Raw genomic sequence first — 56,131 nt, 5'->3', positions numbered from 1 at the left:
TCCTGGTCGATCAGGTTCAGCATCATGTCGAGCGAGGCGGTGCCGCCCGCGCAGGTGTAGATGTTGCTGTCGATCTCGTAGAGGTCGGCATAGACGTCGACCTGCGGAAAATTCTCGGAGAAGCCCGGCAGGTTTTCCCAGTGGATGGCGCAGCGCTTGCCCGTCAAAAGGCCGGCAGACGCCAGCACATGGGCGCCCGTACAGAGGCTGCCGACGGCGACGCCGCGGTTGTAGACTTCGCGCAGCCAGGCATTGACGGACTTGTTGTTGAAATCCTCGACATAGATGCCGGAACAGACCAGCACCATCGACGGGCGGTTCTCGCCGCCCAGGAACTTGCGTTCGTCGGCGAGAGACGAGTTGACCTCTAGGGCGATGCCGCTCGAGGAAAGAACCTTCTCGCCGTCGGTCGAGGTGAGGCGCCACGTATAGGCCTCGTAACCGAGCATGCGATTGGCGATGCGGAGCGTTTCGATGGCAGCCGAAAACGGCAGCATGGAAAAGTTCGGAACCAGGAAGAAGACGATGGAACGCTTTTTGGTCAAGGGCTTGTTCATGAGGCTTCCCATGCTTGGCGATGCCGTATATTCGTCGCTTGGAAGATACCATCCGGCTTGTCTGTTTGCGACATTGACATGGAAAGCAGCGACCGCAAAGACATTTCGCATTGCGACATGGGGCGGGAACGCCGCCATCGAGCCGGCATTGCGGCTTTTGTAAGGAATGCGACAGATTTACCGGCGCGGCTGACGTAATCTGACAAGAAACGCCAGGGATGCGTAATTTTCGAAAAGAACGCGCCTGAGTTGTGTTTGTCGATTGCGACGCGCTGATCTTGAAATGCCCGGGCGTCGGTATCGGACAAGTCATTGCCCAAGGACGCATCGGTCCGTCCGGGCGCCCTTCTGGGTCGGCAAGCGCTACAAAAGAAGAAGGGCACCGCCTTCTCGACGATGCCCTTCAGCGGTTCGATCCCGGGGTCTTGGGTCCCCGAAAACACGTCACGCGGTCATTCATTGCTCGGACTTGTGCACCGCATCGTCGACCGAGGGAAAGCCGATGTCCTTCATCGTGTCGTAGGACAGGTTTTCGAGCGCGCGCTCGTTGGCATAACGCTTCCAGGCAGCCCAGGCGCGTGCACGAAGATTGAAGAGACCCGGGATGGGAGACAGGGAGGATGCCCGGTCCGAGGTCTGGGATAGATGGATAGTAGACATTTCATGGCTCCTTCTGAGTGCCTCAGAGGTCGCGACCACGATCGATATATGTCGCAACCCTAATCATCATTCAAACGAATATGTTTGATGTTTTTCATCAAACCTGGTGATCTGTCAGCGTCTCGCCGAGGACGAGGTCGTTGCGGACCCGCCTTGGTAGTTTCGCCAGTTCCCGGTGGGCTTCCACCCGATTTCGGGCGATGCGCTTTGCCAGTCGTTTTCGCGCAATGCTGTCGATCAGCGATTGCACGCGGGAGAGAAACGACAGCACGAGATCGCCGTCGGGATTGGCCTTCAAGACGGGCAGGGTGCGTACCATTCGCACGGCATGCTCGGGAGTGCGGTTCATCTTGGGTTTCACCTTGCTCACGCGCCGGATGTCCTGCGATGCAGCGAAGGCGATTGTGGTCGCGGACATGACTGGTTTCCTTCCTTTGGCGTCCTTGCAACTTGACTATCGGTCTTTGCTGATGTTCAATCAAACGAAATGATGTGAACCTTTCTTTCAGTTTTATTGATTGAGGATGCCGCCATGAACATGATGATGCGCCACGCGCTTCCGCTCCTAGAAATGGATGTGCTGAAGACTTTCGTCGCCATCGCCGAAACGGGCAACTTCACCACCGCGGCCGAAACGGTCTACCGCACGCCGTCCGCGGTCTCGATGCAGATCAAGAAGCTCGAGGAGCTGCTTGGCTGCACGCTGTTCCTGCGCGACGCGCGCTCGGTGTCGTTGACGCCGAAGGGCGAGATGCTCCTGGGCTTCGCCCGCCGCCTGCTGGCGCTCAACAATGAAACCGTCTCGCGCTTCCTGTTGCCGGATATGAATGGCGTCGTGCGCGTCGGTGCGCCAGAGGATGTCGGTGAGCGCATCCTGCCGGAGGTGCTCAAGCGCTTTGCCGAATCCTACCCGAACGTAACCGTCGACGTCTCGATCGGTATGAGCAACGCCATGCGCAAGCGCGTCGATGAACATCGCCTCGACATCGCCATCTTCAACAGCCTGACCGATGTCGCGCCCAAGAATGCCGAGATCCTGATGCAGGAGAAGCTGGTCTGGGCCGGCGTCAAATGCGGCAATGCGCATCTGCGCGATCCGCTGCCGGTGTCGATGTGGGAAGACGGCTGTGTGTGGCGCGCTGATGCCGTGGAAAAGCTGTCGCGTGCCGGTCGCAAGTTTCGCATCGCGTTCCTGAGCGCCTACACGACCGGCCAGCGTGCCGCCGTGCTCGCCGGCCTCGCGATCGCGCCGCTGCCGCGCTATCTCGTCCACGGCGAGATGGTGCAGCTTGGCGAGCGAGACGGTCTGCCGGACCTCGGCCACTACGATATCGGTCTGCAGGTGATCGACAGCGCCTCGGCCCCGGTGCTCGCCGTGGCCGATCACGTTCGCGACGCTTTCGCCGAACTGAGGATGCAGGCGGGCGAGGTGCGGCTTGCGTCAGCCGTTGCTTGAGCCAGAGGCGGGCTTCCGTCACGCGGTCATGCGTTGATCGACGCGCAAGGGGTGATGTCTCATGGCCCGCGATGACCAGCCGCGACCCATTCTCGATCCGATCGATCGCCTGTCGGAGATCATCTTCGGGCTGTTGATGGTGCTTTCCTTCACCGGCACGATGAGTGCGGCTGTGGGTGGCGGCGAGAGGGTCAATGCGGTGCTGATCGCCGCCTTCGGCTGCAATATCGCCTGGGGCATCGTCGATGGCGTCATGCATGTGCTGACGACCGCGGTCGAGCGGGTCCGGCGTCGCGGCCTCGTCGATGCTTTGCAGCGCGAACCTCTCGACCGCGCCCGCCAGATTTTTCTCGACAACCTCCCTGATGATATCAGGCTGGTGTCGGCTCAAAGCGAAATCGAGGCGCTGCTGCAGCGCGTACGCGCCTTGCCATCCAACGACCACCATTCCGTGGTCACGGGCGGTGATCTCAAGGCAGCGCTCGCCATTTTCGCGCTTGTCGCCATCTCGACGCTGCCGCCCAGCATCCCTTTCCTGCTCATCGAACGGATCGATGTCGCAATGCGCGTTTCGAACGCCATTGCGCTGGTCATGCTTTTTGCCATCGGCGCCCGGCTCGGCCAGTACATGGGGCGAAGCCCCTGGCCGATGGCGTTTGCGATGGCGGCAATCGGCGGGGTGCTGGTGGCGTTGACGATCGCGCTGGGTGGCTAGCGGGCCTCTGATCACGGCGGCCGGGGCATTTTTTTGGGCGACGGATCGGACGGTAGAAGCTCGCGTCGGCCCCTCATCCGGCTGCCGCGACCTTCTCCCCGCGAGCGGGCAGAAGGGGATGCCGCACGCGCTCGCTTACCCAGTCCAGCTGTAAGTCCAGCGAGGTGCCTGTGCCGCCGACACCAATCCCTGACTGCGAGAAAGTTGCACGACCGAGTTCCCTCTCTCCACAGGCGCGGAGAGGGTGAGGGGCAAAGGCGCGCGCATGGTTCTCGGATATCGTTACGCCGTGGAAACGAAGCGGTGCCTACTCCCGGCTGCGTCTGCGCCGTCTGCCGCCGCCTTCGCCGTCATCTGCTGCCACCTTGGGCTCAGGCAAAGTCACGACCTGAGAGAGTTTCGGGAAGGCGTCGACCTTGTTCGGCATCGCCATGGCGTTGATGAAATGCTCCTGAAATTTTGATTCAAGAGCCGTCTCTATCTTCTCGATTTTGTTGACGGTTTGCTCGATTTCGCGGCGGTGGCCGCGGTTGAGCAGCGCCATCAACGCGCCGGTGCCGGCGGCGTTGCCAACGGCCTTCACCTCGTCGAGATCGCAGTCCGGGATCAGCCCCAGCACCATGGCGTATTTGGGGTCGATGAAGGAGCCGAAGGCGCCCGCAAAGCGGATGGTGTCGACATGGTCGATCTCAAGCTTTTCCATGAGCAGCTTGATCCCTGCATAAAGCGCTGCCTTGGCGAGCTGGATGGCGCGGATATCGTTCTGCGTCACGGTAATGCGCTGCTCGCCCTCGTGCAGCAGGTAGGAGAAGGTGCGGCCGTTTGGGATGATGCGCGGGCTTTTTGCCGCCATGGCGCCATCGACGACGCCGTCCTGCGAGATGATGCCGGAAAGGTACATCTCGGCGACGATCTCGATGATCGCCGAGCCGCAGATGCCGGTGACGCCGACGGAGGCGGCTGCCTCGGCAAAACCCTCCTCATCAGACCACTTGTCGACACCGATGACGCGGAAGCGGGGTTCGAGCGTCTCGGGATCGATGCGCACGCGCTCGATGGCGCCCGGTGCAGCACGCTGGCCGGAGGAGATTTCAGCACCCTCGAAGGCGGGGCCCGTTGGCGAGGAGGCGGCAACGACGCGATCCTTGTTGCCGAGCACGATCTCGGCATTGGTGCCGACATCGACGAGCAGCATCATCTTGTCTTGACGGTAGGGCCCTTCAGACAAGGTAGCGCCGGCGGCATCGGCGCCGACATGGCCGGCGATGCAGGGCAGCATGTAGAGCCGCGCGCCGCGGTTGACGTCGATATCGATCTCGTGCGCCCAGTATTGCAGCGCGCCGGAGACGGCGAGCGCAAACGGCGCCTGACCGAGTTCGGTCGGGTCGATGCCGAGGAACAGGTGGTGCATGATCGGGTTGCCGACGAACACCATGTCGAGAATGTCGTGACGGTCGACCTCGCCCTCGGCGCAGACCTTGCCGATCAGGCTGTTGACCGCCTCGCGCACCGCCTTGGTCATGGCCTCGCGGCCATCGGGGTTCATCATCACGTAGGAAACGCGGCTCATCAGATCCTCGCCGAAGCGGATCTGCGGGTTCGAGGTGCCCGAGGAGCCGACGATGCGGCCCGACAGCAGCGACACGAGATGCATGGCGATCGTCGTCGAGCCGATGTCACAGGCAATGCCGTAAGCCTCGTTCTTCAGCCCCGGCCACAGGCCAACGATGAAGGGGCGTGAGGAGTCCATGTCGCGGTGGATGGCGGCGGTGACCGCCCAGTTGCCCTTGCGCAGGATGCCCTGGATCTGCGGGATCAGGTGTGGCGCGATCAGGAGATCTTTCCAACCCCAATCTTTTTCGAGCATCACCTTCAGCCGGTCGAGATCGCCGAGCGGCTTGTGCATGTCGGGCTCGTCGACCTCGACATAGCAGAGTTGGACGGCGGCGTTGCGCTCGATCACCCGGTCGGTCGCCGCCTTGCGCACGACTTGGGCGTTGATGACGGTGTCCTGCGGCACGTCGATGACGAGATCGCCGAGGATGTGGGCGGAACAGGAGAGACGGCGTCCGTCCGGCAGTTCGCGCACCGAGGCATAGCGCTGCTCCTTCGGGCCGACAGGCGAAATATGGTCGTTGGAGGAGACGATCTTGTGCTTGGCGAAATTGCCTTCCTGCACCTCGATCTGACAGCGGCCACAGGTGGCGCGGCCACCACAGACGCTTTCGACATAGACCCCGAGCGAGCGGGCGGCATCGAGCACCGGCGTGCCGACCGGGAAGCGGCCGCGCTTGCCCGACGGCATGAACAGAACGAGGGGATCCTTATGCGCGGCTTCGGTCATGTTGGTCTCGATTTCGGAAGTGCCTTCGATGCGCATTCTGCTCTGTCTTTCCTAAAGCCCGCTTCTGCCGGATCGACCGAAGCATGGATAAACGTCTTCAGACTGCACCGGAATGCAGCCTGATAGTTGTCAGATCCCGACATGGAAAGATCTGCGAGCATCATTTCGTCAGGGGTGTGGTCGCGGAAACGTGTCCGTTCACGACGACTTGCGCGACAGCCGCCGGGCATTGCCGCGCACGCGCGTGCCGTAGGGCTTGAGCGCGGCCGAGGCGATCGCCGTTCCACCGAGGCCAAACGATGCGTTTCCGCCTGTCATCAGCCGCACCGTGTTGTCGAAGGCGGCGCGCCAGAGCGCCATGTTCACCGCGATCGCACTTTCCGCTGTGGCCGCGATCTTCTCCGACACCATGCGGTTGATCTCGGTCGAATCCTGGCTCTTGCCGGTCAAGGCCGCCATCTGCATTTCGTGCAGCCGAAGCGCGATCACGAAAGGGGCTTCGAACCAGAGCGTGAAGGCGTCCAGGTGAAGTCGGCGCGTTGTCATCGTTGATCCCTACTCCTGTGCCGCGACAGCGGCGGTCGGATTGCTGACTATGATGCCGTCGTCGGTTTCCCAGCCGCGATTGCCGAGGCAAACGCGGCTGCCAGTCTGATCGACTTTCCCCTGAAGAGGACATTGGCGATCTGTTCCCGGGAGCCGAAGTTGATCCTCTTTGTGATTGCCGCGATGCGTATGACAGCGAAGGATCGGTAGCACCTAGGTCGCAGAGTAGAATCTTTCGGAGGCGTGTGCATCCTCAAACAACGCATATCCGGCGACGAGCGCCAAGGGAACAATCGGAGCGAAAAGGCGCAACTGGCTTTTCATCGCCCGATTGTCTCTTTGGCGCACGGTTCGACGCCGAGTGAAAGTTATTCGCTCGCCGCCGCGCCGCCGGTGCGTGCAGCGCGCCCGCCGCGGCGGCCGCCGGAGGTGGCTGGGGCTGGCGCCGCGGCAACGGCGTGGCCGCCTTCTGCAGGCTTGTGGTCGCGGTAGGTCCTGATCCAGTTGGTGCAATTGGCGTCGGTGCCGTTCAGCACGTTTGCGGCGCGAACGGCTTCCATTTCTTGCGGACGGCAAGGGTTCATGATGGCGGATGTCATGCCGGCGCCGATGACCATAGGGATGAAGCCGGCATTGATGCCGTGGCGATGCGGCAGGCCGAAGGAGATGTTGGAAAGGCCGCAGGTGGTGTTGACCTTCAGCTCTTCACGCAGACGGCGCAGAAGCGCAAATACCTGCCGGCCAGCGTCGCCCAGCGCACCGATCGGCATGACCAGCGGGTCGACGACGATGTCGTGCGGCTTGATGCCGTGATCCATGGCGCGCTCGACGATCTTCTTGGCAACGGCGAAGCGCACGTCCGGGTCCATCGAAATGCCGGTCTCGTCGTTGGAGATGGCCACCACCGGCACGTCGTATTTCTTGACGAGCGGCAGGATCGCCTCGAGCTTTTCCTCTTCGCCGGTGACGGAATTGACCAGTGGCCGGCCCTTGGCGACCTTCAACGCGGCCTCGATAGCCGCCGACACCGAGCTGTCGATCGACAGCGGCACGTCGACGAGGCCCTGGACGATCTCCAGCGTCTTGACCAAGAGCGGCGGTTCGGTCTCGTTCGGGTTGACGGCGGTGACGCCGGCATTGACGTCGAGCATCGTCGCGCCGGCGGCCACCTGCTCAAGCGCGTCCTTGATGACGGTGTCGAAATTGCCCTCGATCATTTCGGCGGCCAGCTTCTTGCGGCCGGTCGGGTTGATGCGCTCGCCGATGACGCAGAAGGGCTGGTCGAAGCCGATGATGATTTCGCGGGTGGCGGAAGCGACGATGGTACGGGTCATGTAAGATCCTTTGATCCTGTGGCGTCGGGTTTCGTTATCTCACCCGTTGAGCGATGAAAGCGGCCGGACGGACCGGCCCCGGTGTGTCTGCAATGTCGTCAGTGGGGGTGGTGGGCTGCAGCGCCCGCCATCTCCTGCTGGTTTTCTTCCTTGCCTTCGCGAATGTGCTCCATGCGCGAGGCGACAAGCGCGTCGGTCGGCAGCGTCTCGCGCTTCCAGGGCTGGCGCCCCTTCAGCACGCCCGATTCATGCACGATCTCCGCGACATATTCTTCCTGGCGATAGGCCATGACGTGGACGCCGGAGACGCCTTCGATCTCCTTGACCTCGTTGATGATGTCGATGCAGAGCTGCTTGCCTTCCTTCTTCTGGTCCTGCGCGCCTTCGAGCCGCGTGATGATGCTGTCGGGAATATGGATGCCCGGGACGTTGGAGCGGATCCAGCGGGCGGTCTTGGCCGATGCCATCGGCCCGACGCCGACGAGGATGAAGCATTTTTCGTTGAGGCCGAGGTCACGCACCTTCTTCATGTATTCGCGAAACATCGGCACGTCGAAGCAGTACTGGCTCTGGACGAACTGCGCGCCGGCCTCGATCTTCTTGGCAAGACGATAGGGGCGAAAGTCGTAGGGCGGCGCAAAGGGATTGATGGCGGCGCCGAGAAACACCTGCGGCGGCGTCGTCAGCTTGCGGCCTGACAGGAATTTTGAATTGTCGCGCATGATGCGCACGGTTTCTAGCAGCGACATGCAGTCGAGATCGAACACGGGCTTGGCGCCCGGCTGGTCGCCGGCCTGCACGCCATCGCCGGTCAGACACATGACGTTCTGCACGCCCATGGCCGATGCCCCGAGCACGTCGCCCTGGATGGCGATGCGGTTCTTGTCGCGGCAGGCAATCTGCATGATCGGGGCGTAGCCCATGCGCGTCAGCAGCGCGCAAATGCCGACCGACGACATGTGGCAGTTGGCGCCCGAAGCATCGACGGCGTTGATGCCATCGACCCAGCCGTCGAAGATCGCCGCACGCTCGTAGACATCCTGCGGGTTGGCGCTGTCGGGCGGGTTGAGCTCGGCGGTCACCGCAAACTCGCCGCGGCGCAGCACGCGCTCCAGCCGTCCGCGCGAAGAATGGCCGGGCAGGGGATCGAGAGGCGCGCCGGGATCGTGTGGATTGTAATCGGGGCTCATGCCTGGTTCTCTTTCGCCTGTGCTTCGCGGCGGGCGGCCGCTTCGGCCGTCACCCGCAGCCAGGAGGAGGTTTCGCGCAGCGACTGGTTCACCGGCTTTTGCACGTTCAAGATCGCATCGCCCTTCGTCATGTTCTGCGAGCCTTTCCACGCCTGCACCCAGACGCAGGGCATATCCGGCTCGACCTCGCAGTTGCCGTTGGCGCGCACGCCGCCGCAGGGGCCGTTTCGCAGCTGCTTCGGACAGTTCATCGGGCAGGACATACCGGTCGACGACAGCGCACACTGGCCGCACATGCGACAGTCGAACAGAAAGCCCTTGACGTGGCGTTCGACGAAGGTGACGGGTCGCTCCACCCTGCTGTAGCCGATCGCTTTCCACAATGGATGCAAGAGCAGGAACATGTCGGCGAAACGGTTGTAGAACCATTCGAGGAAGCGCGAATTTCGCACGGCCCAGAGGCGGACCGTGTATTTGTGGCGCGAGCGACGGCTCGGGGAAACGCCTGATGGCGTAAAGGCGCCGGTCGCAGCCTTGGCGGCGGCCGCTGCATTGCCCTTGACGATCTTCGCCTCCGCTGCGCCTGCTGCCTTCGGCTCAGCCATTGTCGCGGCCCCCGGATTTGACGAGCGCGACCAGGCGTTCGCGATCAAAGGCCGCCTCCAGTTCGGCTGCGGCGCGGTCGGCTTCCGCCTCCAGATCGTCGGAAACGGGCTCGGGGTCGGCCTTGCGCCATTCGGCGAGATAGTCGTCGGTTTCGGCAGCACCGGTGCGCATGGCGCACATGTCGATCGCTTCGGTGAAGCGCAGCGAAAGCTCGCGCTTGGCGGTCGTGCGGCCCTTCTTGATGATCACTTGGGCCGGGATGTCGCGCCAGTAGACGATTATGCGATCTGCCATCGGGTGTCGTTCTCCTCTTCCTGCGACAATGCTTGTGTCCTGCCGTCGTGGCTCACCTCGCCACGACGTTGGATATGTCCAAAAACGACGCCGGCGCAGAACGTCGAAGGCCCCAGGCACTCTACGCGTTGCATCGACGCGGGCAAGCCCATGGCTCGGGATATCCATCAGCCGATGAGTATCAGATATTTCAGGGTGTTAGCGTTTTTTGACCGCCAATCTCGGCGTGCTCTTCGCGACCAGTGCGCGTCTGGTTTTTCTACCAGATGCCGCGTCGGATTCCGGTCCAGAGCCAAGTCCAGATGGGCGGGTGGTACCACTGTTGCGACGGGCCTGCGACATCGAGCGGTCGCAATCGGCCCTTGAGGGCGTCGTCGAGGGCGGCAATGACGATGTCGGTGGAGGCGGCCGTCTGCAGAAGCGGATAGGTGTGCATCGTATCACGCCGATCAGGCGTCTGGCGCGCCTGGTAGAGGATGACACCGGTATCGACGCCTTCGTCGACCAGATGCACGGTCGCTCCGAAATTGGCGACGTCGTTGCTGACTCGTGCCCAATAACCGCCCATCAGGCCGCGATAGCGCGGATTGATGCCGGCATGGAAGTTGACCACAGGGCAGGGGATCTGCGCCAGGGTCACCGGCTTCAGCATGCGGCAGCTGATGAGAAAGACGACTTCTGGCGCGAGCTGCCGGAGATGGCTGACGGCCTCGCCGTCGTTGATGGAAAGAACCTGACGTAGCGGCACACGCTGGTCGGGTGTTGCCGATACGCCGTAGTGCCGCAGGATTTCCTGGGCCCGTTTCCGTGTAAATCGCTTGCCGAAACGCGAGGCAACCATGGTGGCGAGTTGCCCGAGGGCCATCGGCCAGCCGAGCTTTCGCGCCCGGCGGCGCAGGAAAAGCCCCTTGGATTCCGGCCGTTCCTCAAGAACGACGATATCGTCGAAACGCGCGGCGAGCGCATTGATCATGATCCACGGATTTTCACCGCCCGCGGTCACCACGACGACGCGGCCCGATTGCTTGCCGGTCGTCATGGTTTCGTTGTCTGCGTCCGCCATCCCGCCCCCTGATGCGTTGGTCGCAACAGATATGGCGGTTGCTCCGTTACTGGCGGCTTAAGGGCGGCTGATGGGAGACGATAGAGGATTTGGCCACCCGGGCCGACGACTTGCTTTGTTGTTGATGCTACCGGAAGTCCGCGGCCGTCAGGACGTAGATCGTCCGGCGCCCGTGGGTGTAGGCGGCTTTTGCGACGTCGTAGATCTTGTTGCGCGCAGCGTCGAATGCCTGCAGGCAGGCTGCCTCGGTCGTCCGGGTCGGCGTGCCACGGGCGAGCGCTTCCGCCTCGACATAGAAGGGCACTTCGAACATGCCATCATGGCCTAGAAAACGAACGGCGTTTCTTGTGTCGTCGAAACTTCGGCTTTGGTTGGGGAAGCTCAGTGTCATGGGATGGTCCTTTCCAGGCGATGGGCTAACGCGGCAATCGGTCGGCCGGGCGGATAAGTTCGGATAGGTGTATGGTTTCGTGACGTGTCATCACAGGATCCGGCCAAAGAGGATCGTGGTAATGACGACAGCGATGGCGACCGCAAGGGCGATCCAGGCAAACAGACCGCGATAATCGAAGAGATAGATCTGAGCCGGAATGTGGTACTTCATGATCGCCTCCTGTGGCTGATCTGTTCGGATGCCCTGCACGTTGGTCCTTACAGGATATGGGTTCTCCTGAACGTGCGCTCGGCGAGCGCTGGCCCATCCTTGCCGTTGCTGACAACCATTTCGAGATTGCCTTCATCCGTCACCCGCTCGTGGATTTCGCGGCTGCTCTGTATGCGATACTGGAGCGCATTGTCGCGGACCGGCAGGGTCGCGGTAATGCGGTAAGTTTCGCCGGTTATCGATTCCCGCGTCAACGCCCCCTTGGAGCGCACGAGCTGGCCAACGTGAAAACGGTGGATCGGCGGCGTGTCGGCCGGGCCGCGGATGATGCGTTTCGTGAAAGACAGTGCACTCATAATGGTCTCGATCCTCCTCAAGCGTCTGTAGGAACAACCGGCAGAAACAGCCGTTGCGCGCTTTCGCGCTGGCTGCCGACGGATGAATGATGCTCGTTGCAATGGGGCGGACGAACAGACGGATCGAAAGAGATCTGCCTCTTGACGAAGCGCTGGCCGCAAGCACTGAAACCGAGCTTGCCTGTCTGTCGAGAATTTAGGGGATTGGGGCGGTTCGACGTTCTGATACCGCGAAAGCCACATTCGGCCAAATCAACTTGGCTCTACCATAGCGCGTCGATTGAGTTTCAATTGAGGCGGTTGTGCATGCTGGCGGACGTGCGCTCTGTTATTCATCCGGTTTGATCGATTTCGCCTTTAACCGAACGGCTGACAAGACATTGCAAAAGGCGCTTCTGCGGTGCTGGCTCCCGAGCGTTCGCCAGATTAGGTGAACATGTTCATGCCATTCGTGGTAGTATGTTTCCGATGGATCTCCCTCCCAAAGCCAATCCGTCTACGTCCATGCTGGGGACGGCTCTCGCACCGAGAGCCTCTGGCCGGAAGGACACGAAAATGAACCAGGACGCGCCTCTCCAACCCGAAACCTCGCTCAGCCTTGCGCTCGCAGTCGTTGCATCCTCAAGCGCGCCGATCGTGCTTCTCGATGGCGATCTGCGTCTGATCGCGGCCAGTACGTCCTTCTATCGCGCATTTCGGATCGACGCGCACAAGGCGACGGCAAGAAAGTTCACCCGGATCGGCGATGGAGAATGGAACGTCGCGCAACTGTCGGCGTTGCTTAGCGCAACTGCGTCGGGATTGGCCGAGGTGCACGGTTACGAGATGGATTTAAGACGCCCCGGTCAGGATACACGGCGGCTGGTTCTTGACGCCCAAATGCTTGACTACGCGGATACGACACAAGTCCGCCTGCTTTTGACCGTGACCGACGTTACGGATGCGCTGGTCGCTGCGAAAGTGAAGGACGACCTGCTGCGAGAAAAGGCCATCCTTCTGCGGGAGGTCCAGCATCGCGTCGCCAACAGCTTGCAGATCATTGCGAGCATACTTCTGCAGAGCGCTCGCAAGGTTCAATCCGAAGAGACCCGCAATCATTTGAAGTCGGCGCACAGCCGGGTCATGTCGATAGCTGCGGTCCAGCAGCAGCTCGCGGCATCCAGTGGCGGTGAGGTCGAACTCCGCAGCTATTTCGAGCAGCTTTGCAGAAGCCTCGGAGCTTCGATGATCTACGACCCCGAACAGCTCTCGATCGACGTCAATGTGGACAAGACCCTTACCGAGGCAAACATTTCGATAAGCCTCGGGCTCATCGTCACCGAGCTGGTAATCAATGCGCTGAAACACGCGTTCCCGAAGCACCGCAAGGGGAAAATCACCGTCGACTACCACGCGACTGGAAAAGACTGGACGCTCCAGGTCGGTGATGACGGCATAGGTATGCCGACAGGGGAAATAGACGTGAAGCCCGGCCTGGGCACGGGGATCGTGGAAGCGCTCAGCAACCAGCTGGCTGCCCAGATCACAGTGGCAGATGCAATGCCCGGGACAAACGTTTCAATCACCCACCAGCACCACATTGCCGAAGTCGACAGGACAGCAGTGTAGCGTCCGGCAAAGCGGCATGGCCCGCACTGGCAACATCGCTGCCATGCATGAGATTCTGCGCCACGGCATTCGGGACGTCTTTTGCGAGGATTGGTGCCACGCCCGAGAACCGGCGCCGCCTCACCGCGCCGGCGTGCGGTCTTGCCTCTCGCTTTCGCTCGGGCACAATGAAGAGCCGATCGCAGCATCCGTTGCCTTGTCATTGGCCTACCTCGCGGTGCGTCTCGTCAGACGCGCAAAGGTTGCTGTTGCGCTCTGAATTGTGCATGCTTCTATCGGTGAATCGGATAGGATTTAATGCAACATGCAGTGAGCTCGAGCATAAGTTGCGGCAAATCTGGGGTGGCCGCGCTTGCAGTGCCGAGTTCACCGCGCCTGTTCGGTGTCTGACAAAGCGAGGGGTGATCCATTGACTGAATCAAAGCCTGATATCCTGGATCAGGTCCTCGCCGATTTGATCAGTGATCAAATAGAGAAACGCCAGGCAAGCGAGCTTCGAGCTGTGCTCTCAACAGGCAACGAGATCACCATGCATGGGACGTTCACTATCGGCCGTGACTTCATCATTTACAGGACGGGCAAAGATGACAACGCCCGGTGGGCGATGACGCCGTTCTCCCACATCGTGCAATTGATCATCTGATCCGGTCGTACCAACTCCGCTGCGCCGGAGCCCCTGGCAAGCTAGAAATGTGATACACTCGTTTGCGTTGCCATGCGGCGACCGGATACTTGAAACCTCTCCCAAACCGCACGGACCGCGAGGCCTATGGAAGGCACTCGCGCGTCTCCTTGCCAGAAATCTTCGACCTGACAATGGCGGCGAATGCTGCGACTTGCATTCACAGCGCTCCGAATATGGAGGAAGGCGCCATGTCAAATCGTCTCATTTTCTCGCTGCTCATAGTCACGATGAGCATCCTTTTGGTCTGGGCATTCAGACCCGCGACCGTCATCTTTACAGGGTCCGCTCCCGCAACGCAGTCTGATAGCCTGACCCAATGAGATCATCAGACGTCGCCGGCCTGCGGCGTGTCTGACTTTGCCGGTCGCTGCAGAGTTGCGGCCCGCTTCTAGACAATCAAATTGGTGCGTCATGGAACAGCCACCGAAGCCACGCGTTTCTGTGCGTAAGACTTCGGGCACTACCTGCATTCCGCTGGCATCCCCGATGGGAAAAAATCATGAAAACGCTTTTACTCGCATTGGGCGTAGCCGCCGCTACGTCATGGTCGGCCTATGCCGCTGAACCGGCCAAGATGGTCGACACGAAGGTGGGCAAGGTCATGACCACTGGAAACGGCATGACCCTCTATACGTTCGACAAGGACACCAAAGGCAAGTCGAACTGCGACGCCGATTGCCTGAAGATGTGGCCGGCGTTCCATGCCGCCGCAAAATCGAAGGCGGAAGGCGAATGGTCGCTGGTCAAGGACACGGCCGGCAAGGAAATGTGGGCCTACGACGGCAAGCCGCTTTACACCTATGCCGAAGACAAGAAGGCCGGAGACGTCAAGGGTGACGGCGTCAACGGTGTGTGGCGCCGCGCCAAGTAAGCCACGCAATCGATGGGAGGCGGCGTTCTCGCCGCCTTCTATTCAGTCTGGAACGAAGACACTTCTGGCGCGTTATATAACGTTGGAGTACAGCAAAAAATAGCATCGTCCATCATCGTGATTGACGATCACCAGGGTACTCCCAGGAGACCCAAATGGATATCACCACACTGCTCATCATAGTTCTGATCGTTCTCGTTCTCAGCGGTGGCTGGTACGGTCGCGGCCGCTGGTATTGAACGTTCGTCCATGGATGGACACTTGCATGCCCTTCCTGGACTGATCGGGTTATTCCGAGGAGGTCCTCGAAGGGGCAATTGCCCAACATAGCGCGATATGGGTTTGCGGGTTCACGCAGCTGCGATTACTCAACTCTCCCAGATTTGAAGAACGTTTCAGCGATATCGGTTGGCGATAGTCGTCGCTTGATCGAACCATCAAACGCAGGTCCGGATCGCCGCCTGACGCTTCCATCGCCATGTCTGCGGTGAAGCGCAGTGGCGGGAAATGCAGTGCGACTGTGCGTCTATGCTCAGAGTGTTCGCATAGCTGCCGGCGTTGATGGGTTCTCGCGTTCAATCCGGCCTGGCCAGGCCCGCTTGCCGCTCAGCGTTCGCGCAGAACAGCGCGTGGGTATGGCTATGGAGACGTGCCGAAGAATGTGCCCCGAAACGAAGGCGGATCGGGCAATGTCAGATTCTCGCAGATGGATAGGACCTGTTCTCGGCAGCAGCGCGCTTGCGCTGCTGGTCGTAGCTTGCGCGCTGGTTCTTTGGCCGTTCCTATCGGCGATAATGTGGGCTGCGGTGATCTGTTTCTCGACGTGGCCGCTCTATCGCCACTGCGAGCGCGCGGTCGGAGGCTACCGCGCTTTTGCCGCAGCGATCATGACGATCCTGGTTGTCATCGTTGTGGCCGCTCCACTTGTTCTGCTTGTGACTGCGCTCGCCGACGACATAAGAAGTCTGGCCGAAGGGCTCGCGCATGTGCTGGGCGAGGGGCCTCCCGCGCCACCCAACTGGGTGAGGAGCCTGCCGGCCATCGGCGAGAGCGTTGCGGTTTACTGGGAGAACCTGGCACATGATGCCCCCGCGTTTATCGCAGAACTCAAGAAACTCACAGGCCCTCTTACCGATATCGCGCTTGCGGGCGGAGCCGCTCTCGGTTCGGTCGTCCTTGGACTTGCGCTCAGCATCTTCATCACCTTTTTCTTGTTCCTGCACGGTCGGCGCATGACCGGTTTCATGCGCCAGATCAGTGAGCGCGTTGCCGGTCCTCGTGGCAAGAGATTGCTGGCGGTCATCGGTCTGACCGTAAAGGGCGTCGTCTATGGGATGATCGGAACCGCACTTGCGCAGGGGGTGCTGGCCGGGATCGGTTTCTGGATCGCCGGCGTGCCTCAACCGATATTGTTGGGTTGCCTGACCTTCGCCCTGTCTTTCGTGCCGGGAGGCCCGCCCTTCGTGTGGGCGCCTGTTGCGCTCTGGTTGCTCTTTCAGGGTTCCATGGGATGGGCGATCTTCATCGCCCTCTGGGGCCTTTTGCTCGTCAGCGCCATTGACAATTTCATTCGACCCTACCTGCTCAACCAAAACAGCAACCTGCCGGTTTTGCTGGGCTTGTTCGGGCTTGTTGGCGGTGTGCTGGCCTTCGGGTTGATCGGGCTCTTTCTCGGGCCGACCCTTTTGGCAGTCGCATACAACCTGTTTCTCGAGTGGGCGGCAGCTGAACTCGATGAGCGGGCGCAATCGGCTTCGCATTCCCCCTTACCCGAAGACAGCGGAACCGGCCCAAGGGGCTAGGTTGCCATCTCCTACCAATCTGCGCAGATGTCGTTGCGTCAGTTTGACGGAGAAATCTGTGTGCTGACGCCACGCGTGACAGCGCCGCATTTCACGGTCTTTTGTGCACGTGACCAAGGGCACGTCGATCTCGTGGGCGCGTAACAGCCTTTGCCCGGCTCGATAGGATCAAGCCGGGCAGATTTTCGCGTTGGTGCGTCTCGTTTTTCCCTGAAAAGTCTCTAGGCCGCTTTTTCTGCATTCTGGTTGACGACCTTGGTGGCGATCGCGGTCAGGGCAATGTCTGTCGCCTGCTCTTCATCGAGTGTCATTTGAAGAAGCTTGGCGGCATCTTTCATGCCGAGTTCCTGCGCCCAGGTGCGCAATGTGCCATAGCGTGACATTTCGTAATGTTCGACCGCCTGTGCGGCGGCAAGCAGTCCGGCGTCGAGCGCGGGCGAGCCTTCATACTCGTCCATGATCGAGGCACCTTCCTTGGTGATGCCCATGATGGCGTCACATGTCTTCTTTTCAGGCTTCTTGCCGATGATTTTGAAGACCTCTTCCAGCCTCTCGACATGAACCTTGGTCTCTGTGAGATGCTTGATGAACGCATCCTTGAGCGGTTTGCTCCTGGCGGCATCGCGCATCTTCGGCAGTGTGTCGATGATCTTGCTCTCGGCGAAGTAGACGTCCTTCAACGTATCGTGAAAAAGCACGTCCAGTGTCTTGATGTCCTTGGCCATGATGGCTCCTTTGGCTAGAGGGTTCTCTGTCATGCTCCAGGCAACGTGCCTGGTCCTGCCGGCTGCCCGTCAGGGGCGGCCAGGTTCTTGATGTCCAGATCTTTGATAGACGTGGCGAGCCGCGTCGGAGCGGAGGCTAGCGTGTGCCTCGATGATGAGGAGCACCCGTTTTTACCGGTTGGCCGGGATCGCGGCCCTCGCGGGTTCTTGCTGTTCGGACATCGACGATCGATTGGCTCTTGGTTGCGGATGGACTGCGCCGCGTCTCGTGCCACAGGGCACATTCGAGAAGAGACGATTCATCGGTGTTGCCGAACCGGAGTTCGTCCATGATGAACCTCGCCAGGCGATCGGCCTGCACGCCGCGCTCCTGGATCCGTGTCTTCAAACAGGTCGCTTCAAAAACCCGCCGCACCACTGAAAGTTCGCGGGGGCTGAGGTGGTGGCCCGTCAGGCTGGGCAGTGTGTGCATCGAATTCTCCCGTTTGGAACATTGGAAGGGCTGACGGCCGCTCGGTCGACGTTCAAGTCGCTGGTCAGACAGGAGACCTGGCGGTGGCGCCTGAGACAGCGCCGCCTTCGTCATCCCATCGATCGATCGCTTCGGCTTTCGTTTGCGCCGGCGTCTGATGCTCTCCGTTCGACGCGCTGCCACGCTCGATAAGCGCTGCAGCGAGCATTTCGCGGCTATTAATGCCGTTTTGGAGCGCGGCCATCAGGAAGCGCGTTGCGGCGTGCCTTCCGCTTGGGTCTGCCTTGGCCGTCGTCCCATAGAAGCCGGCGGCCGTGAGCACCTCGACCAACAGGTTGAGGTCGTCTGCATCAAGATAATATTTTGGATGGCTGGAAGACATGACGTCCTCCTTTTGTTGGGGCACAGGCACATAGACCCGTTCGCAACAGCGCCCGCTTCAATCGCTGTCGACCAACTACCCTGCGCGCAATATCGCACGGAGGCAACCGACATCAGTCAAGCGCGGATCATAAGCGCGTTATCGTCGAGTGTTTGGCCGTTGCCAGCTTTCGTGCGTCCATCGCGTTAGCGAGATCGAGCCTGCGAGGGCCGGCTTTCGCGAAGATTTCACGCGCGGCGAGCGGCGCCAAACTGTATGCCAGAATGAACTCTTCCAGATCGTAGACTGCATCCCAGCCGCGCAGCAGTGCCTCTTGTTCATATTTGATATGCCGTGTCATTGAACGCTCCCGAGTGTCGGATTTCGGCGCAAAGACGGCCAACTGTCAGGCGGCAGAGGAAGCGTCGGAAAGGTATGTGTCCTGTGTAAACGGGCTGGGAAGAACTTGGTTCCCAAAAACGTCCGAATGGCGAACCAGGGACACGAAGTTGTATTCTTCAAAAGATCGAACTATCCGGGATATATCTTTGTAAATCTCGCTCTGAACTCGATGTGCATTTCTTTAAAACAGCGCTAATTTTGGCATTGTGTATTTGGGGATCTTTCAAAGATATATGAAAATGAGTTCAGTCATGGTCTTTTACTGACTGTCGTTTCTTTCTCCATATGTAGTCTCGCGCTGTTTCCGGCCGTTGCCACGTCGCCCAACGTGTCTGTCGTGACGCGGAGCGATTTCCGCCGTCTGGCCGGTTTCATTTCGGGACTTGAGGGCGGGGCAGGCCAACTGATGGCCGCCAAGGCAATGCGGAATCCGACCCTTGCGTTTTCAAGCTGTGATTTCGCGGTGCACAATGCCTAGTAGCATTGATTAGCTTATGCTAACGTCCGTGCGCCATGAGGGCAAATAGGAGGCGAACATGGATCTGACACGCCGCGCCGTCGCGATGGGAGGAATGGGTTTACTCGCCAGCGCTTCATTTTCATCAGTGCATGCCTTTGAATCACCGCTTATCGATCCGATCGAAGCTGCCGACGAATTCTGGCTCGCGGTCGAAGCCTATATCTATGGATATCCCCTGGTGACGATGGAAGTAACACGCCGCGTCGTCACCAATGTCGAAAAGCCCGAGGGCAGCAAGGGCCCGATGGGCCACATCATCAAGCTTCGCGAATATCCGGACGCGTCCTTCAAGGACGTCACTGCGCCGAATGCCGACACGCTCTACACGACCGCGTTCATCAATGTCGAAGAGCAGCCGTGGGTCCTCTCGATCCCCGATATGAAGGATCGCTACTTCCTGTTTCCGATGCTCGATGGATGGACGACGGTGTTTCAGGTGCCGGGAAAACGCACGACAGGCGACGGCGCACAATCTTACGCCATCACCGGTCCCGGTTGGCAGGGCCAACTGCCCGACGGCGTGACCGAATACCGATCGGCGACGAACCTGATCTGGATCCTCGGCCGCATCTATTGCGACGGCACACCGGAAGACTACGCGGCCGTTCACGCATTGCAGGACCAGTGCAAGCTCGTGCCGCTCAGCGCCTACGGCAAGGAATGGACGCCGCCGCCGGGAAAGGTCGACCCCGCCATCGACATGAAGACGGCCGTGCGCGAGCAGGTCAACCGTATGGATGCGGTCGAGTATTTCACCCTGCTGAGCGAACTGATGAAGGCCAATCCGCCGACAGCCGCCGATGCCGAGACGGTCGCGAAGTTCGCGCAGATCGGCATCGTTCCGGGCCAGGCCTTCGACAAGGCCAAGCTGGATGCCGCATTCGTCAAGCGCATTCCCGAGTTCGCTTTCCACCGCATCATGCTGCACTTCAAGTTCAGCGATGGCGATATCAAGGACATCAACGGTTGGGGTTACACGACCGTGACCGGCGTTTACGGGACCAACTATCTCCAGCGCGCGCTGATAACCGCCATCGGCCTTGGCGCCAATCGTCCGCAAGACGCGGTCTATCCAACCTCGCTGAAGTCGAAGGATGGCCTCATTGCCCGGGCATATAACGGGGCGAACAAGTACGTCCTGACCTTTCCAAAAGGGCAGTTGCCGCCTGTGCGAGGGTTCTGGTCGATTACCATGTACAACGAGCAGTATTTCTTCGTGGAAAACCCGATCAACCGCTACTCGATCAGTGCTCGGCAAAACCCCAAGACAAATCCGGACGGATCGACGGATATCTACATCCAGCACGAGTCTCCCGGCGCGGACAAGGAAACCAACTGGCTGCCTGCGCCGAACGACAAGTTCATCCTGATGATGCGGCTCTACTGGCCCGACGACAGTCCGCCATCCATCCTGGATGGCTCCTGGGTCATCCCGGCGGTCAAGAAGGCCGGGTAGCCGGCGCTGATCGCCTTTTTATCTGCCGTTGCCGGGCGCGAAGGGGCACTTTCGCGTCCGTTCCTGGCGCAATGCCGTCCCGGCTGTTGCCGGGAAGAAGCTGCTGGCGGCAGCGCGATGATTGCGACGGGCGCGGTGATTGCCGCGCGCCATTAACGGCTTGCCTGCCCTGGATTGAGGCCTCCTGTCGAGCAAGTCAGCCTATCTCCGGCGATCGACGGGCTGGGGCCGCTCTTTAGGGCGTGTTCAGCTTTATGTGTCACCTCTCATGCGTCCGTTTCACAAGCCGGAGGGTCGATGATGGGCGTCGTGACGCTAGGGGACGTTGACCGCCAGATCGGCCGCGGGTTCAAGTTCTTGCGCTTTTCGCCCGATATCGAAGCGGCTTTCCTGCGCGACTACGCCGCAAGCCGCGTCAGGCTTGCCGCGATCTGGGCGCTGATCGGCACGCTCATCTACGACAGCGTGTTTTTCGGCGACGCGACGATGATGCCGGATGTGTTCTGGCAGCTCGTGCTTGTTCGGTTCGGCATCTTCACGCCTTTCGCTCTGTTCAGCGTGCTGGCGCTCAGGCGCTGGCCGAGTGCGCGCAATTACGATCTTCTTGCCATCTGTGTCGCCGTGCTCGGGGTTTCGCTACCGATGTCGGTCGCGGTTTTCAGCAGCAGTCCCTACCTGTTCGTCTATCAGAACGGCAATGTCGCGGCGTTCCTGTTCTTTGTCATCGCTCTACGCCCAAGGTTTGCCACCATCGTGCTTGGCCTGGCGCTGATGTGCGCCGTGCAATTCACGACCACCAAGTTGAACGGCTCCTTCGATGACGTCACCTATACCGGCATCATTACCTTCTACGTGACCTTGGCAATCTTCCTGGCGATGAGCGCCTATTTCATGGAGCACAAGGACCGGCTGAATTTTCTCCATCAGCTGCGCGGCAGCCTGCTGCACGCCGAACTGGAGCGCAAATCCGAGCGCGACGAACTGACCGGTCTGTTCAACCGCCATTCGCTGGCGCGCCGGCGTCAGGCGATCTGGAGCAAGCAGGACGCCGCGGTCACGGTAGCGGTCATCATGCTCGATATCGATCGCTTCAAATTGTTCAACGATGTTCACGGCCATATCGAAGGCGACGATTGCCTGCGCGCTGCCTGCCGCTGCATCCTGCGCGAGGTTGCGGGCGCTGGCGAAACCTTCCGTTTCGGCGGCGAAGAGATCCTGGTGCTGATGACCGATGTCGAGCGCGAGCAGGCAACCGACATGGCCGAGAGGATAAGGGCGGCGATCGAGGCGCTGGGGATCCGCAATCGTGGTCTCGGCGACGGACATGTCGTCACTGCGAGCCTTGGCGTCGCCTTGGGCAAACCTTCGGAAGCCTCTCTCGAAGACCTTCTTCGGGCGGCGGATGCCGCTCTCTATGAAGCCAAGCGGGATGGGCGCAATACCGTCTCGATCTTCGATGGTACGTGGCGCGGGCCGACCGGCTCCGGTGCTGCGGGAGACGATGCGGCCCAGGCTTCCATCCTGTTGGCGAGCTGAAGTCCGCTGTACTGCGTGCCGCGGCCAAGTCGCGACGGGGTCGGTTTCAGGATCACGCGCTCAAGAGCGATGTCGTCAGGTCGCCATAGCCGGTGAAGCGGTATTCGTATTCGAGGCCGAGATAGTCGGCAGCCTCCTTCGCCTTTGCCTGCAGCGTCTCGTCTTCCTGCTGCGAGAGGTAGACGAGCTTGCGGTAGTGGCCGAAATACATGTCCCTGAGTTCCGGGTGACGCTTGAGGCCGAGCGGCTCGACGACGAAGGCCTCGAACTGGCGGGCGAGGAAGTCGGTAAGGAAGAACGCCGTCAGATCATCGTCCCAGCGGCTGGCAAAGTCATCGTTGCCGGCAAAGAAGGAATAGCAATGCGGGCCGGGGATGCGTTCGACGCCTTCTTCCTCGCAGAGCCGGTCGAGGTGGCCTCCGGTGCCGCAATCGGCATAGGCGACGAAGATGCGCTTGAAGCCCTCCTGACGCGCCTTGGCGATCGCTTCCCGAACGCCCGGGGTGATCCTGTCGGGTGTGTTGTGCCAGATGGCGGGAAGACAGGCGAGGTCGACATGGTCGAGCTGGTTTGCCTGACAGATAGCGAGGATTTCGCGCGCGATTGCGCCGCAACCGATGACGTGAACTTTTTCCGGTTTTGTGCGTTGTATTGTGCGCGATACTTTTTCCATCTCGATCCCACTTACCCACCAATGTGAAGGAAGCTGGCCATGAAAGCACAAACCCTTGCGACCGTCAGTGTCATCCTGATTGCTCTGACGACGCTCAGCGCCTGCGGCAACACCATCCGAGGCATGGGGCAGGATACCGCAAACACCGTCAACGCGACACAGTCGGCCGGCAAGAAGGTGGCCAACGCCGCCAACTGATGCCCGCAACCGACCGCGCGACGATCTTGCAGGCGGCTTTGGTTCCCGGTGTTCCGCTCCCTCTCGACGTGGAACAGCCGCAGAAATTCTGGCGCGCCGGTCGCCGGGCGGCGGATGCTCTGTCGCAAAGGCCTACGGCTTTCATGACCGCAAATGAAAAAGCCGGCCGCAAGCGTCATCGCTGCGGCCGGCTTTCGTGTTGGCGAGCCAGGCTCAGCCGGCAGCGAGCAGGTTGTGCTTGCGCTTCATGAAGTCCTTGGCGGTTTCAACCGCGACGGCCGCGTCGCGGCAATAGGCGTCGGCGCCGACGGCCTTGCCGAATTCTTCGTTGAGCGGCGCGCCGCCAACGAGAACAACGTAGTCGTCACGCAGGCCCTTTTCCTTCAGCGTATCGATCACGACCTTCATGTAGGGCATGGTGGTGGTCAGGAGCGCCGACATGCCGAGGATGTCGGGCTGCTCGCGCTCGATCGCTTCCAGGTAGTTCTCGACCGGGTTGTTGATGCCGAGGTCGACGACGTCGAAGCCGGCGCCTTCCATCATCATGCCCACGAGGTTCTTGCCGATGTCGTGAATGTCGCCCTTGACGGTGCCAATCACCATCTTGCCGAGCTTCGGTGCGCCGGTTTCGGCGAGAAGCGGGCGCAGGATGAACATGCCGGCTTTCATCGCGTTGGCCGACAGCAGGACTTCCGGCACGAACAGGATGCCATCGCGGAAGTCGACGCCGACGATGCGCATGCCTTCGACCAGTGCCTGCGTCAGGACGTCGTAGGGCGTCCAACCACGCTTGAGCAGGATGTTGGTTGCGTCCTCGATCTCCTCCTTGAGGCCGTCATAGAGGTCGTCATGCATCTGCTGCACAAGTTCCTCGTCGGAAAGGTCCTCGAGAATGATTTCATCGTCTGCCATAGTAGGGTTCCTCGGTTCCTGGCACGGCCGGGCTAAAATCCGGACACGTTCAACAATCAATAGCGGTCGACGTGTAAAAATCTGTTTTCGAAAGCGACGTCGCATATGACAAAAAGCGACGGCAGAGCAGCTTCTTTCGAGGTCTGTATATTCTTAACAAAAACAATATATTCGCGCCATGCGGTTTTTGGCCGACGATGACGCAGATCGCAGTGTTCGAGTTGCGCCACTCGTTGGCGCATTGAGACCCGTACAGTCCTTGCGGCTTGGTAGCATTAGGGCCAATCGGTGCTTGAAGGCGCAAGATATCGAAATGCGCGGGAGAGGAATTAAGTAAATGAGCGACGTGACAGATCAGGACGCGGTTGAGGGTGGCGGTCGCCGCTCGCGAGGCGAGGGGCGGGGAGCGGCGGCACGGCGTGCGTCGCGCACCGGCGGCGGCGCAGGGCCGTCGCTGCCCTATATCCAGCGCAAGATCAGGGAATACGAGGTCTTGGACGAAGAGGGCCTGGAGCTCATCGAGCGCAATGCCGACACGATCCTGGAAGAAATCGGCATCGAGTTTCGTGACGACGCCGAGGCGCTTGAGCTCTGGAAGCAGGCGGGTGCCGACGTGCGCGGCCAGCGCGTTCACTTTCCGAAGGGTCTTTGCCGCGAGCTTCTGAAAACGGCGCCGTCGGAATTTACCTGGCACGCCCGCAACCCTGCTCGCAGCGCCCAGGTCGGCGGCAAGGCGACGATCTTCGCGCCGGTCTATGGCCCGCCCTTCGTGCGCGACCTCGAAGGCGTCAGGCGTTACGCAACCATTGAGGACTTCCGCAATTTCGTGAAGCTCGCCTACATGGCGCCGTCGATACATTCGTCCGGCGGCACGGTCTGCGAACCGGTCGACATTCCGGTGAACAAGCGTCACCTCGACATGGTCTACAGCCACATCAAATATTCCGACAAGCCGTTCATGGGGTCGGTGACGGCGCCCGAGCGCGCCGAAGACACGATTGCCATGGCGAAGATCGTCTTTGGTGACGAGTTCGTCGAAAACAATTGCGTCACCTTGAACCTGATCAATGCCAACTCGCCGATGGTCTTCGACGAGACCATGGTGGGCGCGCTCAAGGTCTATGCGCGGCACAACCAGGCCTGCGTGCTTTCGCCCTTCATCCTGTCGGGCGCCATGAGCCCGGTCACGGTTGCCGGTACCTTGACGCAGATCCTGGCCGAAGTGCTGGCCGGTGCCTCGTTCACCCAGCTGATCCGCAAGGGCGCGCCTGTCCTGTTCGGCACGTTCGCGGCATCGATTTCCATGCAGTCGGGCGCACCGACCTTCGGCACGCCGGAGCCGTCGCTGGTCTCCTACGGCGCGGCACAGCTCGCCCGCCGCCTGAAGCTGCCGTTCCGCACCGGTGGGTCGCTCTGCGGCTCCAAGGTTCCCGACGCCCAGGCAGCCCACGAATCGGCCAATACGCTCAACATGACGCTGCTTGCCGGCACCAACTTCGTGCTGCACGCGGCCGGTTGGCTGGAAGGCGGTCTGGTCTCGTCCTATGAGAAGTTCATGATCGACCAGGACCAGCTCGGCATGATGCAGAAGATGGCCGAAGGCGTGGATCTCTCGGAGAATGCCCAGGCGCTCGACGCCATCCGCGAAGTCGGCCCCGGCAGCCACTATCTCGGCTGCGCCCATACCCAAGCCAACTTCCAGACGGCCTTCTACCGGTCGCCGCTTGCCGACAACAACTCCTACGAACAGTGGGAAGTGGAAGGTGAGAAGCGCATCGAGCAGCGCGCCAACGCGCTTTGCCGTAGCTGGCTGGAGCACTATGAGGCGCCATATCTCGATCCCGCGATCGACGACGCGCTGAAGGCCTTTATCGACCAGCGCAAGGATTCGATGCCGGACGCTTTCACCTGAAAGGGTCCCGAACGAGCCAGGGAGCAAGGCGGCGCGGCGCAGGTGGCTGACATGATCCAGAAGGAAGTCTGGCGCCCGCATTACGATCTACAGGGGCCGAAACCGAAATGACGGCGCCATCCGCAAAAGCGGACACTCGACTTGAAACGATCCGTGCGGCTCTTGAGCCGCACGGACTTTTTTTGCGCGGCACGCTGAACTTTGCTTCCGGCGATGCGGGACCCTTGCTGGCGGATGGTCGCCCGGCCGCAAGCGTCGCACTGATCGGCAATATCGGCGGCTCGCTATGGCAGCCGTTCGTACGCTGGCGCAAGGAAGCGCTTGATCGGGGCGGTGCCGATCCGCTCGACACCTGGTCGAAGGCGGTGATCGGCGAGATCGCCCGTACTCACGGAGCCACGGCCTATTTCCCGTCGGATCGGCCCTGGCAGCCGTTCCAGCAATGGGCGATGCGCGCGGAAGGGCTGAAGGCGTCTACATCAGGCATTCTCATCCACCCGCGCTACGGGCTCTGGCACGGCTATCGCGGCGCGCTGGCGTTCGACATGGCCTTGCCCGCCGATGGCGAGCGGTGGGCTGCGCATCCGTGCGACAGCTGCGTGGAAAAGCCGTGCGTTTCCGCCTGTCCCGCCGGCGCGCTCGAAGACCTGCAATTCAATGTCGGTCGCTGTCGCAGCCACCTCCGAACAGAGGCGGGCAGGAACGGCTGTCTCAAGCGCGGATGTCTTTCCCGCGATGCTTGTCCCATTGGGCGGGACTATCGCTATTCGCCCGATCAGCTACACTTTCACATGGCCGCACTGGAGCTGTAAGCTTTGTCCACTGCAACCAGCCTGTGGAAAGAACCGCGTGCAAATGTGGGAAGTGACTAAAATTCGAGGTTTTCCGGAAACGTAAAATTTCCGAATTTATACCGATTTGGACGGTGTGGCATTGGAGACCATCTCATGACGCGCAGCCCATTGGTATCGGCAAGCAACTTTCCCCCGCGATTGTCGCGGGAGGAGGTCGATGCGCAGGTCTCGCGTCTGGACAGCATCCACGCCGCCAATTCGCAGCTTCTCGACGAGGCCTACAAGCGTCTCCTGGCGATCGCTGCCGCCCACGCCGCCGTGATCGCTGCCTGCATCGGCGGCTTCGACGGGCTGTTCGACCGCTCCGTAGTGGGTGCCAATCTGTTGCCGGAGGCAATTGATTTTCTGCGCAAGGCGGCGCTTGTCGTCAGCTGCGTCGGACTGCTGCTCACCTTCTTTGCCATCGCCAACAATTACGGCGAAGTGCAGCGGGTGGCTCGCAAGCACGCCAGCAACCTGCGCTTCACGCTGCAGGAGAAGCGCTTGCTGACCAGGCTTTCGAGCGAGATCCTGTCCGGCGATCCCAACTCCTACCTGCGCCGCGGCATTGGCGGCCTTGCCTGTCTGGCGGTACTTTTCGGCCTTGCGGCGGCGGCCGGCTGTTTTGTGCTCGCCGGCCTTGCAGGAATTCTTGCCGGCAGTTGAGTGCAGCACCACATTGCCGTCAACATCCTCAACACTTCATCCGCTGTGCGTTGCATAGGGATTCAGCGTCGGAACGTCCGCGGGCTAGTTGCCGTTCATTTGCGCGCAGGCCTTTTAGGGCGCTCTTTCTCCGTTCCCCAGAACGAAAGCCGAGCGTCCGGAGCCTCCTTGTGGACAGCAATTTGCATGTGTCCCCGAAGTGCGCTGCGAAAGCGCGCGGCGTTGCGGCTTCCCCATACCCCGACAAAGCAGTCCCCAGATGCATCGTTCTTGAAGACCGCCGCCCCACCAAAGGCAGAAGCCAGGCCAGCTTCGCCAATGACGCCTCCGCTACCGTAAACGGCGACGACGCATTCCAGCGGCGCAACGCTGATTACCGTGTTGCCGGACTGGGCGAAACCTGCGCTTCGGAAAAGGTAGACGGGACACGGAGAAGTCATCATGCGTTGAGGATATACCACTTAGCGGGGAGGAAAAGTTCCTGATGCAGCTTTGGCGAGGCAGCGTAGGTCGCTGACCTCTACGAGCATTTTTCTCGCGCCTGCGCCAGAACCGCCGCAATCTCGATGATGCTGGACGACTGATTCCATTGGGTGTTTTTCATGCCGCTTTTCCCAAAACCATTTCTCGTCGGTGCCGTTCTCTCCGCTGGCCTTGCCGGCCCGGCGCTCGGTGCCTGCCGCGACGTCAGCCATCTCGGGCAGGACTATATCGCCTGCACCGTCGACCCGGCTGCGAATGACATCCGCCTCTACAACAAGGATCAGGCGGGCGTTCCCTTCCGCTCGTTCCGAGCCTTGTCGCTGGAGCTGCGCCACCGCGACGAATACATGCTGTTTGCCATGAACGGCGGCATGTACCACGACGACCTGTCGCCGGTGGGCCTGCACATCGAGGAGGGGCGCGAGCAGGCGCCGCTCAACACCAATACCGGCTGGGGCAATTTCCATTTGCTGCCGAACGGCGTCTTCTACGTCGATGACGGCAAGGCCGGCGTGATGGCGGCAGAGGCCTATCGCGATGCCAAGATCCAGCCGCGGTTTGCCACCCAGTCGGGCCCGATGTTGGTGATCGACGGCGCGCTACATCCGCGTTTCCTGCCCGACAGCACCAGCCTGAAGACCCGCAACGGCGTCGGGGTGACGGCAACGGGCGAGGTGGTGTTCGCCGTCTCGAAACGTCCGGTGCGGTTTCACGACTTCGCGACGCTTTTCCGCGACGAGCTCGATTGCCAAAACGCGCTCTTTCTCGACGGCACGATCTCCAGCCTTTACGCACCCGACATCAACCGACATGACCGGTTGTTCCCGATGGGCCCGATGATCGCCGTCGTCGGGAAATTCCCGCGTTAGCTTTTTTCACATGCCAACATTTTTCGTCGCCGACCCAAGGAATTGTCGTCCTGCAACGTCTAAGGTCTGAAACAGGTGGGAGCGGGCACACCATTGGATGCTGAACTCGTCGAGAAAGCGGTGTCTGGAGACAGACGGGCGTTCGGCCAATTGGTCGAGCGGCATTATGATTTTGTCCATGCTGTCGCCTGGCGCTGGTCGGGCAATGCGGCGGATGCGGAAGACATTGCCCAGGACGTCTGCGTGCGGCTGGGCTCTGCTATCCGCGGCTTTCGCGGCACCAGCCGGTTTCGCACCTGGCTCTACACGCTGACCCTCAACGCCGCACGCGACCACAAGCGACGCCAGATGCGCGACAGCAACAGGATGCTCGCCTATGCCAGCGAGCAGGCGGTTCTCGGCGGCGGCGAGGCGAGTGAGGACGAGCGCCAGGAGGCGCTCTGGACGGCGGTGCGTGCACTGCCGGAAAAACAATGCGACGCGGTGCTGCTCGTCTATGCCGAGGGGATGAGCCATGCCGCCGCCGCCGACGTGCTCGGATGCTCGGAAGCGACCGTGTCCTGGCATGTGCACGAGGCGCGCAAGCGGCTGAAGACAGTGCTTGGCAAGGAGGCCGTGTGATCATGACCGACGAATTCGACAAGCTCTCCGGACGGACTGCACCCAAGTCCTCGAACGAGGCGCGCGCCCGTGCGCTGGCTGCTGCCATGCAGGCCTTCGACGAAACGCAAGAAAGTTTGACCGGCACCCAAGGATCGGTGCCGCCGGTTCGTCAAAGCTCCATCTTCAACCGGATATGGAGCCCCATCATGAACAGGAAACTGCTTGCCGGATCGGCACTCGCCACGCTGCTGGTCGTGCCCGCCGCCGCCTTCCTGACGCTGGAACTGACACGAAACACGACATTGCCGGGCGATATCGGCACGGAGATTGCTGTGAAGGAGGCGCCAAAGCCGAAGGCATCGCCTCTGCAGAAGCCGTCCTCGACGACAACGTCTGCGGACGAAACTCTCGCCACGGCGAAAAAGCTGGAGGTCCCCGGATCTCCAGAGCCGGCAGACACCGAGGCCAAGGCACAGGCAACAGCCAACGCGTCGGACGCCGCCAGGTCACTTGCCCGAGCCCGTGAACAGAAAACGGTTGAGGTTCAATCCGCACCGCAAGCCGCGAGCCCGGCACCCGCCGCCGAGGCCGAAGCGGATGTCCTGGCCAACCAGTTGATGAGCGACAGTGCCGCACCGCTTTCGGCAGAAGGCGGCGCGCAAGGGCGGATGACCTACCTGCCGGCACCCGTCATTGCGCAGGAGATCCAGCCCGCTGCGCAGGAAAACCGTGAACGCTTCCAAAAGGCCGACAGCAACCCGGTGAAGAGCGTCGCTACCGATCCGGTTTCGACCTTCTCGGTCGATGTCGACACGGCTTCTTACGCCTTCGTGCGTCGCTCGCTGATGGAGGGCCAGATGCCGGATCGCGATGCCGTGCGCGTGGAGGAGATGGTCAACTACTTCCCCTACGACTGGCCGCGCCCGGCGAGTGCCGCGGAACCCTTCAAGGCGACGGTGACGGTGATGCCGACGCCGTGGAATGGCGGAACGCGGCTGATGCATGTGGCGATCAAGGGCTATGACGTGGTGCCGGCAGAGGCGCCGAGGGCGAACCTGGTGTTCCTGATCGACGTTTCCGGTTCGATGGACGAACCGGACAAGCTGCCGCTGCTGAAGGGCGCCTTTAGGCTGCTTGTCGAGAAGCTGAAGCCCGAGGATACGGTGTCGATCGTCACCTATGCGGGCAACGCGGGCACGGTGCTGGAGCCGACAGCGGTCAAGGACAAGGCGAAGATTCTTTCAGCCATCGACACGCTGCAGCCGGGCGGCTCGACCGCCGGGGCGGAAGGGATCGACGCGGCCTACCGGCTGGCGGAAAAGGCCTTCGTCAAGGGCGGCGTCAACCGCGTCATGCTTGCGACCGATGGCGACTTCAATGTCGGTCCGGCCAGCGATGACGAGCTCAAGCAGATGATCGAGGCAAATCGCAAGAGCGGCATCTTCCTGTCGGTGCTTGGCTTCGGCCGCGGCAACTACAACGACGCGCTGATGCAGACGATCGCCCAGAACGGCAATGGCACGGCCGCCTATATCGATACGCTGGCCGAGGCCCAGAAGACGTTGGTGGAGGAGGCGGGCTCGTCGCTCTTCCCGATCGCCAAGGACGTCAAGCTGCAGGTGGAGTTCAATCCCGCAGCAATCGCCGAATACCGGTTGATCGGCTACGAGACCCGGGCGCTGAGACGGGAAGACTTCAACAATGACAAGGTCGATGCGGGCGACATAGGCTCGGGCCCCAGCGTCACGGCGATCTACGAGGTGACGCCGAAGGGAAGTCCGGCGGTGCTGAACGACGACCTGCGCTACAAGGCGGGGGAAAAGCCGGCCGGGGATGTGACGGCGAATGCTGGCGAACTCGCCTTCCTCAAGATCCGCTACAAGAAGCCGGATGGCGACAGGAGCGAACTGATCACCGCGCCGGTGAGCGAGGCCAATGCCGTGCCGTCGCTCGCCGATGCGCCGAACGACGTGCGCTTCTCCGTGGCGGTGGCGGCCTTCGGGCAGAAGCTCTCGGGCGTGACGGCGGTCTCGGATTATTCCTATGACGCCGTCATCGATCTGGCGGCAGCGGCCAAGGGGGCGGATTCGTTCGGCTACCGCAGCGAGTTCGTCAATCTGGTTCGGCTGACCAAAGGGCTTTCCGGCGGTGGCAGCTCAGCCAATTGAGGCGGCGTAACGTCGGTGCTGCTGCGTCGATCTAGACGTTCGGAGCTGCAGCCCCTCATACGGCTGCCGCCACCTTCTCCCCGCTTGCGGGGAGAAGGGATCCGGGGCGGTGATTTCGCTCCTACATTGGGGTAGCGCAGGCCGAGACCCTTCGCGTGGCACGTTCCCTCTCCCCGCAAGCGGGGAGAGGGCTAGGGTGAGGGGGTATTCCGCCTCACAGAGTGCAAATCTTCAAACCTTCGGAAACGCGCGCTCCAGGCCACCGGATTTTGTCAGCCCCGTCTTGAAAGCCTGATAGGCCGGGTGCTGGCTCGCGCGGGCGGCCTCCATCAGGCGCATCTGCAGCCGTGCGGGCGCCTCGTTGCCGAGCCACTGTCCGAGTTTGTCGAGCTTCAGCGTATTGAGAAAACGGGCTTCGGAGGCGATATCGAGATAGCGGTAAAGGCCATCCAGCAGCCGATCGTCCTGCTCGGGATTCTCCATCAACAAACGCACAAAGGCCTGGTCCGCCTCGCCAAATGCCGAAAGCTTGTCGGCAACGGTGTCCCTGTCGGGAAAGGAAGCGGGTCCGGCATTCATGTCAGTCTCTCCAGGCGAATCTCGTCTCCCTCGGGATAGGACAGGCGGGCCGCGTGCGCAAGCATTGGTGAATATTTGAATTGAACGTAATGTCTAGAATTGACAAAAAGTCTAGAATCGATCATGCCTGTCGCATGAACATAGAACCCGCCATCGCCTTCGACATTGCCATGTACGCGCCTTCTGGCGCGGCCATCAGCGCCTTGCTTTATCCGCATGCCGAGGTCGTGTTGCATGACCTCAAGAGCGGAACCGTCGCTGCCATCTGGAACGCTTCCTCGGGGCGTGCCGTTGGCGAGGACTCGCTGATCGAGGAAGAGTTCGGCACAGTTTCCGGTACGGAGAGCGTGCTTGGGCCTTACGAAAAGACCGGTGCCGACGGCCGGCGCATCAAGTCGGTCTCGGCGGTGCTGCGAGATGCCAAGGGTGACGCGGCGGGTCTGCTTTGCATCAATCTCGACGTTTCGATGATCGACAACGCCGTGAAGCTGCTTTCCGCCTTTGCCGGTGCCGCGCAGCCGCGGCCGCAGGCGCTGTTTTCGCGCGACTGGCGCGAGGAGATCAATGCCTCGCTGCATGACTGGCTGAAGGAGCGGGGGGTCGCGCTCTCCGCGCTGAAGCGGACGGATCGCGTCGCTCTTGTGGCGGCTCTCGAAGAGCGCGGCCTGTTCAAGACCCGCAACGCCGTCGACCACCTTGCCAGCCTGATCGGCACCTCGCGGGCATCGATCTACAACTATCTCACGGCTGCCCGCAGCGACGCTTCCTGACCACGACGAAGACAATCATGTCGCCCGTCAGCGGGACGGGAGCGACTGGAGGACCCCGATATGACCACATTGCCAGACTTCCGCCTCGAAACGCATTTCTCCCGCTGGGAGTTCAAGGCGCGCCACCATATGACCGCCAGCGATGCCGAAACCATCGGCATGGGCGAATTGCTGGCGCTGGCCGACGATACGGACCGGGAGGCCTGGGACAAGCTGACGCTCCGCTATACCGAGACCTATGGCGCGCCGGCGTTGCGCTCAGCGATTGCTTCGACCTATCAGGGGCTTTCGGCTGCGGATATCCTCTGCTTTGCCGGGGCGGAGGAGGGGCTTTACTGCGCCATGATGGCGCTGCTCGGTCCTGGGGACCATGCCATTGTAACTGTGCCCAACTACCAGTCGATGGAGACGCTCCCGGTCACGATCGCGGCCTCGGTCACCGGCGTGCCGCTGCGCCCCGAAAACAACTGGCGCCTCGATATCGCCGACGTGCGCGCCGCCCTGAAGCCGAATACAAAACTGATCGCCGTCAACTTCCCCAACAACCCGACCGGCTCGATCGCCGATCATCAGACATTCAAGGCGCTCGCCGAACTCTGCGCCGAACGCGGCATCCACCTTTTCAGCGACGAGGTCTATCGCGGGCTGGAGCGCGACCCGGTGCTGAGATTGCCGCAAGCGGCCGAACTGTTCGAGCGCGGCATTTCGCTCAACGTCATGTCCAAGGCCTATGGCCTGCCGGGCCTGCGCATCGGCTGGATCGCCTGCCGCGATCATCACCTGCTCGAGCGCATGGAGAAAATGAAGCACTACCTGTCGATCTGCAATTCGCGGCCCTCAGAGGTGCTTGCGACCATCGCGCTCAAGGCGCGCGAGCGTCTGCTTGACCGCAACCGCGCGCTTTGCACCGAAAACCTTCAAAAGCTTGGTGCCTTCTTTGCCGAATTCCCCGACCTTTACGAATGGCGGGACCCGGATGGTGGCTGCGTCGGTTTCGCCCGCTATCTTGGGTCCGATGGCGTCGAAACGCATTGCCGTCGTCTGGTGGAGGAGGCGGGCGTCCTGCTGCTGCCATCAAGCCTGTTCGTGTCCGACCTGTTGCCCGTGGCCCCGGATCGTTTTCGTGTCGGCTTCGGTCGCAAGAAGATCGAGGTCGGGCTCGGGGCCTGGCGCGAACATCTCCATGCTGGTGGTGCGGTGAAACGAAGCGCCTGAGTTCCGCGGGCGCCATCAGGCATCGACAGTGCATCACCATGACCGCTTTCGGTGCGGCTGAAGACGACGGAGTGACCGAGCGCGAAGTGCCGATGTCGACCGACGATACCGCTGGCAGATGACAGGCCTTGCTCCCGAACAAGCGCTTGCACGCATTCGGTCAGGATACCACAAACGAAAAACGCTCCGGATCGGATGATGCCGGAGCGTTTGTCTTGTCGATCTTGGGCGCGATTATCCGCGGCGGCTGCGCCGCTCGCGAGCCGGTGCCGACGGGCCTTCGTTGGCGGTCTTGTTGCGCAACGGACCGATCCTTTCGATGATGATGTCGAGCGATGGGCGCTCGCGCAGCGAATGCTCGTCGAGGGCCACGCGCATGGCGGCGAGGTGGCCGCAGGTGGTGCCGCAGCAGCCGCCGATGATCCGGGCGCCGGCGTCTGCTGCCAGCCGTGCATATTCGGCCATCAGCGGCGGTGTGCCGGAATAGTGGATCTCGGAGCCGCGGAATTCGGGAATGCCGCAATTGCCCTTGACGATCACTGTCGCTTCGGGGTTTGCCGCGGTCATGTCGAGCAGTGAGGAGAGGATGTCGGACGCGCCGACGCCGCAGTTGGCGCCGACGGCGACCGGGCCTTCGCCCAGATCCTTGACGACATCGTGGATGTCCTTGGGGTGCAGGCCCATCATGGTCTTGCCGGCGGTGTCGAACGAGCCGGTATAGACATAGGGCAGGCCGACCTTGGCGGCGGCTTCGGCGGCGGCACGGATCTCGTCGGGCGAGGACATGGTCTCGATCCAGGCAACTTCGGCACCGCCGGCCTTGAGGCCTTCGATCTGTTCGACGAAGGCCGCGACCGCATCCTCATAGGACAGAGCGCCGAGCGGTATCAACAGTTCGCCGGTCGGGCCAACCGAGCCTGCGGTGATGACCTTGCGCGGCGCCTTGTCGGCGACGGCGCGGGCGATCTCGGCTGCGCGCCTGTTGAGGTCGTGGACACGATCCTGGGCGTGGTGAAGTTTCAGGCGGTGGCGGGTGCCGCCGAAGGAATTGGTCAGGATGATGTCGGCGCCGGCATCGACGAAGTCCTGGTGCAGCTTGGTGATGTTCTCCGGCCGGGTCTCGTTCCAGATCTCAGGTGCCTCGCCAGCTTCGAGGCCCATCGCAAACAGCGACGTCCCGGTGGCGCCGTCGGCAAGAAGGACGCCCTTTTCGGCGATGAGATCGGACAGAACGTTGGCGGCAAGGGTCATCGGCTTTTCCCGGCTAGAATGAATGCAATGAGATATAAAGATATCTTTATGTCTTTGCAAGCTTCCGTGCGGTCGACCGGCGACTATTGTTGGTGGCGCATCCCCATGCGGCCGGCAAGACCGAGGCCGAAGATCGCGAGCGCAGTCAACAGCCACATCGGGTCGGCGCGGTTGAGGAAGAAGCTTTCGAGCATGGCGTTATAGGTCATGAAGATGACGACCATCACGCAGAAATCGGCAAATGCGCGTCCCTCCGGGCGGCGCGAGGCGCGGATGTAGTCGAAAAGCGGTTTGACGAAGAGAAGCAGGCTGATCGCGATGCCGCCCGGCAGGCCGAATGTGAGGGCCGCGTCGAGGTAGCTGTTGTGGCCGGTGACGATGCCGCGCACGTCCCAGCTCGCTTCGAAATTCGCTTCCATGCCCATGATGACCGGCGACAGCCAGAAACTGGCGTAGCCCTGGCCGAACAAGGGGCGCTCGGCGATGCTGGCGCTCGCGAACTTCCAGATGTCGTCGCGACCGGTGAAGGTGGCGTCGTCGATGATCGCCTTGGTCGCTGAGAGCAAGGTGTCGGAATAGATGGTACCAAGCGTGAGCCCGAAGACCAGCACGGACATGACGAGATGAGCGAGGATCATCAGCCCGGGGCTGCGCACCGCGCGACCGGCAAGAACCAGGCCGATGGCGATCGGCAGGAAGCCGATGGTCGTCTTCGAGCCGGTGTGCAGCACGAAATTGGCGGCAAGCAGCGTGATCGCCCAGCCGCGCAGCGGCGCACCCGAGCGCAGGCAATAGATGCCGAATATGCACAGGATGGAAAAGACAGGCGCCGAGACGTTCTTGTGCAGGAGATGCCCGCGCCAGAAGCCCGCATGCCAGGGCTCGCCGCCGGCGGCCGAATGAATGGCGAGGTCCGGCGCCACGACGAGTGCCGCATAGTCGATGAGGATGAGCAGCAGGATGGCATTTGCGCCGGCATGAACGAAATCCTCCTCGCTGCGCGGCAAAACCAGCACGCCCGCCACCATGATCATCGCCACGAGGCTGAGCGTCAGGCCACGGGCCGATGCTACCGGATCGTAGGACTGCAGGCACGAGAAGTAGGCGATGGCGAAGATCGCCACCCAGACCGGCGAGACGAGCCGTGCCAGCACCCGCTTGTCGACCACGAGCAACATCGCAAAGAGGTAGACTGCGCCGAGCACGATGTAGCCGACCTGGTTGATGATGTTGCCGTCGTTGGCGGCATTCGGGTCGGTCTCCACGGCACCCTGAAAGGGCATGAGCGTGAAGACCATGAGAAAAAGCCCGAAGCCGGACAGGAGCGACGCCAGATGCCGGGTCAGCTGTGCGAGCCCCGCGTCGTCGCTCAACCCCGCCGGCACCGGGTGCCGTCGTGAGGGAGAGTTTGCCGTGGCAGGGGTCACTTGCATGGGGGCGCCGGGATTGCTGGGGCAAGGACGCCGCCAACAGGGCGCCACCTTCTGTTTTGCAGTCTATGTCCGCAGCCGCGCCGAGCGGGCCCAAGACTTGCCGTCAACATGGCGCAATTGGGTTAAGGTCGAGTGAAACGAGGCATCGCCTCATTCCGGGACCATATCGCGGTGCCGACCTCTTTTTGCCTTGCCTTGGCAAAGTCGCTGCCGATGGAGGCACGGTGCTGGCGCATGGCCAGAAAGGTTCGATCTCAGGCGCAAGCCCATCGTCGAGGGAAGCCATTGTGGCTGAATCTGGGCGGGTGTTCACGACGAAAAGCCGCAGCCCATAGGCGATTGCGGCCAGCTGGCGATCCCTGTAAAAGGGCGCACTTATGTAGTCGCCAGCCTGCCCGCGAATTTCGCGCGCTGATCGATAGCCTCAAACGAGAAGAACATCATGCATTTTACACTCCGGACACTCGCGTCGGCCGCGGTATCACTCGGTCTGCTGCTTGGCGGTGCGTCCTCCGCTTTCGCCGGAAAGGCCCATTTCGTTCTGGACGCGCAGACGGGCACGGTCCTTGAGGCCGAAAATGCCGACGAGCTGAACTACCCCGCGTCCTTGACCAAGATGATGACGATCTATCTGGCATTCGAAGCACTTCGCGACGGCAGGCTGACCTGGGACCAGCGGTTGACCATGTCGGAAAATGCCAACAGCAAAGAGCCCTTCAAGCTGGCCGTCGGCGTCGGGCGTACCGTGTCTGTGCGCGAAGCCGTGATGGGCATGATCGTGCTGTCGGCCAATGATGCATCCATTGCTATCGGCGAGCAGCTGGCCGGTACGGAAACGGCGTTCGCCAAGGTGATGACCGAGAAGGCACACCAGCTCGGCATGACCCGCACCGTGTTCAAGAACGCCAATGGTCTGCCCGATCCGGAGCAGGTGACGACGGCGCGTGACATGGCGACGCTCGGCATTTCGCTCATGCGTGATTTCCCGGAAGAGTTTGCGCTGTTTTCGAACCGCAGGATCGAGTTCAGGGGCATGAAGCTTCGCGGCCACAACGGCGTGATGAACCGCTATGAGGGTTCCGACGGTATCAAGACCGGTTACACAAAGGCGTCGGGCTATAACCTGGTCACCTCGGCAACCCGCGACGGCAAGCGCCTCGTCGGCGTCGTCATGGGCGGCGAGACCGCTGAGAAGCGTGACAACCAGATGATCGGCCTGCTCGACAAGTATTTCCCTGCCACGAAGGATTCGCTCTCGTCCGCAAGCACCGTAGAGCCGGCCGCAGCCGAAACGACGAAGACCAACTAAGGGCCGGCGACACGTCGCTCTCTATCATTGCGAGGCTGACATAGGCCTGCGCCCGACGGGTAAGTACAGTACTTCCCCCCAAGCGGCCTCGCATATCGAGCGATGGCGCCGAGAGCCGAAACAGGATGGGCGCCGCGGCACGTTCCTTTCGGAGAAAATGCCGGGCGCCCATGATCTCTATTGCGGACCTGCCTTAAGCGGCTCTCTTGTCCTCATGGCTGGTGGGCGTCACCATCGCCGAGATGATCGTCGGCAGGTCGAGCGCGCCGATCGGGCGGCCGTTCGCGTCGACCACATGGGCCGAGTTGACGTGGGCGCCGGTCATGGCGCGCGCCGCGGATTCGAGCACCATGCCCATCTCCAGCGGCATACCTTCCGGATTGCCCGAAAGCGGCCGCATGATCGTCTCGACATTGATGACGCGGCCGCGGTTCACTTCCTTGACGAAAGCGGTGATGTAGTCGTCGGCGGGTGACAGCACGATCTGCTGGCCCGTTCCCTGCTGTACCACACGGCCGTCGCGCAGGATGGCGATCTTGTCACCGAGCCTCAGCGCCTCGTCGAGATCGTGGGTGATGAACACCACGGTCTTCTTCAATTCCTTCTGCAGATCGAGAAGCACGGTCTGCATGTCGACGCGGATCAGCGGATCGAGCGCCGAATAGGCTTCGTCCATCAGGAGAATGTCGGCGTCGTTGGTGAGCGCCCGGGCGAGGCCCACGCGCTGCTGCATGCCGCCGGACAGCTGGTTCGGGTAGTGGTTCTCGAAGCCCTGCAGGCCGACGCGGTCGATCCAGCCGCGCGCGCGCTTTTCGCTTTCCGCCTTGCCGACGCCCTGGATCTCCAGGCCATAGACGGTGTTGTCGAGAACGGTACGGTGCGGCAGCAGCGCGAATTTCTGGAACACCATCGCCGTCTTGTGGCGGCGAAATTCGCGCAGGTCGTTGTCGCTCATCTTGCAGACGTCGACGCCGTCATAGAGCACTTCGCCTGCCGTCGGGTCGATCAGCCGGTTGATGTGGCGGATCAGTGTCGACTTGCCGGAGCCCGAAAGCCCCATGACCACCATCACGCCGCCGGCCGGCATCGAGATGTTGATGTCCTGCAGGCCGAGCACGTGGCCGTGCTTCTCGTTGAGTTCAGCTTTGCCGAGGCCCCGCTTGACCGCATCGACATAGTCGCCGCCGTTGGGGCCGAAGATCTTGTAGAGGTTCTTCACCTCGATCGCGTGACTAGCCATGGATAACCTCCGAATGCTTCTGCAGCCGCCTGCCGAAGGCCTGGCTGGTACGGTCGAAAATGATGGCGATACCGACAAGGGCGAAGCCGTTGAGGAAACCGACGGTGAAAAACTGGTTGGCGATCGCCTGCAGTACATTCTTGCCGAGACCGCCGACGCCGATCATCGATGCGACGACGACCATCGCCAGCGACATCATGATGGTCTGGTTGATGCCGGCCATGATCGTGGGCAGCGCCAGCGGCATCTGCACGTTCTTCAGCTTCTGCCAGGCGGACGAGCCGAAGGCGTCGGCGGCTTCCAGCACCTCCTGGTCGACGAGGCGAATGCCGAGATTGGTGAGCCTGATCATCGGCGGCACGGCGTAGATAACGACGGCGATCAGGCCCGGAACCTTGCCGATGCCGAAAATCATGACCACCGGGATGAGGTAGACGAAGCTCGGCATCGTCTGCATCACGTCGAGCACCGGATTGACGATCGACTGCACCCGATCGGAACGGGCCATCAGAATGCCGATCGGAATGCCGATCAGGATAGAAATCAGTGTGCAGACGGTGACCATTGCGAGCGTGATCATCGTGTCGTTCCACAGGCCGACGAGGCCGATGGCGATCATCGACAGCGCCGTTCCGATGGTGATGTTGATGTTGCGGCTGCCGTAATAGACCACGGCCACCATGACGATCAGCACGAGGATCCAGGGCGACGCCACGAACGCGCCTTCGAGATAGTTCAAAAACCATTGGAGCGGCTGCACCACCGTGTCGATGGCGTCGCCATAGGAGCGGACGAAACCCTTGAAGCCATCGTCGATGGTCTTGCGGGCGAGCCGGATCGTTCCGTCGTCAATGGCAGGGAACTTGCAAAGCAACGCTGGCAAGACACTGCAGATGGATGCCATATTTTTCCCCTTCTTGGCCGGAAGTCTTATGACGCCGACTGCGTCTTTGGGCCTGTCATTGCCGATCCTTGCGCAGACTTAGCTGGTGACCTCTTCGGGTCCCGGCGTGAGGAATGTGACAGCGGAACGTGACGCCCGCTTACCTGAATGCGACGCGAACGGCTCCCGTTCGTCGTCGGGAGCATCGAGCGCCATGCCGGTGACCTTGCCCGATGGCGGAGGCGCCGATACAGGCGACCGCTTTTCACGCGGGCGCCTGCAGCATCAGCTGAAATCAGAGCGCAGCCTTTACCTTTTCGGCAACATCGGGTGCGACCCACTGGGTCCACATGTCGGGGAACTCTTCGAGGAAATGCTTTGCGGCATCCTCGTTCGTGCCCTGGTTCTCATCCATCCAGGCAAGAACCTTGTTGACGGTGCCGTTGTCCCATTTGCGCGCCTTGACGTAGTCCATGGCAACGCCGGCCTTGTCGGCGAAGGACTTGGTCACGACCGTGAAGACGTCGGAGACCGGGTAGGAGTTGACCTTCGGGCTCGGGCAATCGGGTACGGCCGAGCAGGCGTCCCATTCCTTCTTGTCGTGGTCGACGCCGAAGGAGAGGCGGGTCATCTCGTATTTGCCGAGAATGGCGGTCGGTGCCCAGTAATATCCGAGCCAGCCGGTCTTCTTGGCGAAAGCATTGGCGATCGAGCCGTCGAGGCCGGCGGCCGAGCCGGTGTCGACCAGCTGGAAGCCGAGCTTTTCAGCCTCGATTGCCTTGTAGAGGTTGGCGGTCGAGACCTGGCAGTTCCAGCCCGACGGGCAATTGTGCACGGCGGCCTTCGAGGCGTCTTCCGGCGCCGGGAAAAGCTCAGGGTGTTTCAAGGCGTCCTGCACGGTCTTGATGTCGGGGTGGGCATCGGCGAGGAATTTCGGGATCCACCAGCCTTCGACGCCGCCTTCGCTCAAGATCTTCGCAGCTTCGATCAGCCGGCCTTCCTTGATGGCCGCGTCGAGCGGCGTGCGGACGGCGTTGACCCACAGTTCCGGCGCCATATCCGGCTGGGCCTTTTCGTTCATGGAGGCAAAGGTCGGCATGGTGTCGCCGGTGACCAGCGTCACGGTGCAACCGTAGCCGTTTTCCAGAATGAACTTGTCCACGTGAGCGGCAACGCCCGCCGACGCCCAGTTCATCTCGGCAATGCTGACTTCTCCGCATTCCGCGGCTTGCGCGGAACCCGCCAAGGCATACAGGCCCGCGGCGAGGATGGTGGAAGCGAGGAGTTTCTTCATGTTGCAAGACCTCCCAGTCTTTAACTGCAGCCAACGATCAAACGGGTATCGTGGGGACGCCCTCGCATCCCGTTCACCCGAACCAAATGAGCAGCCTGGGGTTCGGCAAAAGACAAGCCAAGGGTAGCCCCCGCTGCGGCGGTCATGGGAATTGTTTGTGTCCTTGCCGCGGAACCCTGTCGCCGGCCGGATCTCCTCTATACCGTGTTGCAAGCCTAAGTATTCTCGTTGGGAAATCAACCTCTTGAATCGGAAAACGGCCGGGTCCGGATACCGGCGGCGTCTGTCTGCGACATGATAAAAGGGGATTTTTTCGGCTGCGGTGGTCCCAAATTTAAGCATTTGCGACAATTAGTGCCGCAAAATATAGCGGTCGCCGCGATGCCCATTTTCGATCTGTTGCAATCAGGACTTTTCCTGTCGCGAATGCGTCACCGGTATTTTCTGCCGATGTCGCGAAAAAAGTTCAAAAAAAGCCGCGATTCATCTTTCGTTAAATCCTCAATAACCATCCGGTAACGATGTCCGGCTAATTGTTGTTGCGCGGCGGGAAACGGCCGCCGACCCGGATCAAGGTAGTGCGTCCCGGGTTTGAGCGAACCTTCGGTGTGTTTTTCCGGAGTGACCAGCGTTTTTTGGAAGCCGCATCCCTCGATAAGAGGTCGATGCGGTTTTCGCTTTTTCGGGCATGTCGCGCGAAGGTGCGTCGCGGTCTTGTGATATCGACACGCGCCAACCAGGAGCTTCGGATTTCCCGGTCACTCGGCCAAAAAAAACCGTCTCCACGGGGGAGACGGCTGGAGGAGGAGGCGTTAGCTGCTGGAATGCAAAGCCATTGCCAAAAGCGCGCCCGATCAACGGGCAGCGGATGTCAGCCGACGTTGGACGTGCGGATGAAGCCAAGCGGTCCAAAGGGAGCATCCAGCACGACGTTGCGAACGCGCGACTGGCTGACGGGTGCCTTGGAATTCCAGGCGATCTGAACGAAATTCGGTTTGCTGAAGATGTACAGCATGGACATGGACCTTGAGAGGCCGGACGTGTTGTTATCCGGGTGTGTTTCGGTGGCGCTGATATAGGCTCGCGCCCCGCGAAATTGAATACCAAACTCGTCACAAGATGTCGCATTTACGCTAGTTTCGGAGAGAAACTCGACAAGCTTGATAAGCGACCGAAACAGACCGTTATCGACGCGCCGCAATTGCGGCGAAATCGTGTCAAAGCAGGGCTTTGCCGATGGTCAAATCGGTGTTACCGGTGGCGCCATGACACGCAAGATCATGCTGCAGGGAACCGGCTCGGATGTCGGAAAATCGGTATTGGTGGCAGGCCTCTGCCGGCTCGCCTCCAATCGCGGGTTGAAGGTCAGGCCGTTCAAGCCGCAGAATATGTCGAACAACGCCGCCGTGTCCGATGACGGCGGCGAAATCGGCCGGGCGCAATGGCTGCAGGCGCTGGCCGCCCGCGTGCCGTCCTCGGTGCACATGAACCCGGTTCTGTTGAAGCCGCAGTCGGATGTCGGCAGCCAGATCGTCGTGCAGGGCAAGGTCGCGGGGCAGGCGAAGGGCCGGGAGTATCAGGCGCTGAAGCCGAAGTTGCTTGGCGCGGTGATGGAAAGCTTCGAGCAGATTTCAGCCGGCGCCGATCTCGTCGTGGTCGAGGGGGCGGGATCGCCTGCCGAGATCAACCTGAGGGCCGGCGACATCGCCAATATGGGATTTGCGACGCGCGCCGATGTGCCCGTCGTGCTGGTCGGGGATATCGACCGTGGCGGCGTCATCGCCTCGCTGGTCGGCACCCACGCAATCCTGCCCGAAGAGGACCGGCGCATGGTCACCGGCTATATGATCAACAAGTTCCGCGGCGACGTCACGCTGTTCGACGATGGCATTGCCGCGGTCGGTCGCTACACCGGCTGGCCCTGCTTTGGTGTCGTGCCATGGCTGAAGGCTGCCGGGCGGTTGCCGGCAGAGGATTCAGTCGTCCTTGAAAAGCTGGCGCGCGGCGGGGGGCGGGCGCTCAAGATCGCCGTGCCGGTTCTGTCGCGCATCGCCAATTTCGACGATCTCGATCCGCTCGCGGCCGAGCCGGATGTCGATCTTGTCTTCGTCAAGCCGGGAAGCCCGATTCCAATCGATGCCGGGCTGGTCGTTATTCCCGGCTCGAAATCGACGATTGGCGACCTCAAGGATTTCAGGGCACAGGGGTGGGACCAGGATCTCAAGCACCACGTGCGACGCGGCGGCCGCGTCATCGGCATCTGCGGTGGCTACCAGATGCTCGGTGCGCGCGTCACCGATCCGCTTGGCATCGAGGGCAGCGAACGCGAGATCGCCGGGCTCGGGCTGCTCGACGTCGAAACCGAGATGGCGCCGGAAAAGACGCTTCGCAACAGCCGCGCCTGGTCGCTGGAACACGACGTTGCGCTGGAAGGCTACGAGATCCATCTCGGCCGCACGACAGGGGCAGACTGCGACCGCCCTGCGGTCCGCATCGACAACCGCCCGGATGGTGCGCTGTCTGCCGACGGCCGGGTGATGGGCACCTACCTGCATGGACTGTTCGCAAGTGACGCCTATCGCGCCGCTCTTCTGAAGAGTTTCGGTATCCAAGGTGGAGTGACGAACTACCGCCAGTCGGTGGATGCGGCGCTCGACGATGTCGCGGGTGAGCTTGAAGCCGTGCTCGACAGGCGTTGGCTCGATGGGGTTCTGGGGCGGTAGCGGTTGTTTGCTTGCTCGTCGCTCCGGTAGGGCGGCGTGCAGTTTATGCCCAACCTCACTTTTGTGTCGTGTCGCGTCACGCTATTCTGAGGACCCTGCCGGAGGTTGTGCAGCATGGCGAAGCTTGTGTTTGGAATGAACCAGTCCCTGGATGGCTACGTCGACCACCAGGAGTTTGCGCCTGACCCCACGCTCTTTCGTCACTGGATAGAGCACGTGCGCGACCTGACCGGCAGTGTGTACGGTCGACGCATGTACGAGATCATGCGTTACTGGGACGAAGACCGTCCTGAGTGGAGTGCGGAGCAACAGGCGTTCGCGGCCGCGTGGCGGCGCCAGCCGAAGTGGATCGTGTCGCGCTCGTTGACGTCGGTCGGCCCCAACGCAACACTTGTCGGAGATGACATCGAAGCGGTGGTCGGTGGCCTGAAGGCTCGGCTCGTTGGCGAGATTGCCGTTTCCGGCCCAGACCTGGCAAGGACCCTGACCGAGCTTGGTCTTATCGACGAGTATCGGCTCTACTTCCACCCCGTCGTGCTTGGTCGCGGCAAGCCATTCTTCGCCGGCCCGCGGCCACCACTCCGCCTCGTTTCCACCGACCACGTCGGCGAGGACGTCATCAGGTTGACATACGTTCCCGCTTGATCGCGCGTCTCGCCAGCTACACTGTGCCGGCGCGTCGGGTCCGGTCTGGGTCGATTTTCTCAGCACGTGGCTGCGGCGACGTTTCGGGGTTGTTGCGGTCGAACGATCATCATGCGCGTGCGCCTGCGATGGATCGGGCTTCCGCTCAGCCGGTGATGCCAGCGCGCATCCTGAAGGTTTTGCACGCCGGCAAATGCGTCGGAGTTCCACAAAGGACGCATATGTCGACATCAAGCCGCTAAGGGACCTGCGAGAACGTGAAGGCTCTGTCTCCGTGATACCATAGGAACTCGTTTTCCTTGCTGCGAAGTCCTCCGGGATTTCGCAGCACCATCCCGCACAGGTTCGTTGTCTTGAGCCACAGGAAGTAGACCTCGTCGCTGTCGAATCTCACCTCGACGTCCGCCATGCGACCAGCGCCGATGGAGGCCCAGTCTCCTGTCAGAGTGGCCGTGCCCCCGGTTGAAATCACAGCCTCGTGTTCCTCGCCCGAGTCCAGCATGCGTCCATGCAGCCGATGCCCCAGGAGGAGCGAACGGGCTTCGTCGGCCTGCAGTTTGTTGGCGGCGATGAAGTGGTCGTTCATCAAGGTCTCGGGTAGGCCCGCCAGCCGCAGTCCCCGGTAGAAGCGCTCGCAGTCCTCCTGCCTTGCCAGGTCCAGGGGAGGGCTGGTCGCGATGCTGGCCGCAGTGCCGCCGCGTGCGAGGCGGAGCGCGTTGAAACGGGTGATGGCTGCCTCCGCTTCGACGCGGCGACCGAGGTGCCCGGAAGTGGAGGCAAGAAGAAGGAAAGAGCCGTCATCCTGAGGATTGAGTTCGATGCTGTGCCTTGCTGCTGCCGCTGCCGCCTCGAAATCCTCCAGGCCGAACTGCGTCAGGCCAAGGACGTAGATGAAGAAGGACGGAGAATGCGGATCAAGGCGCATGGCCGTGCGGATATAGGGCAGGGCCTCCGCCGGGCGGCCAACGGAGGTGAGGACGAAGGCCGTCAGCGCGTAGCTCCAGCTATCGCCCGGTTCAAGCGCGATCGCTTCCTTGAGTTCGGCGAGTGCGTCGGCATGCTGCCAGTCCGCTTCGGACAGGAGCGCGGCGGCCTGATAGGCGAGCGCTGTTTTGTGTTTCTGCGCGGTGCGCAGATATTGCGTCGCCTTGGCTCTCGCTTCGGTCCGCGAGATGCCCAGCTGGTAATGCCAGCGCCACATGCAGATGCGTGCGTAGACCATGGCCGCGGCGGCGTAGGCGCGCCCGTAGGCAGGATCGAGCGCAATCGCCTGCTCGAAAAAAGGCACTGCCTTTGCAAAATCTTCCGGGGTCGTGCGTCGGTGATGCTCCCAGCCGCGCAGAAACGCATCGAAGGCCGCCGGGACAATGGTTTCCTTGCGCCCCAAGGCCATCTGCTCGTCAGGGTTCAGCCGAAGCGCAAGCGCATCGGCGATGCCGCGCATCACTTCGTCCTGCAGCGCAAAGACATCGGAAAGTGAACCGTCGAACTTTCCGGCCCAAACGTGGCCGCCAGTGAGCGAATCGACGAGATGGGCATTGATCCGCAACTGCTCTCCGGCACGCTGCACGCTGCCTTCCAGCACGTATCTGACGCCGAGTTCCTTGGACACCTGTCTGGGTGTCACTGCCTTGTTCTTGTATGTGAAGGTCGAGTTGCGCGCGATAACGAACAAGCCGGAGACCTGGGCGAGCTCCGTGACGAGGCCGTCGGTCATGCCATCGGCGAAATACTCCTGCGTGGGATCGTCGCTCACGTTGGCAAACGGAAGGACCGCTATCGACGGTTTGTCCGGCGCGATCAGGTTCGATGGTCGGATTTCGGCCGTTTCCACAGGCGGCTGCCAGGGCTGCCACCAGACGACGCCGCTAGCCGCGCCGAGCACAACAGCAGATGCAACAAGTGCCGCCCAACGCTTCGTGCGGCGCGCTGCGGCCTTTGCGCTGCCGGCGCGGGTTTCGTTCAGCGCCAGTCGATAAGTGCGCACCGGCTTTTCGATATGCTTCAGGCGTTGTTCGCCCAGAAAGACGAAACGGACATCGAGGTGCTTCTCGACCTGGTCGTAGGCGGTGCCGGAGATGACGATCCCACCCGGTTCGGCGAGGCTCTGCAGTCGCTCGGCAATGATCACGCCATCGCCTTGAATGTCGTCGCCTTCAACGATGACATCGCCAAGATTGATGCCGATGCGGAATTCCAGTCGCCCCTCATCGGACCCGTTGCTTTCGGATTTCGCGCGCTGAACCTCCACCGCACAGCGGACCGCCTCGACGACACTCTGGAACTCGACGAGCAGCCCATCGCCCATGGTCTTGATCAACCGTCCGCGATGCGCGGCGATCCTTTGTTCGAACAGGTCGTGCAGATCGGCCTGAAAGCGGGCGCAGGTACCCTCCTCGTCGGCTTGGGTGAGCAGTCCATAGCCGGAAACGTCGGCAATCATCACAGCGGCGAGCCTGCGTTCCATGTGCCTACCGGATCAACGAAGCCCTTTTTGGCTACTTTATCGCAATATCTCGAATCGCTAAAATGAAGTTCGCTGTTTTGGTGCGTCGCTTCTGCCCTGTGACGACGACTGGCGGCATGCGGTGCGCCATGCCCGGCAAATCGTCGCGCGACGCAATTCGGCCGGGGAGGTGTCGCACGCGTCGATTGACTTTGCACCGCACGCTTCCTAATCATCTGACGTTGGATGGTTTCCCCGGATCATGGCGATGCGGGGGAATAATTGGGAATGTGACGGATGGACCCAAATCGGGCATCCTTATCGCAGCCGACCCCGCGACTGTAGAACGGTCAGGGTTCGCCATCGGGCTTTAGGCCTGCCTGCTTTCGATTGCATGGGGCAATCGCGGGCGGTTTGGACTTCAGCCGGAAAAGCCACTGGCGTGGCTTCGTGATCAGCCGGGTTGGACGCCTCTTCTTCTACGAATCGTCCGCCTTTCACGAGACTTGAAAACGCCGGGAAGGTGAGGCGGGCCGTTCGGGCCCAGGCATCGGTTTTCGCGTGATTGCGTGGGGACGCTGCCATGGGCTCGTGACGCCGTGAGCCAGGAGACCTGCCGTCCGACAGGGGCATTCCGCCCGAAGGGAAGCCCGCTTCCCACGCCATCACGGAGGTTGTCTTGGCTTATCGATCGTTTCCCGAACGCGCCTTGGGCGCGGTGAAATGCCGTTGCCGTTCAAACGCGCCCGTTGCGGCGTGGTGAGGCGGCAAGGCAGATGAGCATTCCCCATGCCGGGCCGGTTCTGGTCCTCGGCGGTGCCCGTTCGGGCAAATCCAGCTTTTCCGAGAGGCTCGTCGAAGCCTCGGGTCTCGGCATGCACTATGTCGCCACCGGGCGGGCCTGGGACGAAGAGATGCGCGAGCGCATCGACCATCACCGGGCGCGGCGCGGCGAAGGCTGGACGACGCATGAGGAGCCGCTCGATCTCGTTTCGCTGCTTTCGCGCATCGACGACGAACAGCGCGTGGTCCTCGTCGACTGCCTGACACTGTGGGTGACCAACCTGATGATGGAAGGTCGCGACATGGCGGCGGAATTCGCTGCCCTTGCCGCCTTCCTGCCAGAGGCGCGGGCGCGCCTCATCCTTGTTTCCAACGAAGTCGGCCTCGGCATCGTGCCCGAGAACCGCATGGCCCGCGACTTCCGCGACCATGCCGGCCGGCTTCACCAGATCGTTGCGGAGAAATCCGCGGAAGTTTACTTTGTCGCGGCCGGATTGCCGCTGAAAATGAAGGGTTGATCCATGACCACTGCGAGAGCCAACCAGGGCAAGATCCCGGCGACCGTCATCACCGGCTTCCTCGGCGCCGGCAAGACGACGATGATCCGTAACCTGTTGCAGAACGCCGACGGCAAGCGCATCGCGCTGATCATCAACGAGTTCGGCGATCTCGGCGTCGACGGCGACGTCTTGAAGGGTTGCGGTGCCGAAGCCTGCACCGAAGACGATATCATCGAGCTTACCAACGGCTGCATCTGCTGCACGGTTGCCGATGACTTCATCCCGACCATGACCAAGCTGCTCGAGCGCGAAAACCGTCCCGACCATATCATCATCGAGACATCGGGCCTCGCGCTGCCGCAGCCCCTGATCGCCGCCTTCAACTGGCCGGATATCCGCAGTGAAGTGACCGTCGATGGCGTCGTCACCGTGGTCGACAGTGCTGCCGTCGCCGCCGGCCGCTTTGCCGACGACCATGACAAGGTCGATGCGTTGCGCGTCGAGGACGACAATCTCGACCACGAAAGCCCGATCGAGGAACTGTTCGAGGACCAGTTGACCGCCGCCGACCTGATCGTTCTCAACAAGACCGACCTGATCGACGCGTCGGGCCTGAAGGCCGTGCGCGAAGAGGTCGCTTCGCGCACCAGCCGCAAGCCGACGATGATAGAAGCCAAGAACGGCGAAGTGGCCGCCGCCATCCTGCTCGGCCTCGGCGTCGGCACGGAAAGCGATATCGCCAACCGCAAGTCGCACCACGAGATGGAGCACGAGGCCGGCGAGGAGCACTCTCACGACGAGTTCGACAGCTTCGTCGTCGAGCTCGGCGCGATCGCCGATCCCTCGGCCTTCATCGACAGCCTCAAGGGCGTGATCGCAGAGCACGACGTGCTGCGCCTCAAGGGCTTTGCCGACATACCCGGCAAGCCGATGCGCCTGCTCATCCAGGCCGTCGGCGCTCGCATCGACCAGTATTACGATCGCGCGTGGGCGGCCGGCGAAAAGCGCGGAACGCGCCTCGTCGTCATCGGCCTGCACGATATGGACGAAGCCGCGGTGCGCGCCGCCATCACCGCGCTCGTCTGAAGCCTTGAAGCAACGCCGTTCCAGAAAGTCCGTTTCGAACCTTCCTGGAACAGCTTGAACGGATAGAACAATGCATCTGCTTCTCGCCCAGAAGGGAACGATCGCCGACGGCAACGAAGCGATCGATCTGGGGCAAACGCCGGCCGACATGCTTTTCCTGTCGGCCGCCGACACCGAGCTGTCCTCGATCGCGGCGGCCCATGGTCGGCGCGAGGGCGGGACGAGCCTGCGTATCGCCAGCCTGATGAACCTTATGCACCCGATGTCGGTCGACACTTACGTCGAGCGCACGGCGCGGCATGCCAAGCTCATCGTGGTCCGGCCGCTCGGTGGCGCCAGCTATTTCCGCTATGTGCTGGAAGCGTTGCATGCCGCCGCCGTCACGCACCGCTTCCAGATCGCGGTGCTGCCCGGCGATGACAAACCGGATCCGGGCCTTGAGACGTTCTCGACGGTGGAAGCCGACGACCGGCAGCGCCTCTGGGCCTATTTCACCGAGGGCGGCGCCGACAATGCCGGACTATTCCTCGATTATGCCGAGGCGTTGATCTCGGGTGTCGAGAAGCCGCAGCCGGCAAAGCCTTTGTTGAAGGCCGGCATCTGGTGGCCGGGCGCCGGCGTCATCGGCGTCAGCGAATGGCAGTCCCGCGTTCAGCAACGGATGGTCACGGGGGAGGGATTCGAACCCCCGACAGTCGGGATTTGCTTCTATCGCGCCCTGGTGCAGAGCGGTGAGACCCGCCCGGTAGAGGCGCTGATCGAGGCGCTTGCCGCCGAGGGCATGCGCGTGCTGCCTCTCTTCGTCTCCAGTCTGAAAGATGCCGTTTCCGTCGGCACGCTGCAATCGATCTTTGCCGAGGCCGCGCCCGACGTGGTGATGAACGCCACCGGTTTCGCCGTTTCGTCTCCCGGCGCCGACCGGCAGCCGACGGTGCTGGAATCAACCGGTGCGCCGGTGCTGCAGGTGATCTTCTCCGGGTCGTCGCGGGCGCAATGGCAGGCCTCGCCGCAAGGGTTGATGGCGCGCGATCTCGCCATGAATGTCGCCCTGCCGGAGGTCGATGGCCGCATCCTGGCACGTGCCGTCTCCTTCAAGGCCGCCTCGATCTACGATCCCAAGGTGGAGGCCAATATCGTCGGGCATGAGCCGCTTGCCGACCGGGTGCGGTTTGCCGCAAGACTGGCGGTGAATTGGGCAAAGCTGCGCCGCGCCAGGCCGGCTGAACGCCGGATCGCCATCATCATGGCCAATTACCCCAATCGTGACGGCAGGCTCGGCAATGGCGTCGGGCTCGATACGCCGGCCGGCACGGTCGAAGTGCTGCGCGCTATGGCGAGCGAAGGGTATCCCGTCGCCGAATTGCCCGAAGATGGCGACGCGCTGATCCGCTATCTCATGGCCGGACCGACCAATGCGGCCAGCCGCGACCGTGAGATCCGCGAAGTCATTTCGCTAAGGGATTACAAAGCGTTCTTCGATTCGCTTCCGAAACAGATTCAGGATGAGGTGAGCGGCCGCTGGGGCGCGCCGGAAACCGATCCGTTCTTCCTCGATGGTGCCTTTGCGCTGCCGCTCGCCCGCTTCGGCGAGGTCGTCGTCGGCATCCAGCCGGCGCGCGGCTACAACATTGATCCGAAGGAAAGCTACCACTCGCCGGACCTCGTGCCTCCGCACGGCTATCTCGCTTTCTATGCCTTCCTGCGCAACCAGTTCGGGGCGCAGGCGATCGTGCACATGGGCAAGCACGGCAATCTCGAATGGCTGCCGGGCAAGGCGCTGGCGCTGTCGGAGACCTGCTATCCCGAGGCGATCTTCGGGCCGCTGCCGCATGTCTATCCCTTCATCGTCAACGACCCCGGCGAGGGCACGCAGGCCAAGCGCCGCACCAGCGCCGTGATCATCGACCACCTGACGCCGCCGCTGACCCGGGCGGAATCCTACGGGCCGCTCAAGGACCTCGAGGCGCTTGTCGACGAATATTACGACGCCGCCGGCGGCGATCCGCGACGGCTGAGGCTCTTGAGCCGCCAGATCCTCGACCTCGTGCGCGATATCGGCCTCGACCACGACGCCGGCATCGACAAGGGCGACAGCGACGACAAGGCGCTGGAAAAGCTCGACGCCTATCTCTGCGATCTCAAGGAGATGCAGATCCGCGACGGCCTGCACATCTTCGGCGTGGCGCCGGAGGGGCGGCTTTTGACCGATTTGACCGTGGCGCTGGCGCGCGTGCCGCGCGGCCTTGGCGAAGGCTCCGACCAGAGCCTGCAGCGGGCGATCGCGGCCGACGCAGGTCTCGGCTTCGATCCACTCGATTGCGTGATGTCCGATGCCTGGGCCGGTTTGCGGCCGGAGGTGCTGGCCGAAATTTCCGACGCACCGTGGCGCACGGCCGGCGATACGGTGGAGCGCATCGAATTGCTGGCGGCGGCGTTCGTTTCCGGCGAGACGCATGTACCCGAAGACTGGTCTGCCACCCGAGCCGTTCTCGGGGAGATCGAGGCGCGGCTGAAACCGTCGATCGTCAACTCCGGCGCTGCCGAAATGGCCGGTTTCCTCACCGGCCTCGATGGCCGTTTCGTGGCGCCAGGCCCCTCCGGCGCGCCGACCCGAGGACGGCCCGATGTGCTGCCGACCGGCCGCAACTTCTACTCCGTCGACAGCCGCTCCGTGCCGACGCCGGCGGCTTACGAACTCGGCAAGAAGTCCGCCGAGTTGCTGATCCGTCGCTATCTGCAGGATCATGGCGAATGGCCGTCCTCCTTCGGGCTCACGGCCTGGGGCACGGCAAACATGCGCACCGGCGGCGACGACATCGCCCAGGCTCTGGCGCTCATCGGCACCAAGCCCACCTGGGACATGATATCGCGCCGGGTGATGGGCTACGAAATCGTGCCGCTCGCGGTCCTCGGGCGGCCGCGCGTCGACGTAACGCTGCGGATATCAGGCTTCTTCCGCGATGCCTTCCCGGAACAGATCGCCTTGTTCGACAAGGCGATCCGCGCCGTCGGCGCGCTCGAGGAAGACGATGCCGACAACATGATCGCCGCGCGCATGCGCGCCGAGACGCTGCGGCTGGAGGCTTCAGGCGTCGAGCCCGCGGAGGCCGCGCGCCGCGCCTCCTACCGCGTCTTCGGTGCCAAGCCCGGAGCCTATGGCGCCGGCCTGCAGGCGCTGATCGACGAGAAGGGCTGGGACAGAAAAGCCGATCTCGCCGACGCCTATCTCACCTGGGGCGCCTATGCCTATGGCGCCGGCGAGGAAGGCAAGGCAGAGCGGGACCTGTTCGAGGAGCGGCTACGCACGATCGAGGCTGTCGTCCAGAACCAGGATAATCGCGAGCATGATCTGCTCGACAGCGACGACTACTACCAGTTCGAAGGCGGCATGAGCCTTGCCGCAGAGCACGTGAGCGGGGCGAGACCCGCGATCTATCACAACGACCATTCCCGGCCGGAAAAGCCTGTGATCCGTTCGCTGGAAGAAGAGATCGGCCGTGTCGTGCGGGCCCGCGTCGTCAATCCCAAGTGGATCGATGGCGTCATGCGTCACGGCTACAAGGGCGCCTTCGAGATTGCCGCGACGGTCGACTACATGTTCGCCTTTGCCGCGACCACGGGTGCGGTGCGAGACCACCATTTCGAGGCGGCCTACCAGGCCTTCATCGTCGATGAGCGGGTGGCGAGCTTCCTGAGCGATAAGAACCCGGCGGCATTGGCCGAGCTTTCCGAGCGGCTGCTGGAGGCGATAGACCGCAATCTTTGGACGCCGCGCTCGAACTCGGCGCGGTTTGAACTGAGCGGCCGGACGACGGCTGCCGTGCGGCTGCGGGCCGGTAACGAATGAGCAACGCGTAGCAGGCCGTGAAACGGCTTTCCGTTCGGAGTTGCGCAAGTGCAAAGAATGAGATCTCGGGCGACCCTACGCCCGGATCCGACGATGGAATCATAGGATCAGGAGAACGTCATGAGCGAAGATGTGGTGAGCACGGGTGAGGGCATCGCCGAGAAGGACGATGCGCGCCATGCGATGAAGATGGCGAAGAAGAAGACCGCCCGCGAAAAGATCATGGCGACGAAGACCGACGAGAAGGGTCTCATCATCGTCAACACCGGCAAGGGCAAGGGCAAGTCGACGGCCGGTTTCGGCATGATCTTTCGCCACATCGCCCATGGCATGCCCTGCGCCGTCGTGCAGTTCATCAAGGGCGCCTGGGAAACCGGCGAGCGCGACCTGATCGAGAAGCATTTTGGCGACGTCTGCCAGTTCTACACGCTCGGCGAAGGCTTTACCTGGGAAACCCAGGACCGCGCCCGCGACGTGGCGATGGCGGAAAAGGCTTGGGAGAAGGCCAAGGAACTGATCCGCGACGAGCGCAACTCGATGGTGCTGCTCGACGAGATCAACATCGCGCTGCGCTACGATTATATCGACGTGGCCGAGGTCGTGCGCTTCCTGAAGGAAGAAAAGCCGCACATGACCCATGTGGTCCTGACCGGCCGCAACGCCAAGGAAGACCTGATCGAGGCGGCCGACCTGGTGACCGAGATGGAACTGATCAAGCATCCGTTCCGCTCCGGCATCAAGGCCCAGAAGGGCGTCGAGTTCTGATGAGCCAGAGCTGGCAGTTCTGGGCGCTGCTGTCGGCCGCCTTTGCGGCCCTGACAGCCGTCTTTGCCAAGGTCGGGGTTGCGCAGATCAACTCCGACTTCGCCACGCTCATCAGAACGGTCGTGATCCTTTTCGTACTCGCCGGCATCGTTGCGGCAACGGGGCAGTGGCAGAAGCCCTCGGAGATCCCGGGTCGCACCTGGCTGTTCCTGGCGCTGTCCGGCCTTGCCACCGGCGCCTCGTGGCTCGCCTATTTTCGCGCCCTGAAGCTTGGCGACGCGGCGCGGGTGGCGCCGATCGACAAGCTCTCGATCGTCATGGTCGCGATCTTCGGCGTCTTGTTCCTCGGCGAGAAGCTCAACCTGGTGAATTGGCTCGGCGTGGTGTTCATTGCGGTCGGGGCCTTGCTCCTGGCGGTGTTCTGAGGCCGACCGCGGGGCCAGCCCGTGTGATTTCAGACCCACCTGCGGACGCTCTTGCAATAGGCGCCATACGCCTCCCCAAAGGCGCGGGCGAGATGAGCTTCCTCCATGAGGATCTGGTAGGAGATCGAAATCCAGGCGGACAGCGCAAGCGCCACCGAGACGACATTGGGAACCGCCAGCACGGTGCCGATCAGTGCGGCGACCATGCCGACATAGATCGGGTTGCGCGAGAAGGCGTAGAGGCCTGACGTGACGAGCGGGGCGTCCTGTTTTTCGGGAATGCCAATCTTCCACGAGTGTCGCATCGCCCATTGCGACAGCATCGTCAGCCCACCGCCAAGCGCCATGAGGACAATGCCGACGGCGTGAAACACCGGTGTGTCGAGCACCGGTATTTCGCCGATAGAGGCGCTCACCGCTTCAGGAAACGCGGCGATTGCCAGCAGATGAACCACCAGCGCCGCGACGATCACCCGGAAGAGCCGGCCCGCAAATCCCTCCGCATCGTCGCCATAGGTCAGCACAACGGGCGAGCGTCCGGATTGAAAGCGCCGCAGGATCGCGAGCGCCAGCGTGAGCAGGCTGACAACGAGCATCAGGATGGCGGGCAGGGTGTTGAACATCGGAACCTCAGGGCGAGCGAAATGGAAGGACGGCGCTTGCGGGCGGGCAATCCCTAATGGTCACCGCCCGCTCTGCGCGATGCATTTCTCGCAGGTTGCAATCTCTAGCCGCTAGAGGTTCAAGAGGTTGGCTCGATCCACTTTCGTCTTGGTTACCGGATTTCGCTGCTGGATTTTCGCCGGCGCGGGTCCGACGAGAGTTGACACCTACGCCGGCTTGGCGAGGAGGCCGGCGCCGCCCGCCCGGTCGCAAGATGTTGCCATACAGGGCGGAAGGTTCAAATCGCCGCTGTTGCCTGCCGGGCGACCTCGCACGCAAGGGTTGGAGGCCGGAAATCCGTCCCCGCGGCGTAATGTCATTCGTATCTCAGCGCCTGCACCGGATCGAGGCGCGAGGCGCGCCAGGCCGGGAAGATCGTGGCGAGGAACGAGAGGCTGAGGGCCATGACGACGACAAGGATCGTCTCGTCGGCGTTCATGTCTGCGGGCAGCTGGTTGAGGAAGTAGAGTTCTGGGCTGAACAGCGTCGTGCCCGAAATCCAGGAGAAGAACTGGCGAATGGATTCGATGTTGAGGCAGACGACGACCCCGAGCAGAACGCCGGCAACAGTTCCCGCCGTACCGATCGCAGCTCCGGTCATGAAGAAGATGCGCATGACGGACCCGGCGGTCGCGCCCATTGTGCGAAGGATGGCGATGTCGCTGCCCTTGTCCTTCACCAGCATGATCAGGCCCGAAATGATGTTCAAGGCCGCGACCAGCACGATCAGCGTCAGGATCATGAACATCACGTTGCGCTGGACCTCGATCGTCGAGAAGAAAGTCTGGTTGCGA

The 56,131-nt window shown here is 61.8% G+C and carries 54 protein-coding genes (2 of these 54 cut by a window edge); 25 read left to right on the top strand and 29 right to left on the bottom strand.

Translation table 11 applies throughout. The features are described 5' to 3' along the window. The 3 genes from HT585_RS08610 to HT585_RS08600 form a co-directional block, all read right to left on the bottom strand. On the bottom strand, positions 1 to 557 hold the 5' portion of the coding sequence (locus HT585_RS08610; RefSeq protein WP_173420322.1) for a GlxA family transcriptional regulator. It extends 448 nt beyond the left edge of the window; 557 of the gene's 1,005 nt are visible here — the first part of the coding sequence; it begins with the start codon at positions 555 to 557; its stop codon lies off the left edge, out of view. A gap of 456 nt (positions 558 to 1,013) precedes the next feature. Continuing rightward, the gene (locus tag HT585_RS08605) at positions 1,014 to 1,217 is read right to left on the bottom strand and encodes a hypothetical protein (RefSeq protein WP_210270357.1); all 204 of its coding nucleotides are present in this window, start codon (positions 1,215 to 1,217) and stop codon (positions 1,014 to 1,016) included. 97 nt (positions 1,218 to 1,314) lie between these two features. Further along, on the bottom strand, positions 1,315 to 1,635 hold the full coding sequence (locus tag HT585_RS08600) for a hypothetical protein (protein WP_176352522.1): 321 nt from the start codon (positions 1,633 to 1,635) through the stop codon (positions 1,315 to 1,317). A gap of 114 nt (positions 1,636 to 1,749) precedes the next feature. Between HT585_RS08600 and HT585_RS08595 the strand changes: the two genes are divergently transcribed. Together HT585_RS08595 and HT585_RS08590 are read left to right on the top strand one after the other, a co-directional pair. Continuing rightward, on the top strand, positions 1,750 to 2,673 hold the full coding sequence (locus HT585_RS08595; RefSeq protein ID WP_176352521.1) for a LysR substrate-binding domain-containing protein: 924 nt from the start codon (positions 1,750 to 1,752) through the stop codon (positions 2,671 to 2,673). 61 nt (positions 2,674 to 2,734) lie between these two features. Then, the gene (locus HT585_RS08590; RefSeq protein WP_176352520.1) at positions 2,735 to 3,388 is read left to right on the top strand and encodes a VIT1/CCC1 transporter family protein; all 654 of its coding nucleotides are present in this window, start codon (positions 2,735 to 2,737) and stop codon (positions 3,386 to 3,388) included. Between the two features lie 307 nt (positions 3,389 to 3,695). Here HT585_RS08590 and HT585_RS08585 read toward each other — a convergent pair whose 3' ends face one another. The 10 genes from HT585_RS08585 to HT585_RS08545 all read right to left on the bottom strand — a co-directional run bounded on the left by HT585_RS08585 (position 3,696) and on the right by HT585_RS08545 (position 11,725). Then, the gene (locus HT585_RS08585; RefSeq protein WP_176352519.1) at positions 3,696 to 5,768 is read right to left on the bottom strand and encodes an ASKHA domain-containing protein; all 2,073 of its coding nucleotides are present in this window, start codon (positions 5,766 to 5,768) and stop codon (positions 3,696 to 3,698) included. 162 nt (positions 5,769 to 5,930) lie between these two features. Then, positions 5,931 to 6,278 carry a hypothetical protein gene (locus HT585_RS08580; protein WP_176352518.1) on the bottom strand — a complete coding sequence of 116 codons (348 nt, stop codon included), beginning with the start codon at positions 6,276 to 6,278 and terminating at the stop codon, positions 5,931 to 5,933. 368 nt (positions 6,279 to 6,646) lie between these two features. Then, complete coding sequence (locus tag HT585_RS08575) at positions 6,647 to 7,612, bottom strand: methyltetrahydrofolate cobalamin methyltransferase (RefSeq protein ID WP_176352517.1); 966 nt, start codon at positions 7,610 to 7,612, stop codon at positions 6,647 to 6,649. A 98-nt stretch (positions 7,613 to 7,710) separates the two neighbouring features. Beyond that, positions 7,711 to 8,802, bottom strand: coding sequence for a methylenetetrahydrofolate reductase (locus HT585_RS08570; RefSeq protein WP_176352516.1), 1,092 nt, complete (start codon positions 8,800 to 8,802; stop codon positions 7,711 to 7,713). After that, the gene (locus tag HT585_RS08565; RefSeq protein ID WP_176352515.1) at positions 8,799 to 9,407 is read right to left on the bottom strand and encodes a methylenetetrahydrofolate reductase C-terminal domain-containing protein; all 609 of its coding nucleotides are present in this window, start codon (positions 9,405 to 9,407) and stop codon (positions 8,799 to 8,801) included. Before HT585_RS08565 ends, HT585_RS08570 begins: the two co-directional genes overlap by 4 nt. Further along, positions 9,400 to 9,702 (bottom strand): virulence factor, encoded by a 303-nt coding sequence (locus HT585_RS08560; RefSeq protein WP_176352514.1) that lies wholly within the window; start codon positions 9,700 to 9,702, stop codon positions 9,400 to 9,402. The genes HT585_RS08565 and HT585_RS08560 overlap by 8 nt, the downstream gene beginning before the upstream one ends. 259 nt (positions 9,703 to 9,961) lie before the next feature. After that, the gene (locus HT585_RS08555; protein ID WP_176352513.1) at positions 9,962 to 10,765 is read right to left on the bottom strand and encodes a formyl transferase; all 804 of its coding nucleotides are present in this window, start codon (positions 10,763 to 10,765) and stop codon (positions 9,962 to 9,964) included. A 127-nt stretch (positions 10,766 to 10,892) separates the two neighbouring features. After that, entirely contained in the window at positions 10,893 to 11,156 is a 264-nt protein-coding gene (locus HT585_RS08550) for a DUF1488 family protein (protein WP_176352512.1), read from the bottom strand. A gap of 90 nt (positions 11,157 to 11,246) precedes the next feature. Then, the gene (locus HT585_RS32065) at positions 11,247 to 11,369 is read right to left on the bottom strand and encodes a hypothetical protein (RefSeq protein WP_281410670.1); all 123 of its coding nucleotides are present in this window, start codon (positions 11,367 to 11,369) and stop codon (positions 11,247 to 11,249) included. A 47-nt stretch (positions 11,370 to 11,416) separates the two neighbouring features. Beyond that, positions 11,417 to 11,725 carry a hypothetical protein gene (locus HT585_RS08545; protein WP_176352511.1) on the bottom strand — a complete coding sequence of 103 codons (309 nt, stop codon included), beginning with the start codon at positions 11,723 to 11,725 and terminating at the stop codon, positions 11,417 to 11,419. A 555-nt stretch (positions 11,726 to 12,280) separates the two neighbouring features. Here HT585_RS08545 and HT585_RS08540 point away from each other — a divergent pair. The 4 genes from HT585_RS08540 (at position 12,281) to HT585_RS08525 (ending at position 16,691) form a co-directional block, all read left to right on the top strand. Further along, positions 12,281 to 13,333: a sensor histidine kinase gene (locus tag HT585_RS08540; RefSeq protein WP_176352510.1), complete on the top strand. Its 1,053-nt coding sequence runs from the start codon at positions 12,281 to 12,283 to the stop codon at positions 13,331 to 13,333. Positions 13,334 to 13,742: 409 nt separating this feature from the next. Beyond that, complete coding sequence (locus HT585_RS08535; protein ID WP_176352509.1) at positions 13,743 to 13,976, top strand: hypothetical protein; 234 nt, start codon at positions 13,743 to 13,745, stop codon at positions 13,974 to 13,976. A 541-nt stretch (positions 13,977 to 14,517) separates the two neighbouring features. Then, positions 14,518 to 14,889: a COG4315 family predicted lipoprotein gene (locus HT585_RS08530; protein WP_176352508.1), complete on the top strand. Its 372-nt coding sequence runs from the start codon at positions 14,518 to 14,520 to the stop codon at positions 14,887 to 14,889. Positions 14,890 to 15,578: 689 nt separating this feature from the next. After that, positions 15,579 to 16,691 (top strand): AI-2E family transporter, encoded by a 1,113-nt coding sequence (locus HT585_RS08525; protein ID WP_176353236.1) that lies wholly within the window; start codon positions 15,579 to 15,581, stop codon positions 16,689 to 16,691. A 221-nt stretch (positions 16,692 to 16,912) separates the two neighbouring features. Here HT585_RS08525 and HT585_RS08520 read toward each other — a convergent pair whose 3' ends face one another. The 4 genes from HT585_RS08520 to HT585_RS08505 all read right to left on the bottom strand — a co-directional run bounded on the left by HT585_RS08520 (position 16,913) and on the right by HT585_RS08505 (position 18,610). After that, entirely contained in the window at positions 16,913 to 17,416 is a 504-nt protein-coding gene (locus HT585_RS08520) for a YciE/YciF ferroxidase family protein (RefSeq protein ID WP_176352507.1), read from the bottom strand. Positions 17,417 to 17,552: 136 nt separating this feature from the next. Beyond that, positions 17,553 to 17,888, bottom strand: a complete 336-nt coding sequence (locus HT585_RS08515) for a hypothetical protein (protein ID WP_176352506.1) — start codon at positions 17,886 to 17,888, stop codon at positions 17,553 to 17,555. Positions 17,889 to 17,952: 64 nt separating this feature from the next. Continuing rightward, the gene (locus HT585_RS08510; RefSeq protein WP_176352505.1) at positions 17,953 to 18,270 is read right to left on the bottom strand and encodes a hypothetical protein; all 318 of its coding nucleotides are present in this window, start codon (positions 18,268 to 18,270) and stop codon (positions 17,953 to 17,955) included. A gap of 127 nt (positions 18,271 to 18,397) precedes the next feature. After that, a complete protein-coding gene (locus HT585_RS08505) occupies positions 18,398 to 18,610 on the bottom strand; it encodes a hypothetical protein (RefSeq protein WP_176352504.1) in 213 nt (70 codons plus the stop codon). 577 nt (positions 18,611 to 19,187) lie between these two features. Between HT585_RS08505 and HT585_RS08500 the strand changes: the two genes are divergently transcribed. Further along, complete coding sequence (locus HT585_RS08500; protein ID WP_176352503.1) at positions 19,188 to 20,627, top strand: DUF1254 domain-containing protein; 1,440 nt, start codon at positions 19,188 to 19,190, stop codon at positions 20,625 to 20,627. A gap of 297 nt (positions 20,628 to 20,924) precedes the next feature. Beyond that, on the top strand, positions 20,925 to 22,163 hold the full coding sequence (locus HT585_RS08495) for a GGDEF domain-containing protein (protein WP_246707603.1): 1,239 nt from the start codon (positions 20,925 to 20,927) through the stop codon (positions 22,161 to 22,163). 52 nt (positions 22,164 to 22,215) lie between these two features. On the opposite strand, the gene HT585_RS08490 is transcribed toward HT585_RS08495, so the two are convergent. Continuing rightward, entirely contained in the window at positions 22,216 to 22,836 is a 621-nt protein-coding gene (locus tag HT585_RS08490) for a DUF1638 domain-containing protein (RefSeq protein WP_176352502.1), read from the bottom strand. A 39-nt stretch (positions 22,837 to 22,875) separates the two neighbouring features. On the opposite strand from HT585_RS08490, the gene HT585_RS08485 reads away from it, so the two are divergent. Beyond that, positions 22,876 to 23,034: an entericidin domain-containing protein gene (locus HT585_RS08485; RefSeq protein WP_112815668.1), complete on the top strand. Its 159-nt coding sequence runs from the start codon at positions 22,876 to 22,878 to the stop codon at positions 23,032 to 23,034. A gap of 213 nt (positions 23,035 to 23,247) precedes the next feature. On the opposite strand, the gene HT585_RS08480 is transcribed toward HT585_RS08485, so the two are convergent. Continuing rightward, positions 23,248 to 23,946 (bottom strand): corrinoid protein, encoded by a 699-nt coding sequence (locus tag HT585_RS08480; RefSeq protein WP_077503856.1) that lies wholly within the window; start codon positions 23,944 to 23,946, stop codon positions 23,248 to 23,250. A gap of 337 nt (positions 23,947 to 24,283) precedes the next feature. Here HT585_RS08480 and HT585_RS08475 point away from each other — a divergent pair, with 337 nt between their 5' ends. The 6 genes from HT585_RS08475 (at position 24,284) to HT585_RS08450 (ending at position 31,480) form a co-directional block, all read left to right on the top strand. Then, complete coding sequence (locus HT585_RS08475) at positions 24,284 to 25,858, top strand: trimethylamine methyltransferase family protein (protein ID WP_173420297.1); 1,575 nt, start codon at positions 24,284 to 24,286, stop codon at positions 25,856 to 25,858. A gap of 107 nt (positions 25,859 to 25,965) precedes the next feature. Further along, positions 25,966 to 26,670 (top strand): 4Fe-4S dicluster domain-containing protein, encoded by a 705-nt coding sequence (locus HT585_RS08470; RefSeq protein ID WP_176352501.1) that lies wholly within the window; start codon positions 25,966 to 25,968, stop codon positions 26,668 to 26,670. Positions 26,671 to 26,805: 135 nt separating this feature from the next. Continuing rightward, on the top strand, positions 26,806 to 27,357 hold the full coding sequence (locus HT585_RS08465) for a hypothetical protein (RefSeq protein ID WP_176352500.1): 552 nt from the start codon (positions 26,806 to 26,808) through the stop codon (positions 27,355 to 27,357). Positions 27,358 to 27,959: 602 nt separating this feature from the next. Then, complete coding sequence (locus tag HT585_RS08460) at positions 27,960 to 28,709, top strand: phosphodiester glycosidase family protein (protein WP_176352499.1); 750 nt, start codon at positions 27,960 to 27,962, stop codon at positions 28,707 to 28,709. 93 nt (positions 28,710 to 28,802) lie between these two features. Next, positions 28,803 to 29,330 (top strand): RNA polymerase sigma factor, encoded by a 528-nt coding sequence (locus HT585_RS08455; protein ID WP_176352498.1) that lies wholly within the window; start codon positions 28,803 to 28,805, stop codon positions 29,328 to 29,330. Between the two features lie 2 nt (positions 29,331 to 29,332). Beyond that, positions 29,333 to 31,480 carry a vWA domain-containing protein gene (locus HT585_RS08450; RefSeq protein ID WP_210270356.1) on the top strand — a complete coding sequence of 716 codons (2,148 nt, stop codon included), beginning with the start codon at positions 29,333 to 29,335 and terminating at the stop codon, positions 31,478 to 31,480. Positions 31,481 to 31,711: 231 nt separating this feature from the next. Here HT585_RS08450 and HT585_RS08445 read toward each other — a convergent pair whose 3' ends face one another. Next, positions 31,712 to 32,059: a hypothetical protein gene (locus HT585_RS08445; protein WP_173420290.1), complete on the bottom strand. Its 348-nt coding sequence runs from the start codon at positions 32,057 to 32,059 to the stop codon at positions 31,712 to 31,714. 134 nt (positions 32,060 to 32,193) lie between these two features. On the opposite strand from HT585_RS08445, the gene HT585_RS08440 reads away from it, so the two are divergent. Further along, complete coding sequence (locus HT585_RS08440) at positions 32,194 to 32,829, top strand: helix-turn-helix transcriptional regulator (RefSeq protein ID WP_176352496.1); 636 nt, start codon at positions 32,194 to 32,196, stop codon at positions 32,827 to 32,829. A 60-nt stretch (positions 32,830 to 32,889) separates the two neighbouring features. Continuing rightward, positions 32,890 to 34,044 (top strand): aminotransferase class I/II-fold pyridoxal phosphate-dependent enzyme, encoded by a 1,155-nt coding sequence (locus HT585_RS08435; protein WP_176352495.1) that lies wholly within the window; start codon positions 32,890 to 32,892, stop codon positions 34,042 to 34,044. Between the two features lie 234 nt (positions 34,045 to 34,278). Here HT585_RS08435 and bmt read toward each other — a convergent pair whose 3' ends face one another. Then, on the bottom strand, positions 34,279 to 35,295 hold the full coding sequence (gene bmt, locus HT585_RS08430; RefSeq protein WP_176352494.1) for a betaine--homocysteine S-methyltransferase: 1,017 nt from the start codon (positions 35,293 to 35,295) through the stop codon (positions 34,279 to 34,281). 83 nt (positions 35,296 to 35,378) lie between these two features. After that, on the bottom strand, positions 35,379 to 36,668 hold the full coding sequence (locus tag HT585_RS08425; RefSeq protein ID WP_176352493.1) for an O-antigen ligase family protein: 1,290 nt from the start codon (positions 36,666 to 36,668) through the stop codon (positions 35,379 to 35,381). A gap of 502 nt (positions 36,669 to 37,170) precedes the next feature. Between HT585_RS08425 and HT585_RS08420 the strand changes: the two genes are divergently transcribed. Then, positions 37,171 to 38,037 (top strand): D-alanyl-D-alanine carboxypeptidase family protein, encoded by an 867-nt coding sequence (locus tag HT585_RS08420; RefSeq protein ID WP_176352492.1) that lies wholly within the window; start codon positions 37,171 to 37,173, stop codon positions 38,035 to 38,037. A gap of 193 nt (positions 38,038 to 38,230) precedes the next feature. On the opposite strand, the gene HT585_RS08415 is transcribed toward HT585_RS08420, so the two are convergent. The 4 genes from HT585_RS08415 to HT585_RS08400 all read right to left on the bottom strand — a co-directional run bounded on the left by HT585_RS08415 (position 38,231) and on the right by HT585_RS08400 (position 42,469). Further along, positions 38,231 to 39,277, bottom strand: a complete 1,047-nt coding sequence (locus HT585_RS08415) for a quaternary amine ABC transporter ATP-binding protein (protein WP_176352491.1) — start codon at positions 39,275 to 39,277, stop codon at positions 38,231 to 38,233. Then, positions 39,270 to 40,181, bottom strand: a complete 912-nt coding sequence (locus tag HT585_RS08410; protein WP_176352490.1) for an ABC transporter permease — start codon at positions 40,179 to 40,181, stop codon at positions 39,270 to 39,272. Before HT585_RS08410 ends, HT585_RS08415 begins: the two co-directional genes overlap by 8 nt. 274 nt (positions 40,182 to 40,455) lie before the next feature. After that, positions 40,456 to 41,454 (bottom strand): ABC transporter substrate-binding protein, encoded by a 999-nt coding sequence (locus tag HT585_RS08405; RefSeq protein ID WP_176352489.1) that lies wholly within the window; start codon positions 41,452 to 41,454, stop codon positions 40,456 to 40,458. 871 nt (positions 41,455 to 42,325) lie between these two features. After that, the gene (locus HT585_RS08400) at positions 42,326 to 42,469 is read right to left on the bottom strand and encodes a hypothetical protein (RefSeq protein WP_107027614.1); all 144 of its coding nucleotides are present in this window, start codon (positions 42,467 to 42,469) and stop codon (positions 42,326 to 42,328) included. Between the two features lie 250 nt (positions 42,470 to 42,719). Here HT585_RS08400 and HT585_RS08395 point away from each other — a divergent pair, with 250 nt between their 5' ends. Continuing rightward, positions 42,720 to 44,177 carry a cobyric acid synthase gene (locus HT585_RS08395; RefSeq protein WP_176352488.1) on the top strand — a complete coding sequence of 486 codons (1,458 nt, stop codon included), beginning with the start codon at positions 42,720 to 42,722 and terminating at the stop codon, positions 44,175 to 44,177. A gap of 114 nt (positions 44,178 to 44,291) precedes the next feature. Further along, positions 44,292 to 44,822 (top strand): dihydrofolate reductase family protein, encoded by a 531-nt coding sequence (locus HT585_RS08390; RefSeq protein WP_176352487.1) that lies wholly within the window; start codon positions 44,292 to 44,294, stop codon positions 44,820 to 44,822. A 238-nt stretch (positions 44,823 to 45,060) separates the two neighbouring features. On the opposite strand, the gene HT585_RS08385 is transcribed toward HT585_RS08390, so the two are convergent. Next, positions 45,061 to 47,289 (bottom strand): adenylate/guanylate cyclase domain-containing protein, encoded by a 2,229-nt coding sequence (locus tag HT585_RS08385; protein WP_176352486.1) that lies wholly within the window; start codon positions 47,287 to 47,289, stop codon positions 45,061 to 45,063. A gap of 755 nt (positions 47,290 to 48,044) precedes the next feature. Between HT585_RS08385 and cobU the strand changes: the two genes are divergently transcribed. The 5 genes from cobU to HT585_RS08360 all read left to right on the top strand — a co-directional run bounded on the left by cobU (position 48,045) and on the right by HT585_RS08360 (position 54,674). After that, positions 48,045 to 48,569 (top strand): bifunctional adenosylcobinamide kinase/adenosylcobinamide-phosphate guanylyltransferase, encoded by a 525-nt coding sequence (gene cobU, locus HT585_RS08380; protein WP_176352485.1) that lies wholly within the window; start codon positions 48,045 to 48,047, stop codon positions 48,567 to 48,569. A gap of 3 nt (positions 48,570 to 48,572) precedes the next feature. Then, positions 48,573 to 49,637, top strand: coding sequence for a cobalamin biosynthesis protein CobW (cobW, locus tag HT585_RS08375; RefSeq protein WP_176352484.1), 1,065 nt, complete (start codon positions 48,573 to 48,575; stop codon positions 49,635 to 49,637). A gap of 70 nt (positions 49,638 to 49,707) precedes the next feature. Continuing rightward, a complete protein-coding gene (gene cobN, locus HT585_RS08370) occupies positions 49,708 to 53,484 on the top strand; it encodes a cobaltochelatase subunit CobN (protein ID WP_176352483.1) in 3,777 nt (1,258 codons plus the stop codon). Positions 53,485 to 53,604: 120 nt separating this feature from the next. Then, complete coding sequence (gene cobO / locus HT585_RS08365) at positions 53,605 to 54,249, top strand: cob(I)yrinic acid a,c-diamide adenosyltransferase (protein ID WP_176352482.1); 645 nt, start codon at positions 53,605 to 53,607, stop codon at positions 54,247 to 54,249. Beyond that, positions 54,249 to 54,674: an EamA family transporter gene (locus tag HT585_RS08360; RefSeq protein WP_176352481.1), complete on the top strand. Its 426-nt coding sequence runs from the start codon at positions 54,249 to 54,251 to the stop codon at positions 54,672 to 54,674. The genes cobO and HT585_RS08360 overlap by 1 nt, the downstream gene beginning before the upstream one ends. 29 nt (positions 54,675 to 54,703) lie before the next feature. Here HT585_RS08360 and HT585_RS08355 read toward each other — a convergent pair whose 3' ends face one another. Together HT585_RS08355 and HT585_RS08350 are read right to left on the bottom strand one after the other, a co-directional pair. Beyond that, a complete protein-coding gene (locus HT585_RS08355) occupies positions 54,704 to 55,297 on the bottom strand; it encodes a methyltransferase family protein (RefSeq protein WP_176352480.1) in 594 nt (197 codons plus the stop codon). Positions 55,298 to 55,653: 356 nt separating this feature from the next. After that, positions 55,654 to 56,131, bottom strand: partial view of a lipoprotein-releasing ABC transporter permease subunit gene (locus HT585_RS08350; RefSeq protein ID WP_176352479.1) — the 3' end only. It continues 821 nt past the right edge of the window; only the last 478 of its 1,299 coding nucleotides appear in the window; the start codon falls outside the window, past its right edge; the stop codon is at positions 55,654 to 55,656.

This window comes from Ensifer oleiphilus (assembly GCF_013371465.1).
Classification (GTDB): domain Bacteria; phylum Pseudomonadota; class Alphaproteobacteria; order Rhizobiales; family Rhizobiaceae; genus Ensifer; species Ensifer oleiphilus.
This window is presented reverse-complemented; position numbering and strand designations above follow the sequence as displayed.

Coding starts and splice junctions, on each gene's coding strand:
- HT585_RS08605 (WP_210270357.1), bottom strand. CDS start 1,217: ATGTCTACTATCCATCTATCCCAGACCTCGGACCGGGCATCCTCCCTG.
- HT585_RS08600 (WP_176352522.1), bottom strand. CDS start 1,635: ATGTCCGCGACCACAATCGCCTTCGCTGCATCGCAGGACATCCGGCGC.
- HT585_RS08595 (WP_176352521.1), top strand. CDS start 1,750: ATGAACATGATGATGCGCCACGCGCTTCCGCTCCTAGAAATGGATGTG.
- HT585_RS08590 (WP_176352520.1), top strand. CDS start 2,735: ATGGCCCGCGATGACCAGCCGCGACCCATTCTCGATCCGATCGATCGC.
- HT585_RS08585 (WP_176352519.1), bottom strand. CDS start 5,768: ATGCGCATCGAAGGCACTTCCGAAATCGAGACCAACATGACCGAAGCC.
- HT585_RS08580 (WP_176352518.1), bottom strand. CDS start 6,278: ATGACAACGCGCCGACTTCACCTGGACGCCTTCACGCTCTGGTTCGAA.
- HT585_RS08575 (WP_176352517.1), bottom strand. CDS start 7,612: ATGACCCGTACCATCGTCGCTTCCGCCACCCGCGAAATCATCATCGGC.
- HT585_RS08570 (WP_176352516.1), bottom strand. CDS start 8,802: ATGAGCCCCGATTACAATCCACACGATCCCGGCGCGCCTCTCGATCCC.
- HT585_RS08565 (WP_176352515.1), bottom strand. CDS start 9,407: ATGGCTGAGCCGAAGGCAGCAGGCGCAGCGGAGGCGAAGATCGTCAAG.
- HT585_RS08560 (WP_176352514.1), bottom strand. CDS start 9,702: ATGGCAGATCGCATAATCGTCTACTGGCGCGACATCCCGGCCCAAGTG.
- HT585_RS08555 (WP_176352513.1), bottom strand. CDS start 10,765: ATGGCGGACGCAGACAACGAAACCATGACGACCGGCAAGCAATCGGGC.
- HT585_RS08550 (WP_176352512.1), bottom strand. CDS start 11,156: ATGACACTGAGCTTCCCCAACCAAAGCCGAAGTTTCGACGACACAAGA.
- HT585_RS32065 (WP_281410670.1), bottom strand. CDS start 11,369: ATGAAGTACCACATTCCGGCTCAGATCTATCTCTTCGATTATCGCGGT.
- HT585_RS08545 (WP_176352511.1), bottom strand. CDS start 11,725: ATGAGTGCACTGTCTTTCACGAAACGCATCATCCGCGGCCCGGCCGAC.
- HT585_RS08540 (WP_176352510.1), top strand. CDS start 12,281: ATGAACCAGGACGCGCCTCTCCAACCCGAAACCTCGCTCAGCCTTGCG.
- HT585_RS08530 (WP_176352508.1), top strand. CDS start 14,518: ATGAAAACGCTTTTACTCGCATTGGGCGTAGCCGCCGCTACGTCATGG.
- HT585_RS08525 (WP_176353236.1), top strand. CDS start 15,579: ATGTCAGATTCTCGCAGATGGATAGGACCTGTTCTCGGCAGCAGCGCG.
- HT585_RS08520 (WP_176352507.1), bottom strand. CDS start 17,416: ATGGCCAAGGACATCAAGACACTGGACGTGCTTTTTCACGATACGTTG.
- HT585_RS08515 (WP_176352506.1), bottom strand. CDS start 17,888: ATGCACACACTGCCCAGCCTGACGGGCCACCACCTCAGCCCCCGCGAA.
- HT585_RS08510 (WP_176352505.1), bottom strand. CDS start 18,270: ATGTCTTCCAGCCATCCAAAATATTATCTTGATGCAGACGACCTCAAC.
- HT585_RS08505 (WP_176352504.1), bottom strand. CDS start 18,610: ATGACACGGCATATCAAATATGAACAAGAGGCACTGCTGCGCGGCTGG.
- HT585_RS08500 (WP_176352503.1), top strand. CDS start 19,188: ATGGATCTGACACGCCGCGCCGTCGCGATGGGAGGAATGGGTTTACTC.
- HT585_RS08495 (WP_246707603.1), top strand. CDS start 20,925: ATGATGGGCGTCGTGACGCTAGGGGACGTTGACCGCCAGATCGGCCGC.
- HT585_RS08490 (WP_176352502.1), bottom strand. CDS start 22,836: ATGGAAAAAGTATCGCGCACAATACAACGCACAAAACCGGAAAAAGTT.
- HT585_RS08485 (WP_112815668.1), top strand. CDS start 22,876: ATGAAAGCACAAACCCTTGCGACCGTCAGTGTCATCCTGATTGCTCTG.
- HT585_RS08480 (WP_077503856.1), bottom strand. CDS start 23,946: ATGGCAGACGATGAAATCATTCTCGAGGACCTTTCCGACGAGGAACTT.
- HT585_RS08475 (WP_173420297.1), top strand. CDS start 24,284: ATGAGCGACGTGACAGATCAGGACGCGGTTGAGGGTGGCGGTCGCCGC.
- HT585_RS08470 (WP_176352501.1), top strand. CDS start 25,966: ATGACGGCGCCATCCGCAAAAGCGGACACTCGACTTGAAACGATCCGT.
- HT585_RS08465 (WP_176352500.1), top strand. CDS start 26,806: ATGACGCGCAGCCCATTGGTATCGGCAAGCAACTTTCCCCCGCGATTG.
- HT585_RS08460 (WP_176352499.1), top strand. CDS start 27,960: ATGCCGCTTTTCCCAAAACCATTTCTCGTCGGTGCCGTTCTCTCCGCT.
- HT585_RS08450 (WP_210270356.1), top strand. CDS start 29,333: ATGACCGACGAATTCGACAAGCTCTCCGGACGGACTGCACCCAAGTCC.
- HT585_RS08445 (WP_173420290.1), bottom strand. CDS start 32,059: ATGAATGCCGGACCCGCTTCCTTTCCCGACAGGGACACCGTTGCCGAC.
- HT585_RS08440 (WP_176352496.1), top strand. CDS start 32,194: ATGAACATAGAACCCGCCATCGCCTTCGACATTGCCATGTACGCGCCT.
- HT585_RS08435 (WP_176352495.1), top strand. CDS start 32,890: ATGACCACATTGCCAGACTTCCGCCTCGAAACGCATTTCTCCCGCTGG.
- bmt (WP_176352494.1), bottom strand. CDS start 35,295: ATGACCCTTGCCGCCAACGTTCTGTCCGATCTCATCGCCGAAAAGGGC.
- HT585_RS08420 (WP_176352492.1), top strand. CDS start 37,171: ATGCATTTTACACTCCGGACACTCGCGTCGGCCGCGGTATCACTCGGT.
- HT585_RS08415 (WP_176352491.1), bottom strand. CDS start 39,277: ATGGCTAGTCACGCGATCGAGGTGAAGAACCTCTACAAGATCTTCGGC.
- HT585_RS08410 (WP_176352490.1), bottom strand. CDS start 40,181: ATGGCATCCATCTGCAGTGTCTTGCCAGCGTTGCTTTGCAAGTTCCCT.
- HT585_RS08405 (WP_176352489.1), bottom strand. CDS start 41,454: ATGAAGAAACTCCTCGCTTCCACCATCCTCGCCGCGGGCCTGTATGCC.
- HT585_RS08400 (WP_107027614.1), bottom strand. CDS start 42,469: ATGCTGTACATCTTCAGCAAACCGAATTTCGTTCAGATCGCCTGGAAT.
- HT585_RS08395 (WP_176352488.1), top strand. CDS start 42,720: ATGACACGCAAGATCATGCTGCAGGGAACCGGCTCGGATGTCGGAAAA.
- HT585_RS08390 (WP_176352487.1), top strand. CDS start 44,292: ATGGCGAAGCTTGTGTTTGGAATGAACCAGTCCCTGGATGGCTACGTC.
- HT585_RS08385 (WP_176352486.1), bottom strand. CDS start 47,289: ATGGAACGCAGGCTCGCCGCTGTGATGATTGCCGACGTTTCCGGCTAT.
- cobU (WP_176352485.1), top strand. CDS start 48,045: ATGAGCATTCCCCATGCCGGGCCGGTTCTGGTCCTCGGCGGTGCCCGT.
- cobW (WP_176352484.1), top strand. CDS start 48,573: ATGACCACTGCGAGAGCCAACCAGGGCAAGATCCCGGCGACCGTCATC.
- cobN (WP_176352483.1), top strand. CDS start 49,708: ATGCATCTGCTTCTCGCCCAGAAGGGAACGATCGCCGACGGCAACGAA.
- cobO (WP_176352482.1), top strand. CDS start 53,605: ATGAGCGAAGATGTGGTGAGCACGGGTGAGGGCATCGCCGAGAAGGAC.
- HT585_RS08360 (WP_176352481.1), top strand. CDS start 54,249: ATGAGCCAGAGCTGGCAGTTCTGGGCGCTGCTGTCGGCCGCCTTTGCG.
- HT585_RS08355 (WP_176352480.1), bottom strand. CDS start 55,297: ATGTTCAACACCCTGCCCGCCATCCTGATGCTCGTTGTCAGCCTGCTC.